A 57,671-nucleotide genomic window follows, 5' to 3' on the forward strand; every position below is an offset into this window, starting at 1 on the left:
ACCCGCGTTATATTGAAACCGCGCGTATTGCAGATATTCACTTACCACTGAAAAACGGTTCGAATATCGCATTATTGAATGCGTTAGCCTACGTTATCATCGAGGAAAATCTGTATGACCATGCCTTTATCGAGGCACATACCGATAAATTCGACGAATATCGTGCATTAGTCGCGCCATACACACCTGAATCAGTTGAAGAGATCACCGGCATCAAAGCCGAGGATATCCGCAGAACTGCACGGATGTACGCTAAAGCTGAAAATGCCACCATTTTATGGGGCATGGGTGTGACTCAGTTCTATCAAGGGGTAGAGACAGTTCAGTCTCTGACCAGCTTGGCATTACTGACAGGCAACCTTGGCAAGCCGCATGTGGGTGTGGGTCCTGTACGTGGTCAAAATAACGTACAAGGTGCCTGCGATATGGGCGCATTACCAAATACGCTGCCGGGCTACCAGTATGTTTCAGATAAAGCGGCACTCGAGAAATTCGCCAAATTCTGGGGCATTGACGCAATGCCGGATGAAAATGGTATTCCACTGAGTGAAGTCCCTCACTTTATCGATGAAGGCGTGCTGAAAGCACACTATGTGATGGGTGAAGATCCACTGCAAACAGAGCCGGATTTAGCAACGATCCGCCGCACGTTCGACAAACTTGAGCTGTTAATCGTGCAAGATATCTTTATGACTAAAACCGCGTCAATTGCAGACGTGATTTTCCCAGCCACTTCTTGGGGGGAACATGAAGGTGTTTATACGGCGGCTGACCGTGGTTTCCAACGCTTCTATAAAGCGGTAGAGCCTGTGGGTGATGTGAAAACTGACTGGGAAATCATCAGTTTAATGTCAACCGCAATGGGCTACCCAATGCACTACAACAACACCAAAGAAATTTGGGATGAGCTGCGTGAGCTTTGCCCGATTTATTTTGGTGCGACTTACGAGAAAATGGCGGGCTTGGCATACATTCAATGGCCATGTCGTACATTAGAAAGTGAAGGCACTGAGTACCTGTATGAAGGTGGTAATTTCGATACACCAAATGGTCGCGGTCAATTCTTCACTTGCGAATGGCGTCCACCAATCGACCAAGTCAGTGCTGAGTACCCAATGGTTCTTGCCACCGTGCGTGAAGTGGGTCACTACTCTTGCCGCTCTATGACCGGTAACTGTAAAGCCCTTGCATCTCTTGCTGACGAACCGGGTTTTGTTCAGATCAATACGGCCGATGCGAAAGCGTTAGGCATTAAGGATCAGGAACTGGTTTGGGTCTGTTCACGACAAGGTAAAGTCATCACTCGCGCCAATATCAGCGACCGCCCAAATAAAGGCGCCGTATATATGACGTATCAGTGGTGGATTGGTGCTTGTAATGAGCTGGTCGCCGAAAACTTAAGCCCGATAACCAAAACACCAGAATACAAATATTGTGCGGTGCGTGTTGAGCCAATCGCGGATCAACATCAAGCCGAGCATTATGTGGTTCAGGAGTATACGGGTATCAAGCGTCGCTTACGTGAGGCGGCCGAAGGTTTATAGTTTGTTTTAACGCTTTGCACTGTAGGAATGCGAATATAAAGCAAACCTACAGTGCAAATTATATTAAAAGCTACCGATATTAAAAATCACCTAACGATAATAAACATCGCCATTCAACAAGCGACTAAAATAAAATATTAATCGCCATTAAAAACTATTTAATAAAAAAATAACCTTCCAACAAAATAATCAACATCCTTTATTTTCACTGATTATTTTCCCTTTCCTTTTTATCTTTTCCCTTTCTCTTTCCCTTTTCCTTTTTCTTTGCCAGCTTCTACCAATCTCTAAATAATTCGCGTTGTGGCTAGGCGGCAGACGCAGCTAATCCCTAGGAGCATACATAAGTATGTGACTAGGGTTAGTAAGGATAGCCAACAACGCCACAGCGTGAAGTATGACGAGATTAAGAGATTACTGGAATAAATCCTGAACACTAACCCCCAATCTCTGCATCCTTGAAAGCAACGTCGTACGCTTCAACCCTAAGCGGGCTGCCGCCCCTCTCGCCCCTGCAACCACCCCATTGGTAGCTTTCAGCGCTTCAATAATGCGGCTTCGCTCTTCATCATCGCTTTCTGGCGCATCCGTCTGCATTTTTCGCTCTAATGAACTGGGCTTATTCAGGGCTTCTTTAATACGAGATGGTTTTGGGATATTTAGCTCATGCAATTGAATATTCAACGTATTTCCACGGGTTAAAATGACCGCACGTTCAATCACATTTTCCAGTTCTCGCACATTGCCCGGCCATGGATACAAGGATAGCTGCGCGAGAGCATCGCGAGGAATACACTCAATTTTACGGTTCATACGCTGCGCCATTTTCTTGGTGAAATAGGTCGCAAGTAGCGGAATATCTTCTGGTCGGTCACGCAATGGCGGGATCACAATCGGGAATACATTCAAACGATAATAGAGATCTTCACGGAACTCTCGGTCTTCCGTCATCGCTTTCAAGTTGCGATTGGTCGCCGCCACAAGGCGCACATCCACAGGGATAACTTTATTGCCACCAATGCGCTCAATTTCACGCTCTTGCAAAACACGCAATAATTTTGGTTGTAAATCCAATGGCATATCACCAATTTCATCTAAAAACAGCGTGCTTTTATCCGCCATTTCAAAGCGACCAATATGGGTGCTCGTCGCGCCGGTAAATGCGCCTTTATCATGCCCAAACAGGTCACTTTCCAGTAAACCCGTTGGAATTGCCGCACAGTTCATTTTAATCAGCGAGCGTTGGTGACGATGGCTAAGTTGATGAACGGCTCTGGCAATTAACTCTTTACCGGTGCCCGTTTCACCCAAGATGAGCACGGTGCTATCACTGCGAGCGACTAAATCCACTTGCTCCAATACTTCACGCATCGCCTGACTTTGGAAGACTATTTCGCTGAAACTATTGGTGTTTTGGATCTGTTCATTGAGCCATAAATTTTCATTTTTCAGGCTATCTTTGAGGCGAGTGATCTCGCCATACGCCGCGGCATTATCCACAGCAATCGCAAAACGCGCCGCGACTTGTTTCAATAAATTGCAGTTATCTTCAGTGAAAATACGGTCATCTTCATGGGATAACACCAAAACACCCAATGGCTTATGATTGAATGCCAACGGCAATAATAAGGTTTCCGTCATCCCTTCCGCGCACAGGTTTTGATACAGAGGGTCTTGAGTTTGACTATCGAGCGTTAAGCGCAGCGGTTTGTTGCTCTCTAAGACTTGAGCAAGATCCGCATGCAGTTCATTAAGATGATACTGGCTTTTTTTAACCGGTTTTGAGCGTTGATAATGGCTTGAATAACAAAGATAAACCGCTGAACTGACATTATCACAATGTAGTGGTCAACTAAAATTGGCCACGGTTTTAGAGTTTTTCCGGTATTGGTTTTCTGATTCGTTTGGTGGTAATCCACCGTTATATTCATGCGGCCTGACTTCGCTGTAATACCCGACGATATAATCCGTTATTGCATGGGCTGCTTCACTGAAGCTGATGTAGCCGGTCACCGGCACCCACTCATTTTTCAGACTTCTGAAGAAGCGCTCCATCGGGCTGTTATCCCAGCAGTTACCACGCCTACTCATACTTTGTTTTATCCGGTATCGCCACAGTAACTGTCGGAACTGCCTGCTTGTATAGTGGCTACCCTGATCACTGTGGAACATGAGCCCGGATGGCTTATTTCGTATTTCCCATGCCATTTTCAGCGCTTTGGTTGTCAGTTTGCTGTCCGGAGAAAATGACATTGCCCAGCCCACGGGTTTCCTTGCGAACAGGTCGAGTACAACGGCCAGGTATGCCCAGCGTTTACCGGTCCAGATATACGTTACGTCGCCGCACCATACCTGATTGGGCTCTGTCACTGCGAACTGTCGCTCAAGGTGGTTCGGGATAGCAATGTGTTCATGACCGCCACGTTTATACCGGTGAACAGGCTGCTGACAGCTCACCAGCCCCATCTCCTTCATTAGCCGTCCGGCAAGCCATCGTCCCATCCGGAAGCCCCTGTGTGTTGCCATTACAGCGATACTTCTTGCACCTGCTGAGCCATGACTGAGGCCGTGCAGCTCCTGAACCTGACTACGTAATACGGCTCTCCTGCCGTCCGGATTGTCAGGCCGGTTTTCCCGGTATCTATAGCTGCTGCGGTGAACTCCGAACACGCAGCAAAGAGTGGCCACAGGATAATGCGCTCTGAGTTTCCCGATCACCGAGACCTGTTCAGGGAGTCTGACATCAAGAGCGCGGTAGCCTTTTTTAATATTTCGTTTTCCATTTCAATACGTTGAATTTTTTTCTTCAGCTCACGTATCTCAATTTGTTCCGGCGTGATAGGGGATGCTTTCGGTGTTTTGCCTGCCCGTTCGTCCCGTAATTGCTTTACCCACCGCGTCAAGGTGGAAAGCCCGACATTCATGGCTTTCGCGGCATCTGCAACTGTATAGTTCTGATCCACAACCAGCTGGGCTGATTCACGTCTGAATTCTGCACTGAAATTTCGTTTTTTCATTAAGGCACCTGTGTTGTTCTGAGGTGAGCATATCACCTCTGTTCAGGTGGCCAAATTTATTAAACCACTACAAACTGATTGCGCTTCGTCCTGAGTGGGATGCAGTGAAGGTCTGTGAGGATGGTGCGACTTTATCGGAAAGTGATAAGAAAAAAGTTAAGCCGATGGAACGAGTCAAGATGATTATGACTCGTGACAAAGATGATGATAAAGCTTTGTGGAATAAGCTCGGTAGTAAAGAGTATCGTAAAGAGCTGGATCGTCAGTTCAAAAATGACAAATCGAACTTCAAAATCGCGATTGTCGTGGATATGTGGCTGACGGGCTTTGATGTACCGTTCCTCGATACCATCTACATTGATAAGCCATTGCAAAAACACAATCTGATCCAAACCATTTCGAGAGTAAACCGTAAATTCGAAGGTAAAGAAAATGGTCTGGTAGTTGATTACATCGGCATTAAAAAACAGATGAACCTTGCTCTTTCCCAATACACAGCAGGGCAAGATCAGAGCTTAGAAGATATCAAACAGTCGGTCATTATTGTTAAGGATCACCTGAGCCTGTTAGATGGATTATTCCATAAATTCGACTCTAAACCGTACTTCAATGGCACATCTCTAAAACAGTTACATTGTTTAAATGCCTCTGCTGACTTTGCACTAAGAACCAAGAAGTTTGAAAAGACGTTTATGGATCTGACTAAGCGCCTCAAATCTGCTTATGACATTTGTGTGGGAAGCAGTGAGCTGACCAAAGCCCATAAAGATAAGATTCATTATTATCTCGCCGTTCGAACCATAGTATTTAAAATCACCACTGGCGGTGCGCCAGATGTAGAGCAAATGAACCGCAGAGTAAGGGATTTGGTTAAAGATGCTCTTATCAGTGATGGAGTCGAAGAGATCTTTAGGCTGGGTGAGAAAGACGGTGGCGAGATTGATATATTCGATGATGATTATCTTGCCAAGCTGGAGATGGTGAAGCAGCCCAATACGAAACTTCAACTGCTTAAGCAAATGCTTGCTAAGGCGATTGGCGAGTTTAAAAAGACCAACAAAGTGAAAGGTATCGACTTCACTAAGAAAATGAATATGTTAGTTGAAAAGTACAATGAGCGTGACGAAAAGGATGTCCTTCGCTCGGAAGTAATCAATGATTTTTCTGATGAAATTATCAACCTTTACAATGAACTACGTGCTGAAATGGCCTCCTTTGGTGAAATGGGGATAAATTTTGAAGAAAAAGCGTTTTACGACATACTCATTTCACTAGCTCATAAGTACGACTTTACCTACCCAGAAGAGAAGCTGCTTGGCCTGTCCAAAGAAGTGAAGAAAGTCATTGATGATAAAGCCAAGTACACCGATTGGAACAAACGAGACGACATCAAAGCTGAACTGCATTTCGACTTGATTATCTTGCTTGATGAATGGGGATACCCACCAATCGACCGTGATGAAGTGTATAAAGAGATTTTCGAGCAGGCAGAAAATTTCAAACGTAACCGAGCATAAGAGATTGTCAATAATTATGACTTAAAATTATATGCAAGCGTAGGATGTATAATGAATATTCTATTTCGGCTTTTGCTAACATTTAATGCGACATCACTCTTAGTGATAATTTTTATTGTACAAAAAGGATACACATTATCGTATTTTTTTGACGTGACAATTAGTCAGTTAAGCTGGATTACTGTGATACCAAATATGGCGTCATATTTTCTTTATGTTCTTATCCCAATATTTTTTACTGGTATCAGTCTATTACTAAGCAAAAGACTTGGAAAAGATGAGTTCAAAAAAGGTAATATAATAAGTATTGAGTATGCTAATAATAGTTTTTTACCCAGCTATCTAGGTTATTTTTTTGTTGCACTCAGCGTTGGAAGTTGGGAATCTTTGTGGTTTGTATACGGCATTTTATTTATTTTTACTTTTTTGTCTCAGGCCCTCTATTTTAACCCTCTATTCCTGGTATTTGGTTATACGTTTTACAATGTAACAACTATAAACGGAACAGTAATATTTTTAATTAGTCGCCAAAAATATAAAACACCTTGTGATATCGAAATATCAACTGCCTTTAGGATTAATAACTATACATTTATTGAACGGAGCTAGTAATGGATCACGTATTAATTAAGGTAAAAGGGCTTCGTAAGAAGCCATATCGTAAGTTAATTTCAGATTATAAGCTTTTTGAAACCGTTGATATCAATGTTAATTATTGCGTTACATATAGCCCTGATCATAATTTAGATGAGGATACATGGTTTAAAGTTGAACAATTCAGTCAGCAGCCGTATAACCTTGGCATATTTAATCAACCATTTGATTCTAAAGACCATGATGACGCAACTAAAGAGCAATTTTCAAAAATATCATATCTAGTTTCAGTTCAAGATCAGGGGTTTTATTTTCAAAAAATCACACCAGCACTTTTCATTCGGAAAAAAATAATCGCATTTGGTGAGTCCGCTAAAATTGAAAAAAGTGAAAACCGATTAGTAATTAATACAATTCCTGATGCAGTTTATATAAAAGCATCTGACACTTTAGCTTTCCGTAATTTAGCTACTATCTCTAGTATTTTTTCTGGAATTGACATGCTTTATAAAGAAGCAACGAATGAAGAAGTTGAGGATTTTTTATCTGAGCCTTTTATTGAACTCAGTAATGAATACGAAGCAGAAAAAGTATCAAAGCCTAACCGAAAACGAGTAGCACTAGCAATGGCTACACTTGCCACCATGTCTTCTGAAGACAAAGTCAATATGTTGACTTATATTGATGGATACTGTGACCAGCGATTAAATTTCGATCAGGAAAATAATAAATTCCTAATTTCAACAGACGACGAGTTGAAGCATCTTCTTTACGGTATTGAACAACGCTTTTATACAACTCCCTTTGGGCATGAAAAAAGGTTAGCTAACTCTGTACAGGCTTTATAATAGCCAACTCTGATTAATTACTATTTTCAAGCTTTCTGGAAAGAAATTTAGTCATGATTTCTTGAAGTAATAGCTTACAATCTATTATAGCCATCTTTAAATCTAGACGTAAAGATGGCTGTAGTTATCACTTAAAATTTACACTAACCACATTATCCAAGCTCCCCTCCCGCTCATCCATGTAATCCAAATACCATTGCATCATTTCTCTGCATCCATACATATACTGAGCATGATTATACGTGCCACGGATCGCATTCTTATCGATATGAGCAAGCTGAGTTTCAATCTATGTAGAGTTATATCCTTTCTCATGCAAAATTGTGCTCATCCTGTGGCGGAAGCCATGCACTGTTAGCCTTCCTTTATACCCCAGTAACTCAATAACCCCATTTAAATTGCCTTTATTGAATTACTTGATTTTGCAAAACTAAAAGGTGAAATCTCCTTCTCCCTATTCGCATCCAGATAATCTGCCCACCATTGCACCATCAATCGTCTTTCCTCAATATGCTCTGCCTTATGGATATAAGCCGCACGCACTGAGTTACGTTCTTGGTGGCTCATTTGCCTTTCTACTGCATCCTTCGACCACAGCCCTGACTCAATCAACGAGCTACATGCCATTGTTCTAAAACCATGACCACACACTTCCGTCTTAGTGTCATAACCCATCACACGTAATGCGTTGTTTACCGTATTTTCGCTCATCGGTTTTCTAGGATTATGATCACCAATAAAGATCAGTTCGTGATTCCCACTGAATTGATATATCTGTTTTAAGATCTCAATGGCTTGTCGGCTTAAAGGAACTAAATGAGGGGTACGCATTTTTGATCCACGATGAGAGTGCTTAACCCCTTCTATCGCTTCACGTTCTGCGGGGATTGTCCACATCGCATTATCAAAATCGATTTCATCCCAACGAGCAAAACGCAGTTCACTGGAACGAATGAAGACTAACAAGGTGAGTTTGACGGCTAAAGTTGTTAATGGTCTGCCAGTATAGCTATCGATACGTTGTAAGAACTCTGGTAGGCGTTTCAGTTCTAAAGCAGCTCTATGGACTCGTTTGCCTGTAGCAACTGCTCCAGCCATATCTTGTGCAGGGTTATAGTCGATTAAACCGCTTTGTACTGCATAACGCATAATACCTGTCACACGCTGTTGTAAACGTGCAGCCACCTCAAGACGTCCAGACATCTCCACGGCTTTAATCGGTTCGAGTAGATCGCGAGTTTTTAGTTCGGCAATATTACGTTTGCCAATAGCAGCAAAGATATTGTCCTCAAGGCTTTTGAGGACTCGATGGCTATGGCCTTCTGACCACTTCTTATTCGTTGCATGCCAATCACGCGCAACTTTCTCAAAGGTATTAAATTCCTTTTGCTGCTCTTCCTTTAATTCTTTCTTGTGTTCACGAGGGTCGATACCTAAAGCAACTTGCTTTCTGGCAGCATCTCTTCTTTCTCTTGCATCCGCTAAGGAGATTTCTGGATATACACCAAAAGCCATCAAATGTTGTTTGCCGCCAAAGCGAAAACGGAAACGCCAATATTTAGAGCCATTGGGGTGAACATACAGAAACAAGCCATCACTATCTGTCAGTGTATAAGCTTTCTCGTCAGGTTTAGCTGCACGAACTTTCGTATCGGTTAATGCCATATTCTTTGTCCTCTTCACCCCAGAGTGAGTATATAAACGAGATATCTCAGATTACTGTTGATGATTTCGAGTTACATAGCCAACTATGTGCCTACGCCACAGGCTGCGCCTGCTTTGCTCTAGCATCGGTAATTCGAGATATAATGAGTATACAAACATTATCGAAGCGATGTATATACTCAGATGTATACTCACTCGGAGGTTGATGTGGGTTGAGTTAGATTGACATGCATTGACTGAAAACGCAGGGAAAGCCTTGCAAACACTGGATTTTAGATACAAAAAAAGACGTCCGTTGACGTCTCTTGATGTTCTTATGGTGCCGAAGGCCGGACTCGAACCGGCACACCCGAAGGCGGTTGATTTTGAATCAACTGCGTCTACCAATTCCGCCACTCCGGCACGAAGTGATGTGTTTCTTGGAAAACGGTGCCATTATACTTGCCTGATGCCTACTGGCAACATTTATCTTGAACAATCAGATTGTTCGATTAAAAAAAAAGCACCTGAAAAAATCTTTCCACAAAAAGCCCAATATCCCCTGTTATGTTCAACAACATTTGAATATCTATGCTAATTTTCCTAAGAGTATTTTCATTGTCTTAACCCTTGGGTGGCTGGCGACAAAGCATAATTTTTGTTAGTTTATCCGCACTCTTATGTAAAATTATAAAGGCATATTTTATGGGCTTTGTTGGATGGATAGCCACTGGTCTGGTTATTGGCATCTTAATTGGTGTCGTCATGAAAATTTTCTCAAAGAAAAAATAAATATTGGCTGAAAAGCCTTTTATAAACAATCATATCGGCTGGCTTCAAACATGAAGAAAACATTTCTTAAAATTTTGTCGGTATCCGCACTCTCTGCGGCATTGATGGCCTGTTCCTCAACGACAGAAAAAACCTCGCAAAGCTCACCAAGTGGCATGCTTGCAGGTAATTCAGAGTGGCAAATATTCGAAGGCGATAGAAGAACTTACGAGCGTGTCACCAAAATCGTCGATATGTATGCGAATCGAATTTATAACGAAAGCGATGCTCGAGGCATGGCCATTATCGTCATTGATAACAACCAAACCCTCGCTCGCTATTATGGTGAAACCGCGCCGGGCAATGGACAAAAACCAGGTCCTAACTCCCTGATCCGCATAGCTTCTGTTAGCAAATTAATGACCAGCGAAATTTTAATTAAGCTGGAGCAAGATAAAAAATTAGCGATCACCGATCCGCTACAGCAATACAGCTACAACGGCGTTACCGTGCCTGATAACAACAGCGGGCAACCTATCCGACTGTATCATTTAGCGAGCCATACCAGTGGCTTACCTCGCGAACAACCAGGTGGAAAATGGGGTCGTCCTGTCTTTATCTGGCCAACCCAAGAGAACCGTTGGACATGGCTGAAAACCGGTAAACTCGACTTTACACCGGGCACTGAAGCGGCTTATTCCAACCTCGCCTATGATTTACTCGCCGATGCGATGGTGAAAGCGACGGGGCAGTCATACCCGCAATTGTTCAGCAAATACGTGACATCTCCGGCGAAAATGACGGATACCACCTATACCCCAAGCAAAGGTCAATGCGCCCGATTAATGGAAGGCACCAAGCCAAGCCCTTGCCATAACACCCTTGCGGCAGCAGGAAGCGGCGGTGTGTATTCCACACCGGCAGATATGCAAAAGTGGATGCAGCAATTTTTATCCACGGATAATAACCTACGTAAAGCGACCGCAGCTCGTGAGCAAGGTATTTTCTTCCCACGAGAAAAGCTGTTAGATGCCAAAGGGATGGACGTGGCAGGTTATGCTGATGGTCTAGGTCTTGGCTGGGTGTATATGAAGCCTAAAAACGGCATTCCGGGGATCTACCAGAAAACCGGCGGCGGCGGCGGATTTAATACCTATATGGCGATGATCCCACAGCAAAATATTGCGGTATTCGTGGTGATGACCCGTAAAGATGGTAGTAAGTTCAGTAAGTTAACCGCCGGTGTGAATGATATGGTTGCTTCGTTATCGTCTAACCATGCGTATGGGAAAAATTGAAAGGGTACCGCCGACGCGATTAATGCACTGGCGAGTTATACCCCTACCCTAAAACGCGGATTTGTGCGCCTACTGACATTTATCGTGACAACTGCCTGAGCCCTTCAGGCAGTTTTTTATTCGCCGCTCTTTCTGATAGACGGCTGCTTTTTATGCAATATTTTAGTGTGACCTTTCGCTACTCTTAGGCCTTCTTACTCATAATTAGCGAGGGAACTAAGATGAAAATTATCCCATTTTCCATCCACAACATATTACGCCCCAGCTCCGTAAAATCAGGAACGGCCACAGCTTCTGAATTAGTAAAGCAACTCAGAAATGTATTTAATCATCAAGCTGCCTTTCCACAACCTAAAAAACCAGACTATGTCGAAATCGATCTTTCAAGGCTGGTTAATGAGAAAGCGGATGATCCGAACATTGAAGCAACCGCTGAGTATAAAAAACTATTCGCAGATACCATGAACGAAGCAAAGCAATCATTCATTCAAGCGACCTGGAAAAATGCTTATAGGATTGAAAAATCATACAGTGCAAATGGCGGTTCGTTCTCTTATGCACAACAGATTGCCAACAAAAGTGGAAAAAACGTGATTGGCATTATCGGTGAATATACCTCTCAGACGGAACAAAAAAGTATCCAGCATGTATTATTTAAGCCACAAGGAAAAATTCAATCGATGCTGAGTAATTTCGGTAATTTTATCCTCAGCATAAAGTGAGTATGGTCTTGGTATGGAGACTTGCCGTCGACAATAAAAAAGGCTGTAAAATCATTCGATTCTACAGCCTTTTTCCAATTTAAAGGGAATGGACTATTTTCGTTTAACTAACAAGAAGATACTCACGCCCAAGAACAGTATACTCGGCAACGCTGCCGCCAGCACTGGCGGAATGGAATAGACCAAACTCCAGTTACCAAAACCTTGGTTTAAGATGTAGAACAAGAAGCCGCCCACAATCCCTGAAATCACACGCACGCCCATCGGCACCGTACGCAGAGGACCGAAGATAAAGGAAACCGCCATCAACATCATGACTGCCGCAGAAAGTGGCGCTAGGATTTTTTGCCACATACTCAGCTGATAAACCGAAGCAACTTGCCCGCTCTCTTTCAAATAGGTGATGTACTGATACAGGCCACGAATTGAAAGTGAATCCGCATTCAGGGAAACGATACCTAATTTCTCTGGGGTTAAATTGGTTTTCCAATCATAGGTTAAACGCTGTGAGCCCGTGATTTTTTGCTGGCTACCCAAGATAGATTCTTGAACTTGAGATAACACCCACAGTTTTTTATCTGCATCATAAGTTCCGCGAGCGGCAAACATTACAGACTGTAATTTGCGATGGTCATCGAAGCGATAAATAGAAACATCTTGGATGGTGCTCGCATCTTTAATGCGCTGGATATAGATAAAATCATGGGCATCTTTTGCCCACATACCTGAATCCGTAACCACCAAAGAACTACCAACAATTTTCTCTGCACGGTAGTTACGCGCCCACTGCTCGCCCGCAGGTGCAATCCACTCCCCCATGATCATCGTAACGATAACCAATGGAATCGCTGTTTTCATCACCGACATCGCAATTTGCAAACGGGTAAAACCCGACGCTTGCATCACCACCAGTTCACTACGGGAAGCTAACGCGCCTAATCCCAACAATGCACCCAATAATGCCGCCATTGGGAAGAAAATATCGATATCTTTGGGAACGGTTAATAAGGTGAAAACCCCTGCGCTCATCGCCGTGTAATCACCGTCACCCACTTTGCGAAGCTGCTCGACAAATTTGATGATCCCTGAAAGGGAAACCAACAAAAACAACGTCATCAAAATCGAATTGAGGATGGTTCGACCGATATACCTATCTAAAACACCAAACATCAGGCAACCCCTCTGGTCAACTTAGCACGCATTTTGCGCATTGGTACGGTATCCCATAAATTCAGTATCACTGCTAACAGCAAGTAACCGAAGTTAACCGCCCACATCGCATATTTAGGGTCGACATCCCCTTTGTCTGCGCTATTACGTAACGTACTTTGTAATAAGAAGAAAATCAGGTACAGCAACATGGCAGGGATCATACTGAGTACGCGCCCTTGACGTGGGTTCACTTCACTCAGCGGCACGACCATCAACGCCATCACGACCACAGAGAACACAATGGTTAGACGCCAGTGAAATTCAGCATTGACCTCAGGATTACTTTCATTCCACAGCTGCATCATGGTTTTCTGTTCCACTTTATCCGTACTGACATCCGTGGCTTTATGGTCAACAACGGCTTGGTAATTCACGAAATCGGTGATGCGGAAATCTCTCAGCATTGCCGTGCCTTCGTAGCGAGTACCTTGGTCTAGCACCACCATCTGGCGGCCATATTCGTCTTCTTTCATATAACCGCTATCCGCAACCACAACGGAAGGACGTTGTTCGTTGGCAGTACGCAACTGAGCTAAGAAAACATTTTTAAAATCATTGCCTTTAACTTCACCGATATACAACACAAAGTTGCCATCTTTGGTGGTTTTAAACTGCCCTTCCACCATCGCCGCTAAACCGGGGTTGGCTTTTGCATCCGCCAATACTTGCTCTTGATACTGAGATGACCAAGGCAACATCCAAGTAATATTGGCAACGGCGACTAAGGCGGTTAATGCGGCAAGTACCAGCGCCGCTTTCACAAGCACACTTTTACCCAGACCGCAGGCATGCATCACAGTAATTTCGCTTTCTGTGTACAATTTGCTGTAAGTCATCAATAGCCCAAGAAATAGGCTTAAAGGTAAGATAAGTTGCGCCATCTCCGGCACACCTAATCCTAATAATGGAAGAACTAAATTCGAAGGAATATTCCCCTGAACCGCGGCACCTAAGATGTCGATGGACTTTTGACTAAAAAAGATAAGCAGCAGGACAAAAAGTATCGCCAGCTGGCTTTTCAGGGTTTCCCGAACCAAATATCGAATAATGATCACGCTTATTACGCCTGTGAAAACTTGTCTTTTGGGATGAAAATGGCTAAGTTCGTTCTATGACAGCCATTTACTAAAATATACTCTGGTTTATTGTTTGGCTAGAATGATATAAAAGCATTATCTATACTAAGTGCTATATCGGAATATGCTTAATATAAGCGAAACTAGGTATTTGCTCAATTTAACACAAAGAGTTCATTCTCTATAAGCCAGATCATGCGAAAGGCTAATTTTAACTGGAGCATCGACCTTTGTCTTTAAGATTCAGGAGAACGCATGGAGTTTAGTGTAAAAAGTGGTAGCCCGGAAAAACAACGTAGTGCTTGTATCGTTGTCGGAGTCTTTGAACCACGCCGTCTGTCCCCTATCGCTGAACAGCTGGACAAAATTAGTGACGGATATATCAGCGCCCTGCTGCGCCGCGGTGAGCTTGAAGGTAAAGTAGGTCAATCCTTGCTGCTGCATCATGTGCCTAACGTTCTATCTGAGCGTATTTTACTGATCGGTTGCGGTAAAGAACGTGAACTCGATGAGCGTCAATTTAAACAAATCATTCAGAAAACGATCAGCACTCTGAATGAAACTGGCTCAATGGAAGCCGTTTGTTTCTTGACTGAGTTACATGTGAAAGGTCGCAATAACTACTGGAAAGTTCGCCAAGCAGTTGAAACAGCGAAAGAGTCCCTGTATGTCTTCGATCAACTGAAAAGCAACAAAACCGAACACCGCCGTCCACTGCGTAAACTGGTCTTCAATGTACCAACACGCCGAGAACTGACTAGCGGTGAACGTGCTATCGCCCACGGTTTAGCTATCGCCTCTGGCGTTAAAGCCGCTAAAGACTTGGGTAACATGCCGCCAAATATCTGTAACGCTGGCTATTTAGCGTCACAAGCTCGTCAACTGGCAGACATTTCTGACAGCAAACTGACCACTCGTGTGATCGGCGAAGAGCAAATGAAAGAGCTGGGCATGAACGCGTACTTAGCAGTGGGTCAAGGTTCTCAGAACGAATCTCTGATGTCCATCATGGAGTACAAAGGCAACCCAGATCCAGAGTGCAAGCCAATTGTCCTCGTCGGTAAAGGTTTAACCTTCGACTCAGGCGGTATTTCTATCAAGCCAGCTGATGGCATGGATGAGATGAAATACGACATGTGCGGTGCAGCGACCGTTTACGGCGTCATGCGCTTTATCACTGATCTGCAACTGCCAATTAACGTCGTCGGTGTACTGGCTGGCTGTGAAAACATGCCGGGTGGACACGCATATCGTCCGGGTGACGTCCTAACCACGATGTCTGGTCAAACTGTTGAAGTGTTAAACACGGATGCGGAAGGTCGTTTAGTCCTGTGTGATACCCTGACTTACGTTGAGCGTTTCGATCCAGAACTGGTTATCGATATCGCCACATTAACAGGCGCATGTGTGATTGCTTTAGGTAGCCACTACACTGGTTTAATGTCCAACCACAACCCACTAGCTCATGAGCTGTTAAATGCATCAGAGCAAGCTGGCGACCGTGCTTGGCGCTTACCATTAGCTGACGAATACTATGAGCAAATCAGCTCTAACTTTGCTGATTTAGCGAACACAGGTGGTCGTCCGGGTGGTGCAATTACCGCAGGCTGCTTCTTAGCACGCTTTACGGGTAAATATAACTGGGCTCACTTGGATATCGCTGGTACTGCATGGCGTTCAGGCAAAGCTAAAGGAGCAACCGGTCGTCCGGTTTCTATGTTAGCTCAGTTCTTACTGAACCGCGCTGGCTTAAATGGTGACGAGTAATTTCGATTACGATTAAAAATCGCCATTGATTAAGTTGTAATTATAATATCCCGATGAGCAGGTTCTGCGATTCGGGATATTGTTTTTTCAATAGGTATCAGCAAGTTATACGCCTCAGAACACACGTCCATTAAGCCATTTTGAGGCAGCTATAAAAAAGTATATAATTCAACACAGATTTAATCTTGCTGCGACCTTGGGAACATACATAAGCATGCGACCGACGCGAGAGTCCGTAGCCAACACCCCTACAAATTGAAGTATGACGGGTATATGAAAAAAGGTACATTCTACTTACTTGAGCAACCCTCCCCACAAGCGGAATACGAAGCCCACGAATGGCTCGCTTGTGAACTTGCTGCACAAGCGTGGCGCAACGGAAAACGCATTCTGATTGCCTGCGAGGATCAGCTGCAAGCGGAAAAAATGGATGAGGCGCTTTGGCAAAGGGATCCTCACCAGTTTGTACCCCACAATTTGGCGGGGGAAGGCCCTCGTTATGGTTCGCCGATCGAAATTTGCTGGCCAAATAAACGCGGCAATACACCTCGCGATATCCTGATTAATTTACAAAGCCAATTCGCAGATTTTGCAACGGCTTTCCATGAAGTGATAGACTTCGTGCCTATCGATGAAACTTTAAAACAGTTGGCGCGTGACCGGTATAAAACTTACCGGAGCGTCGGCTTCAATTTGACCATGGCGACGCCGCCAACTTACTGAACACAAAGATAAAAATGGAAAAGAAACCAGACAACGCAATGATCGAGCCATCCCTCGACAAAACTTATAACCCAGCGGAAATCGAACAGTCCCTGTATACCCACTGGGAAAAAAGCGGTTACTTCCGTCCGAACGGTGATACCTCAAAAGACAGTTTCTGCGTCGTGATCCCACCGCCGAACGTCACAGGTAGCCTGCACATGGGTCACGCCTTCCAACAAACCATTATGGATACCATGATCCGTTACCAGCGTATGCAAGGGAAAAACACCCTATGGCAGACGGGTACTGACCACGCGGGTATCGCAACTCAAATGGTGGTTGAGCGTAAAATTGCGGCTGAAGAAGGTAAAAACCGCCATGACTACGGTCGTGATGCGTTCATCGACAAAATCTGGGAATGGAAAGCGGAATCTGGCGGCACTATCTCTCAACAAATGCGCCGTTTAGGTGACTCTGTTGACTGGGATCGCGAACGCTTCACCATGGACGAAGGCTTATCTAAAGCCGTTAAAGAAGCTTTCGTTCGTATGTACAAAGAAAACTTAATCTATCGCGGCAAGCGTCTGGTTAACTGGGATCCGAAACTGCACACCGCAATTTCTGATCTGGAAGTTGAAAACCGCGAAGTTAAAGGTTCTATGTGGCACCTGCGTTATCCGCTGGCTGACGGCGCGAAAACCGCTGAAGGGAAAGACTATTTAGTGGTTGCGACCACGCGTCCAGAAACCATGCTGGGTGATACCGGTGTGGCAGTTAACCCTGAAGATCCACGCTATAAAGATTTAATTGGCAAAGAAATTATCCTGCCAATCGTCAATCGCCGCATTCCAATCGTAGGTGATGAACACGCCGATATGGAAAAAGGCACCGGCTGCGTGAAAATCACCCCAGCCCATGACTTCAACGACTACGAAGTCGGTAAACGTCACCAACTGACCATGATCAACATGATGGACTTAGATGGTAACGTTCGTAACGAAGCGGAAGTGTTCGACACCAACGGCAACCCGAGCACCGATTACAGCAGCGAAATTCCAGCAGCCTACCGTGGCATGGAGCGTTTCGCAGCACGTAAAGCTATCGTCGCTGAATTTGAACAATTAGGTTTACTGGTCGAAGTCAAACCTCACGATTTAACCGTACCTTACGGTGACCGTGGTGGCGTGGTTATCGAGCCAATGCTGACTGACCAATGGTACGTGCGCACCGCGCCTTTAGCAAAAGACGCTATCAAAGCCGTTGAAGATGGTCGCATTCAATTCGTTCCGCGCCAATACGAAAACATGTATTTCTCTTGGATGCGTGATATCCAAGACTGGTGTATTTCTCGTCAATTATGGTGGGGTCACCGTATTCCTGCTTGGTATGACGACAAAGGCAATGTTTACGTGGGTCGTGATGAAGACGAAGTTCGCCGCGAAAATAACTTAGGTGCCGATGTAGCACTGCGCCAAGATGACGACGTATTAGATACATGGTTCTCTTCCGGTCTGTGGACATTCTCAACCTTAGGCTGGCCAGAAAATACCGATGCGCTGAAAACTTTCCATCCAACGGATGTATTAGTCAGTGGCTTCGATATTATTTTCTTCTGGATTGCCCGTATGATCATGATGACCATGCATTTCATTAAAGATGAAAATGGCGAACCTCAAGTTCCGTTTAAAACCGTGTATATGACTGGACTTATCCGCGATGAAGAAGGTCAGAAAATGTCTAAATCCAAAGGGAACGTTATCGACCCACTGGATATGATCGACGGTATTTCATTGGAAGCCTTACTGGAAAAACGTACTGGCAACATGATGCAGCCACAACTGGCTGAGAAAATTGCTAAGCGTACTCGTAAAGAGTATCCAGACGGCATTGAAGCACACGGTACTGATGCCCTGCGCTTTACCTTAGCGGCGCTGGCATCAACGGGTCGCGATATCAACTGGGATATGAAACGTCTGTCCGGTTACCGTAACTTCTGTAATAAATTATGGAATGCGAGCCGCTTCGTTCTGATGAACACCGAAGGCCAAGATTGCGGTCAAAACGGTGGCGAAATGAGCTTCTCATTGGCTGATCGCTGGATCATGGCGCAGTTCAACCAAACCGTGAAAGCGTACCGTGAAGCGTTAGATACTCACCGTTACGATATCGCAGCAGGTATTCTGTATGATTTCACCTGGAATGAATTCTGTGACTGGTACTTAGAGCTGTCTAAACCTGCGGTTCATAAAGGTAATGAAGCCCAAGTTCGTGCGGCGCGTTTCACCCTGATTGAAGTACTGGAAGGCTTACTGCGTCTGGCTCACCCAATCATTCCATTTATCACCGAAACCATCTGGCAGCGCGTGAAAGTGGTGAAAGGGATTGAAGCTGACACCATCATGCTGCAAGCATTCCCAGAGTTCGATGCCGCGAAAGTGGATGAGCTGGCACTGAGCGATTTAGAGTGGATTAAAGAAACCATCGTTGCTGTACGTAATATTCGTGCAGAAATGAACATCGCTCCGGGTAAACCACTGGAAGTTATGCTGCGTAGCACCTCTGCGGATGTGGCTCGCCGTGTCACTGAGAACGAAAACTTCCTTCGTTCAATGGCGCGTTTAGCAAGCATTCGCGTGCTGGCTGAAGGCGAAGAAGCCCCAGTTTCTGTGACTAAATTAGTTGCAGGTGCTGAAGTGCTGATCCCAATGGCAGGACTGGTCGATAAAGACGCTGAGCTGGCTCGTTTAGATAAAGAGCTGGAAAAAGTGGTAAAAGAAATTGATACCATCGAAAGCAAGCTGGCAAACGAAGGCTTTGTAAGCCGTGCCCCTGCTGCCGTGGTTGAGAAAGAGCGTGCACGTTTAGCGGAAAATATCGAAGCGAAAGCGAAGATTGAAGCGCAAAAAGTGACTATCGCCTCTTTATAATCATTAAGCTTTAAATCTCTAGCCCTGACTCGTCGCCGATGAGTTAGGGCTTTTTTGTATTCTGAGTATTGAAAAGCCTAGGAAGATACTCAATATCATAATTATTGCACAAGTAAATAGTGCAATTAAAAAATATAAATAATACAAATAGAAAGAGATATTCTTATGACAACAAGCACAACCTCAACCGTTCAAGTTCGTTTAATTCAACCTCAAGATAACCCAGGGATCGCCGCTGTTATTCGTGAAGTTTCCGCTGAACATGGGCTAACAGCAGATAAAGGCTTCGCAGTTGCGGATCCTATTTTAGACACGCTGTATGAAGTGTATAGCAAGCCACGCAGCGCATATTGGGTGGTGGAAATGGACGGTAAAGTGGTTGGCGGTGGCGGCATTTCACAAGTCGCCGGTGGAGATGAACACACCGCTGAATTACAAAAAATGTATCTCTCTTCTGTACTGCGCGGAAAAGGTTTAGCCAAGCAAATCGTCTTAATGTCTTTGGAATTTGCTAAGCAGCAAGGCTATACCCGCTGTTACTTGGAAACCACCAAAGAGTTACAAGCTGCCATCAAATTGTATGAAAAACTGGGCTTCGATTTTATCGACGAACCATTAGGCAATACGGGCCATAGTGACTGCGAAATTCGTATGCTAAAAGCGCTGTAATGTTCATTGAATATGTGATGAAAAAGCTAGAAGACTGATATATAAAAAAGCACTGACGATATTCTCATTCAGTGCTTTTTTTTATTTTTCAATTCAGCTAACCAGCCATTAAACTAAATGAAAAATCTGAGGATAAAATCATTTTTATCAATAATGAAGATTGCCTTAGTGAAAAACTCGCTTTCATCATCCTCGATGAATAATTGCATTATTTAATGCATTAATAACATCATCGATGTATTTTCGATCCTTACTTGATAATGCTTGAGATTCACCTGATGCGCTGTTTAAAAAAACAATATATTCTGGCTTAATCGCTCTAAACCACAATACACCTAAAATAATTAAAATAGCACCAACCAAGAAACTAGTTGCAGTTCCATTTATTAGAGCAATTGCACCAATAATGCACATAATGATAGGTGCTACTTTAGAAGGGTTCGTTTCTCCACGTTTAACCGAAGTCACTCCATTCATGGCATATGTTGTTGATCCCACAATAAACCTTGAATTAGTAATGCTAACATTACCATTACTATAAAAATCTTTTTCTTCCATTTCATCCATCCATATAAAAATTAATAATCATTTTTTTGCATTCGGATTATATTCGATAACACATGAAAACATAAGCGATATTAATATTTAAATTTAATCTGCTTGTTAATACAGGCTAAAATCACCCTCATGCATTGAAAACAAACTGAATGCAACCATAAAAACAATAAATATAATTTATTATTTCTATTCGCAATCAAAAATATAAAATTTTTATTCTATATATGATGAAGACAAGATTAATAACCTTCTCATTTTTAAAATACGAATAAGCTTTTCGTCAAATAGCCCTAAAAATGAGATTAAAACTGACAAGCATGCAATAAGACTTCCCACTCAACAAAGTCAATTTGCTATACAATGATAATGAATTGTTTTTTAAAATTATTTTTGACAACCAATACAATAATCGACGTTATATATTCTGAATGCCAACATCAACAATATGGCTGACATAAAAACAAAAAGCACTGACGATATTCTCAATCAGTGCTTTCTTATCTTTCAATTCAGCGGTATTACCGCTTATTGAAATTTGAAGGATCAATTAGTGAACGCGATTTTCGGACTCATCGTCCCCTTCGTCGTCACCGTCTTCATCATCGTATTCTGCGTCTGGATCTTCAAAATAGGTGCCCCAACCATCGTAGTTCACACCGATTTTTTCTGCTAATTTCATTAACTGCTCAACTTGCGCGTCGATCAGTTCTGCATTTAACGCACTTTCGCTGATCACATCGCAACACATCAGGGTTTCACCGGTTTCAATTTCCAGTTCTTCCGCATCAGTCACTTCATAACCCAGTTTGAATGCTTCAACAGCCGCTTTTTCTAACAATTCAAAATTGTCCGCAGAGAAGTGATGCTCAATCGCGTACAGCGCATCAGGATCACTTCCATCTTCCAGTAACTCTTCAATGATCAGGCGAGTTTCTTCGTACTGCGCATCAAATTCAGCTTTATCTACCATCTCCACACCCCTTGTTCCGTGGTATTAGTCTCCGGCTCATTCTCCCATAGGGTCGAGGGTGAAACCATACCTAATGAAATAATTTCTTTTGCTTGAGGGGTTGATTTTGAATTTTTATGAATATAAATTGAATATTAATTCAATTATAAAAGGCTGTAATTTATGAACCCCCTACATGGAAAGCATTTTTTAAGATTATTGGATTTTACCTCTAACGATATTCATGCATTATTAAAACTCTCCACTTGGTTAAAATCAGCCAAAAAATCTGGCACTGAGCCACCTTTATTAGCTGGTAAGAATTTTGCGCTGATCTTCGAGAAAGATTCCACACGGACGCGCTGTGCATTTGAAGTCGGCGCTTTCGATCAAGGGGCGAGAGTCACCTATCTTGGCCCATCAGGCAGCCAAATTGGGCACAAAGAAACCATGAAAGATACCGCCAGAGTGCTGGGTAGAATGTACGATGGAGTGCAATATCGGGGTTACGCACAAAGCACCGTCGAAACATTAGCACAGCATGCGGGAGTGCCTGTCTGGAATGGATTAACTAACGAATTCCATCCCACACAGTTATTAGCCGATTTGCTTACCATTCAAGAACATAAGCTCGACACGCCACTTTCTCAAATTAAGTTCGCTTATTTAGGGGATGCGCGCAATAACATGGGAAACTCCATGTTAGAAGCCGCTGCATTAACGGGCATGGAGCTGCGTTTAGTGGCACCGAAAAGCTGCTGGCCAGAGGCTGAATTAGTTGAAGAGTGCCAGAAAATCGCTAAAACTACTGGCGGAAAAATCATTCTGACGGAAAACGTGGCTGAAGGCGTTAAAGACGCCGATTTTCTGTATACCGATGTGTGGGTTTCGATGGGGGAACCTAAAGAAGTGTGGGCACAGCGCATTGCTTTAATGAAGCCGTACCAAGTGAATATGGACGTGGTCAAACTAACTGGCAACCCAGAGGTGAAATTCTTGCACTGCCTACCTGCATTTCATAATGAAGACACCACATTAGGCGCTCAGCTCGCCAAAGAGTTTAATCTTTATGGTGGGCTGGAAGTGACGGAAGAGGTATTTGAATCCCCTTACAGCATCGTATTTGATCAAGCGGAAAACCGTCTGCATACTATTAAAGCGGTGATGGTAGCGACAATTGCGCCTGAATTACCGATAAATATATTCTAAATCTACCGACCAAGTAGGCAGGCGCCCCTACTTGGTCAGTTTGAATGGACACTTAAGTCTAGCTACGGTCTTTCACCTTTTGCCAATCTCACGTTGATTTCATCAATCACACGAGGAAGATCCGACAAGGTATCAATCACATAATGGGCGCCTGCCGCATACAGTTTGTCCGCTGCCTGCTGGCGTAATGGGGAAATATCCCCTTGGCTCATGCTTTGATATTCATCCCATGTTTTACCGAACTCATTACCCGAAATAGCTAACCCAATGCTCCACATTCCCGCATTGCGCCCCTCTTCAATTCCCGGCACCGCATCATCCACCTTCACACAATGGGAGACGGAATTGACCGCCAATTCAATCACATTTTGCAGCGCCATCCACGGCCCTGGACGTCCGCCAGCTGCTAAATCATCACTGGCAATCCAGTAATCAGGCTGATACCCCAATTTCGCGGCTGCTGGAACCAACTTTTCCATTACCGCCCTTGGGTAACCTGAACAAGAACCTATTTTGATCCCCTGCTCACGCAGCGTGGCAATTGCGCTGACAACTCCGTCGATTGGCGCAGCAAAATCGACAACTTTGGCAATCTGTAACGGCATAAACGTTTGGTAGATAGCATCAATATCTTCGCTAGTCATTGAGCGCCCAAACTTTGCCTGCCACATGGCATCAATCTCTGGTAATTTTCCTAACGCTTCAATATGTTGCCATTTTCCTAACCCCATCGGGATACGGGCTTGCGCCAGTGTAATATCCATATCAAACGCGACTTTAAACGCCTCGATAAAAATCTGAGTCGGTGCAAACGAGCCAAAATCCACCGTCGTTCCTGCCCAATCCAAAATAACAGCTTCAATACGGTTCATGATTAATCCTTATTTTCCAATACGTTATTTTGCTAATACCTTGCTTTTCCAATACATGGCATTCTTAATTGCCACCAACAGCGCATCAATATTGTGTGGATACACTTCCCCAATATTGCCAATGCGGAAACAGTCACTCTTTGAAACCTTACCCGGATAGATCACAAACCCTTGAGCCTTGAGCTGCTGATAAAATTGGTTGAACTGATAATCGTCGGCATCTGGCGAGTAAAATGCCGTGATAATCGGCGATTGTTGGCTATCGTCTAATAATGTGCTAAACCCTAACTGACGCATGCCATCCACCAGCTTGCGTTGATTTTGCTGATAACGCTGGAAACGGGCGTTCACACCACCTTCTTGAGCTAGCTCTTTCAAGGCTTGAGCGAAAGCCAGCACCGTGTGTGTTGGGGAGGTAAAGCGCCATTTTCCATGAAATTGTTCCATGCAGCGCCATTGTGCATACAGATCAAGGGATAAGGAACGCGAGCGTCCCGCACATTTTTCCAGTTCACTGGTACGAGCTATCACAAACCCAAACCCCGGAACCCCTTGGATACATTTGTTGGCCGAGCTGATCAGAAAATCAATATTCAGCGCTCCCACATCCAGAGGGATCCCCCCAAAACTGCTCATGGCATCCACGATATAGCGTTTTTGATAGCGTTTAGCTAATACCGCAACGTCCTCGATGGGGTTCAAAATGCCGGTGGTGGTTTCACAGTGCACCATCGCAATATGGCTGATTTGACTATCTTGCTGTAGAAGCTGCTCAATCACCGCCACATCGGGCTTAGCCACTTCACCGCAATCATAAACATGGTGTGAAATGCCCATTAACTGCGTCATTTCTGCCATTCGGGCACCATAAGCGCCATTGCTGACAATCAGGATTTTATCTTGCGGTGCGAGTACCGAGCCCAGCACCGCTTCTACGGCGTAGCTCCCACTCCCTTGGAGTAATACACTGGTATACCCCGCTTGGGTTGTCGCTAATTCCACTAACTGCTGACGAATACGCTGCACCACACCTAAGTTGTAATCATCATCCCATGTACAGCTATCAAACAGCATGGCCTCTTTCACGGTTTGTGACGTGGTCAAAGGCCCCGGCGTTAACAGCAGATATTGATTCATTGTCATTTAAATTCACCATTGGTCTATACCAGATTGATATTATAATGACGGCAGATGAACAAGAAGGTCAAAGGAAAAGACGCCCTGCAACAAAAAATTCATATTGGCGTGTATAATGGATAAAAAATTTTGCGACGAAAAACGGATACATTATCGATGGATGAACAGCCACAGTACCTTCTTATCAAAGCGCAATTACAAGCAAGAATTCAGAGCGGTGCGCTAAAAAGTGGTGATAAACTGCCCTCTGAGCGTGAACTGTGTGCCATCTTCAATACCACTCGCGTCACTATTCGAGAAAGCTTGGCACAGCTAGAATCTAGCGGTGCAATTTACCGTTCTGAGCGCCGAGGCTGGTTTGTGACGCCCGAGCGTTTATGGCTCGATCCAACGCAAAATACCAACTTCCATAAACTGTGTTTAGAACAAGGTCGTCAGCCCAAAACCAAGCTGTTAGAGGGGAAAGTTGTCACCGTGCCTGTCGAAGCCATGACGCCACTGCAATTGCAGCCTTTCGAACAAATCTACCTACTCACTCGCCTGCGTTATGCAGACGATCGCCCCGTCTGCTACAGCGAAAATCACTGTCTTCCCGCTCGTGTACCGGAGCTATTAAGCCATGACCTGAATGGCAGCCTCACCGAAGTGTATGAGCAGCAATATGATTTGATTTACACCAGCATGCACTTATCGTTTTATCCCACTGCCATGCCACCGCAGGCGGCCAGCGCATTAGGGGTTGCAGTCGGTCGCCCAGCCCTGTTATTGCAACGTTTGAACTACGATCAGCACGGGCGAATTTTGGACTATGATGTGGAATATTGGCGTCATGACAGCCTGCGCATTGAGGTCGATACCCTCTAACTTTCACTTCAAAAATAAATTTTTGCTTTCTCGGTAGATTTCATTTTTCTGTCATATAAACCCGTTAGCGTAAAAACACTGGTATATACCAGATAACTTTAACGACTAACTGGAGATCTGGAGATGAAACGTAAAATGAAACCTACCCCTCTTGCCGTATTGCTCCTTGCCGCCCTAGGTTCGACCTCGGTTTTTGCCGCCCCTGTCGTCACGGTTTACTCCGCAGATGGTCTTCATGATGGCAATAACAGCTGGTATCAGGCTCAATTTGATTCCTTTACTCAGCAAACAGGGATTAAAGTGCAGTACGTCGAAGGCGGCTCCGGTGCCATCGTTGAGCGTTTAGCCAAAGAGCGTACTAACCCACAAGCGGATGTGCTCGTCACCGTTCCCCCGTTTATCCAACGTGCCGCTAAAACCGAATTGCTGGCAAAATTCACGCCGGATGCCGCAGTAAGTATTCCTAACTCAACGGAGTACTACACCCCCATCGTCAATAACTACCTGACCTTTATCTATAACGACAAACTGCTAAAAGCCCCTCCAGCAACGTGGAATGAACTCCTCGACGCCCGTTTTAAGAATAAACTGCAATACTCCACACCAGGGCAAGCAGGAGATGGCACTGCCGTCATGCTTCAAGTGTTCCATAGCTTTGGTGGCAAAGAGGCCGGTTTTGATTACCTCGGAAAATTACAAGCCAACAACGTCGGTCCATCCGCCTCAACAGGGAAATTAACTGCGTTAGTGAACAAAGGTGAACTGTACGTCGCAAACGGCGATTTGCAGATGAACCTTTCCCAAATGGAGCGCAATCCGAACGTGAAAATCTTTTGGCCAGCCGATGAAAAAGGCGAACGCAGCGCACTGGTTCTGCCTTATGTGGTTGGTTTAGTCAATAACGGCCCTGAAACTGAAAATGGCAAAAAGCTGATTAACTTCCTGTTAGACAAACAAGCCCAAAGCCACGTTAGCGAACTGTCATGGGGAATGCCGGTACGCTCAGATTTGACGCCAAACGATCCGCAATTCCACAAAGCCACTGAAACCCTCAAAGGTGTCAAAACATGGCAACCGAATTGGGACGAAGTTGCAGTGTCTCTTTCGAACGATATTACCCGTTGGCACAAAGTGACTGAAAGCGAGTAAGTGAGTTATGTTGATGAAAAGAAAGACAGAAATACCAAGCCAGCGCACTGATCATTCAGGCATTGTGCTGGAATCTTTGCGGGTTTCTTACCATAACAATGTGGTACTCAAGCCGTTATCTCTGACCATCAAACCCGGCGAAATACTGGTGTTGATTGGCCCTTCAGGCTCCGGTAAAACCACCGTATTACGGTCAATTGCGGGCTTTGCACAACCGGATAGTGGACGCATTTTAATGGGTGATACGGATATCACCCACCTCCCCCCGTATCAGCGGGGGCTGGGCATGGTCGTACAGAACTACGCCCTCTTCCCCCATATGAAAGTGGAAGATAATGTCGCCTTTGGCTTACGCGCCCAAAAACAGCCTAAAGCGCTGATCAAAGAGCGCGTGGCAGAGGCATTAAACATCGTCGGAATGAGCGACTATGCCGCCCGTTACCCGCATCAATTATCCGGCGGTCAACAGCAGCGCGTCGCTATCGCCCGCGCCATAGCTGTTCGCCCACGAGTTCTATTGCTCGATGAGCCGTTATCTGCCCTCGATGCGCAAATTCGCCATAATATGGTGGAAGAGATTGCAAGGCTGCACCGCGAATTACCTGAGCTAACCATTTTGTACGTTACCCATGACCAAACTGAAGCCCTCGCTCTGGGGGATAAAATTGGCATCATGAAAGATGGCTATTTGGTGGCTCACGGGGAGAAAAATGCCCTATACCATCGCCCGCCTAACCGCTTTGCGGCCGAGTTTTTAGGGCGCGCCAATATTCTGTCGGCGACCGCTTTGGGCTTTTCTTCCGTGCCAGCCCAAGTCAGTGTGAGCTGTGGCGGTACGCTTATTGAAGCACAAACCCAAGGAATGCAGCACAATAGCCACAAATTAATCTGTATTCGCCCGCAGCATATTAGCCTCACCCCACGTGCAGATACCTCAAACCAGTTACACGCCACCTTACAGTCCATCCGCTGGCAGGGGGATATTACCCACTTACTGTGTGATGTTGCTGGGGAAAAGGTGACGGTCGCTGTTACCCATTTATCCCCGTTACCGCAAGCTGGCGATAAACTCACGCTGTGGTTCTCTCCCTCTGATACTGTGTTGATTGAGGAATAATATGTCGGCTATCAATCTGTCTAAGCCATCATCCATAAACCTAAAACCGTTTTATTGGATAACGCCACCGCTGCTTGTTTTAGCGACGCTATTTTTTTACCCGCTGATGCTGATTGGCGAGCAAGCTATTCAAAGCCCCACAGGCGGCGTAAGCTTAGATACATTCTGGCAAGTAGTTGAGTCAAAAAGGTTTATTAGTGGTTTATTCAATACACTACAAATCGCCTTTTTTGCCACTCTCGGTTGCTTGGTGCTTGGCTCGGTTCTATCCCTGATTTTGGTATTTATTCCTTTTCCTGGAAGCCGTTTTATTACTCAAGTCATTGATACCTTTATCGCACTGCCGACTTTTCTGATCACTCTCGCGTTTACCTTTATTTATGGTTCGGCAGGATTACTTAATGGCACATTAATGGCGCTGTTTGATTTTGAGCTGCCCCCCGTAGACTTTTTGTACTCGATTAATGGCGTGATTTTGGCGGAGATCACCGTCTTTACTCCGCTGGTGATGCGCCCTCTTATGGCGGCACTGCGCCAAATCGATAAAAGCCAGTTAGAAGCCGCCAGTATTTTAGGTGCGCACCCTGCCCGCGTGATCAGCCAAGTGATTTTCCCGGCGGCGCTTCCTGCATTACTCGCAGGTGGCAGCTTGTGTTTGCTGTTGACCACCAACGAATTTGGCATCGTGCTGTTTATCGGAGCAAAAGGGGTCAATACCTTGCCGATGATGGTCTACAGCAAAGCCATTTTAGAATCTGATTACAGCGTCGCGTGCATGATAGCGCTGATTAATATTCTGCTGTCTGTGGGGCTATTTAGCCTATATCGCATGACAACAACCCGTTTCGGAGTGAAAAAATAACCATGTTAATTTGGTCTAAAACTGGGCGAGCCATTTCAACCGCTATCGCCATCACGCTATTTTCTTGCTTGTTTTTGCTGCCATTAGTGATGATTTTAATGTCCAGCTTTAGCCGACAATGGAACGGTATTTTGCCCTCTGGCTTTACCTTCGAACATTTTGTGAATGCGTTTCAAGGGCCTGCATGGGAAGCAATTCTATCCAGCCTGATTATCGGCTTTTGCGCCAGTCTGTTCGCACTGTTTTGCGGTCTGTGGGCAGCCCTTGCTTTACGTCGCCATAGTGCCAAAGTACAAAAATATCTGGGTATCGCGTTCTATTTACCGAGTGCCATTCCATCGGTGTCAATTGGATTGGGGATCTTAGTGGCATTTAGCCAAGGCTATTTGCAGATGAACGGCACTTTCTGGATTGTGTTTTCCGCTCATTTTGTTCTGATTTCCGCATTCACCTTTAGCAATGTCTCCACTGGGTTAACTCGAATTTCCGCGGACATTGAGAATGTGGCATTCAGTTTAGGCGCTTCCCCATGGTATCGCCTGTGCCATGTCACCCTACCGCTGTTGATGCCGTGGATGATCTCCGCTGTGGCCTTGAGCCTGTCTTTGTCCCTCGGCGAGTTGGGTGCCACGATGATGCTGTATCCCCCAGGCTGGGCGACGTTGCCAGTGTCAATTTTCAGCCTTACCGACCGCGGAAATATCGCCAACGGCTCCGCACTGACCATCGTCCTAGTCGCGATCACACTGTTGTTGATGATGAAGTTAGAGAAAGTAGCAAAGAGATTGGGGCAGAGGTAAGGTAAGAAGTAAAAAATTTCATTTTTCTGTTAGCAAACGCTTGCGTCATTGCGCCACACGCGTATAATGCGCCACAATTTGCCGGGAGAAACCATGAACGCTGCTGCTCTATTTTTGAAAGAGAACACCGACACCGCACTGCCATCACGCGGTCAGGACAGCCTGTTTTTCCCCGCCGTATTGATAAAAAAGCCCCTCATTGAGGGGCTTTTTTTTGGCCTACTAGATAGCAAGTCTTGCTGATACAGGAGAATCACGATGCCGAATCCGTTATATCACCGCGACATAATCTCAATTAACGATTTAGATAAAACCGACCTTGAATTAGTTCTTAAAGTGGCCGCTTCATTAAAGCAGCAACCTCAACCAGAGTTTCTGAAGCATAAAGTTATCGCCAGCTGTTTCTTTGAAGCATCGACGCGTACCCGCCTGTCATTCGAAACCGCCATTCATCGTTTAGGGGCATCTGTCGTCGGCTTCTCCGATAGCGCCAATACCTCATTAGGCAAGAAAGGCGAGACGCTTGCAGACACCATTTCCGTTATCAGCCAGTATGTTGATGCGATTGTGATGCGCCACCCACAAGAAGGTGCCGCGCGTTTAGCCAGCCAGTTCTCCGGTTCTGTCCCTATTATCAACGCAGGCGATGGCTCTAACCAGCACCCAACCCAAACCCTGTTAGACCTGTTTACTATCCAAGAAACTCAAGGTCGCTTAGATAACCTGAAAATCGCTATGGTCGGTGACCTGAAATATGGCAGAACGGTGCATTCACTGACTCAAGCGCTCTCGAAGTTTGAAGGTAATCACTTCTACTTTATATCCCCTGAAGTGTTGTCGATGCCGGCTCATATCCTGAATATTCTGGATGAAAAAGGCGCGACTTACAGCCTGCATAACAATGTCGATGAAGTGATCCCTGAAGTGGATATTCTGTATATGACTCGCGTTCAAAAAGAGCGTTTAGACCCATCAGAATATGCCAACGTTAAAGCGCAATTTATTCTGCGCGCTCAAGACCTGCACAGCGCCAAAGACAATTTAAAAGTGCTGCACCCGCTTCCGCGTATCGATGAAATTACCGTGGACGTCGATAGCACCCCTTACGCTTACTACTTCCAGCAAGCAGGGAATGGGATCTACGCGCGCCAAGCGCTGCTGTCTCTGGTATTAAATAAAGAACTGGCAATCTGAGGAGAAGACCATGACACACGACCATAAATTACAAGTTGAAGCCATCCGTTGCGGCACTGTCATCGACCATATTCCTGCTCAAATTGGGTTCAAATTACTGAAGCTGTTTAAGCTCACCAAAACCGATGAGCGCATCACTATCGGGCTGAATTTACCCTCCAGCAATATGGGTAAAAAAGACATTATCAAAATCGAAAATACCTTTTTAACCCCGGAACAAGCTAACCAGTTAGCGATGTATGCACCGGAAGCGACCGTTAATCGTATTGAAGATTATCAAGTAGTCGAGAAATTAGACCTGAAATTACCGGAACAAATCGACAGTGTGCTGGTGTGCCCAAACAGTAACTGTATTAGCCATAATGAGCCCGTTTCCAGCAGTTTCCGCATTAAAAAACGCGCGAAACATGTGGCATTAACCTGCAAATTCTGTGAAAAAGAGTTCGATAGAGACGCCGTGATCAATAATCAGTAAGGTATTTAGGCGTAGACTGCGTCTTTGTGTGGATGCCGTTCCATGTCTATAATAGCGTCCAAGCCCTTTTTTACGTGATAAACGGAGAAATTATGTCATACGAAATCAGCACCGAAAATGCACCAGCCGCTATTGGTCCTTACGTTCAAGGCGTCGATTTAGGCAGTATGGTTATGACTTCAGGTCAAATTCCTGTTGATCCAAAAACCGGTAATGTCCCTGAAGATATCGCAGCACAAACTCGTCAATCACTGGCGAACGTAAAAGCGATTTTAGAAAAAGCAGGTTTGGGCGTTGCCAATATCGTAAAAACTACCGTTTTTGTGAAAGATCTAAATGATTTCGGTACCGTTAACGCCACTTACGAAGAGTTTTTCAAACAACACAATGCGCCATTCCCTGCGCGTTCTTGTGTTGAAGTTGCACGTCTGCCAAAAGATGTGAAAATCGAAATCGAAGCTATCGCAGTACGTAAATAGTTTTCGTCCTTTTATCGTTTCTTAAAAAACTCCCCTCTGATACCTATCAGGCCAAAGGGGAGTTTTTTTATTTTCTCTCATGTTCTCTGCCTATTTTTTCTTTCTTCTCTGCCCTTTTGATATTCATATAAATTATTTTTTTCTTTGTTTTAAATCAAATTACCGTCAGCTAAAAAAAGGCAATATCCTACATATTGTGCTTTAATTAATTCACTAGACACTATATATAGTAAAAATTCACATTTCTTTCACAGGGATGCCCCATACTGATAAAGGATCATGGACGCTATCGCCAGTCCTGTGAGGGATTAAATAAGGAGTATGACAGTGAAAACGGTGGTTATAAAACGAGATGGTTGTCAGGTCAATTTTGATCTCCCACGCATTCAAGAAGCGGTGCGACGTGCAGCCGCTGCGGTGGACGTCAAAGATGATGATTATTGTCTGCAAGTTGCCACGGTTGTCTCTGAGCAGTTGTGCAATCGCGAAAAAGTAGATATCGCTGAGATCCAAGATGCTGTCGAAGACCAGCTCATGTCGGGGCCTTACAAGGATCTGGCTCGAGCCTATATTGAATACCGCCATGACAGAGACAGCGAACGCGAAAAACGCAGCCAACTTACTCACGAGATCCGCGGCCTAATTGAGCAAAGCAACTTATCCTTACTCAATGAAAATGCGAACAAAGACAGTAAGGTGATCCCAACCCAGCGTGATTTACTCGCAGGGATCGTTGCTAAGCATTATGCAAAACAGCATATTTTGCCGCGCGATGTTGTACTTGCTCATGAAAAGGGTGAAATTCACTATCATGACCTCGATTATGCCCCTTTCTTCCCGATGTTTAACTGTATGCTTATCGACCTTGATGGTATGTTAACCAACGGTTTTAAGATGGGAAATGCGGAAATCGAGCCACCAAAATCCATTTCGACTGCCACTGCCGTTACTGCACAAATTATTGCCCAAGTGGCTAGCCATATTTATGGCGGCACCACCATTAACCGCATTGATGAAATTTTGGCGCCTTACGTCGCTATTAGCCATGAAAAGCACTTAAAAGTGGCCAAAGAATGGGGAATTGCTGATGCCGAAGCTTACGCCCAAAGTCGCACTGAAAAAGAGTGTTACGATGCGTTCCAATCCTTAGAGTATGAAGTGAATACACTGCATACCGCGAACGGGCAAACCCCCTTCGTTACCTTTGGCTTTGGATTAGGCACCTCCCAAGAAGCGCGACTGATCCAGCAATCGATTCTCAAAAACCGCATCGCGGGACTGGGCAAAAACCGCAAAACAGCCGTTTTCCCAAAACTCGTGTTTGCCATAAAAGATGGGCTGAACCATAAATATGGCGATCCTAACTACGATATCAAACAGTTAGCCTTAGAATGCGCCAGCAAACGTATGTATCCAGACATCCTCAATTACGATCGCGTGGTTGATGTCACTGGCTCCTTTAAAACACCGATGGGCTGCCGCAGTTTCTTGGGTGTCTATGAAGAAGATGGCAAACAAATTCACGATGGACGTAATAACCTCGGCGTGATCAGCCTGAATTTACCGCGCATCGCGCTGGAAGCTCAAGGTAGCGAAGAGGCATTTTGGGCGCTGCTCGATGAGCGTTTAGCCATCGCCAAAAAAGCTTTAATGACCCGCATTGCGCGCTTAGAAAATGTCAAAGCCCGCGTAGCCCCTATCTTATATATGGAAGGTGCCTGCGGCGTTCGCTTAAAAGCCAATGACAGCGTAGCGGAAATTTTCAAACATGGACGCGCTTCCATTTCATTGGGTTATATTGGATTACACGAAACTATCAATGCCCTATTTGGCACGCAAACTCATGTGTATGACAGCGAGCAATTGCGCGAAAAAGCTGTCGCTATCGTCAATCGTCTACGCCAAGCCACCGACGAATGGAAAGCCCAAACCGGCTACGGTTTCAGCTTATACAGCACGCCGAGCGAAAATCTGTGCGACCGTTTCTGTCGCTTAGATACCGCTGAATTTGGCGTTATTGATGGTGTAACCGACAAAGGCTACTACACCAATAGTTTCCACTTAGATGTGGAAAAACAGGTTAATCCTTACGATAAAATCGATTTTGAACAGCCTTATCCGGCGCTCGCCAATGGCGGTTTTATCTGTTACGGCGAATACCCGAATTTACAGCACAACCTCAAAGCCCTCGAAGATGTCTGGGATTACAGCTATCAGCATGTTCCTTACTATGGCACCAACACGCCAATCGACGAATGCTATGATTGCGGTTTTTCCGGTGAATTTTCCTGTACTAGCAAAGGCTTTACCTGCCCAGCTTGCGGCAACCACGATACTAACCGTGTTTCCGTGATCCGCCGTGTCTGTGGCTACTTAGGCAGCCCAGATGCACGACCGTTTAATGCGGGTAAGCAAGAGGAAGTGAAGCGCCGTATCAAGCACTTGGGTAATGGACAGCTCGGTTAACAGCGGATAAATGCCATGAATTATCACCAATATTATCCTGTGGATGTGGTTAATGGACCCGGTACCCGCTGCACATTATTTGTCTCGGGCTGCGTTCATCAGTGCCGAGGCTGCTATAACCAAAGCACATGGCGAGTGGATTCCGGTATCCCTTTTACTCAAGAGATGGAAGACCAAATTATCCAAGATTTGCAGGATACGCGTATTCGCCGCCAAGGGCTCTCCCTCTCTGGGGGGGATCCTTTGCATCCTGCCAACTTGCCTGCCATTCTAGCGTTAGTGAAGCGAGTGAAAGCCGTCTGTCCAGATAAGGATATCTGGATGTGGACAGGCTATAAATTGGATGAGTTGACACTAGAACAGCAAAAAGTGGTGAGTTTGATCAATACATTGATTGATGGAAAGTTTGAACAAGAACGGTATGACCCCGCGCTGCTATGGCGCGGTAGCAGTAACCAAGTTATTCATCGACTGCGTTAAGCTTTACGAGACCTAAGCTTCATGTAACCAATGTAATTTGGTACCAAACCCCAGCGTATTATCCACCATTTTCACCGTCTGTAATTGGAGCTGCCAAATCGGCAACTTCGCCTCTAAGGCGACAGGAAATCGCTGGCAATAAAATGCTTTCTGTACATCCGCTTCTTCACCAGCAAATTGGCGAATTTCTCCCACAAATTGAATACCTTGAATTTTGCCCACTTGCTTAGTTTGTGCGGAGATAGTCCCTGCCACACGAGGATTTTCCTGCATTAATTGACCGTGCTGCGAATCGGGGGATGTCATAAAAACCAAACGCATATTTTGGCGGTCAAAGGCGTAGTAGCAACTGGCAGCCCAAATATCATCTTGGTGAGAGGTAAACAGAGAAAAAACGTGTTGGCGAGCAATATAGCGCTGGATGTGTTGTAAGGTGTTTTCGGGTGTCATTGCGAATGTCCATGTTAGACCGTTCAGAACACGCCCATAAAAATGGCTGGGCGTGCTTAAGCTGTTCTGAACGTTATCTGTACTTAGTTCGCACTACTATAACTTACTCATTCGAATTGCACCTAACATAAGGTTCTATATCAACAATGCTAACATTCGAAGTTACTACTCTAAATCTTTCTACTTATAGATAGCTGCAGTACCATTCATCTCATTCTCACCGCTTGCAGAAATCACACGGAAAGATTTTGCGCCAGCTTCATCAGCTTTTTTGGCTAATTGTGCAGTCAGGTCATTTACACTTGCAGCACCACTTACAGACACATAACCAACTGCTGGCTCACTAGCTTGTCTAACTTCTTCAGCCGCCATTGAACCAAATGATACAGCACCTAAAGCTAAAGCAGCAGCAAATAATGTTGATTTTTTCATGGTAAACTTCCTCATTGTATGTTTGATATTTACAGGGGTTTTTTCGTGTTCCCCTGTGATATGGATCATACTATGCCCTTTATTTTGAGATGAAAATTAGCTAATTTTGCTATAGTTATTCAAAATAATTGAACAACAACCTATGTTGAGGTTACAAATTTGTGACAGGTTTATATCATTTTTTATTTATAATTTAGTATGTTATAAACTTTATGATCCGCGAGAAAATTCGCTGGAAGCCAACTAAATTCTCCTTATAAATCAGCACAGAATGCTAAATTCAGTGACAAGAAAAACAAAATGACACAGCAAAATTGGTCGCTTTACTTAATTCGGCAGAAAAATAACGCGTTATATTGTGGGATCACCACCGATGTTCAGCGGCGTTTTCAACAGCATGAAGCGGGAACTGGTGCCAAGGCACTAAAAGGTAAAGCGCCTTTGACCCTCGTTTTTCATTGTACTGCGGGGGATCGTTCTGAAGCATCTCAATTAGAATATCGAGTTAAGCAATTGAGTAAGCAGGCAAAAGAAAGGCTGGTCACTGACCAGCCTGATGATTTACAGCATTATTTAGCGGCTTACACATTGTCAAAATGCGATGAGTAAGTGACTTCACCTTTATGCTGGTCAATGGCGCCATTTTCGAGTCCGTAGACAAGAAAATGTTTCTGTAGACTTGGCCATTGGCAACGTAATTCATGGTTGGAAGCGGGTTCGAAACCAAAACGCCCGTAGTAACCCTCATCACCGAGAACGACGACAGCCCCATAACCAAATTCATTTAGGCTATCTAACCCTTCATAAACCAATTTTTCCGCGATACCTTGGCCTTGATAGGCTTTTTTAACGGCTAATGGGGCGAGTCCTACCCATTGAACATCTTCACCATTCACATCAACCGGGGTAAACCCGACATAGCCAATAACTTCGCCATCATCGTTGGTTGCCACCACACCGAGGGTCAATAACCCATCTTCACGCAGGTGCTGAACAAGATCTGCCTCCCCTTCAGTTGGGAAGGTTTCACGTAATAGCGTGTCGATACCCATGGCATCAACCGGGATTTCTACACGTATCAGCATGAGGTTAACACAGGCGTTTTATGCTCTGCGTCCTCACTGTCTTGTACTGATTTAATCACATCAGCGAGCTGTAATAGACCAAAACGCAGCGGCGCAGGCATATTTTCAATTTCGAAGGCATCCATCAGGTTTTTAACATACAAACCTAATTCAGTATCCCCTTCAATCACCAAACGGCGTTGGAAAAAGAGCGTATCGGGATCTTCTTTGCGGGCTGCGATCAATACCAGATCATTGGCATTGCCGCTGACACTGACATCCGGTTCAGCCTGCTTTTGTACCACCAGCTGACCGTCTTGTAAGCTGATAAACCAAACAAGCTCTAAATCTCGGATCTCAACTTTCAGCCATTTCCCTTCCAGAAAATCGAGTTCGCCTTCTTTAACAGATTCACGAAACTGCCAACTTAATAGTTGTTCGAGTATTTGACGCTGTACGACAAATGGGGTCACTTTCAATGGAAACTTCAAAAATGAAGGGCCTTGAGTGATCAGTTGAGAACGAATTTTACCAAACACAGTACTAACTCCCGTATCAATTATCTGTCCACTATGCATAACTACTGGTTAAAGCAGCCGCTTGGACAATTTTAATACCTATAATGACTAAGATTATAGATAACATTGATGTGTAGATGTAAAGATAGTCAGAGATATACCGTTATTTATCCGATATAAGGACATATTTTGCCAAAAAATAACGTGATGATACCGATCCTATATCAATCTTTATCCATCTCGCCAATATTTATTTCCAATAATCTCTACACTTTTATAATAGTCACGAAATAACTATCTCGCCTACAACATTCCAAGCTTCTCTGCGCTAAATCAAAACCTCTACCAGACCCCTTGTCTAGAATGACCAATTGCTAAATTTTTATACAGAGAAAAAGCTAATGGAATTACTCTGCCCTGCGGGGAATTTACCTGCCTTAAAAGCTGCTGTTGATAATGGTGCCGATGCGGTGTACATCGGACTCAAAAATGATACTAACGCGCGCCATTTTGCAGGTTTGAATTTTACGGAAAAAAATCTGCATGAAGCAGAGCGTTATATCCACCAGCGTAAGCGTAAATTGCATATTGCGATAAACACCTTCGCTCACCCTGATGGTTATCAACGCTGGCAGAACTCTGTTGATTTAGCGGCAGATCTAGGAGCCGATGCCCTGATCCTCGCCGATATAGCGATGTTAGAGTACGCGGCCAATAAATACCCGCATATTGAGCGCCATGTTTCTGTGCAAGCTTCTGCAACTAACACGGAAGCCATTCGTTTCTATCAGCGTAACTTTCAGGTACATCGTGTGGTGCTCCCTCGCGTGTTATCCATTCATCAAGTTAAACAACTCGCCAAAACCAGTCCTGTACCGCTGGAAGTGTTTGCTTTTGGTAGCTTGTGCATTATGGCTGAAGGCCGCTGCTATCTTTCTTCCTACTTAACGGGAGAATCACCGAATACCGTCGGCGCTTGTTCTCCTGCACGTTTTGTTCGCTGGCAACAGACTGAAAATGGCATGGAATCCCGCCTCAATGATGTGCTGATCGACAGCTACCAAAAAAATGAAAATGCCGGTTATCCAACCCTGTGTAAAGGGCGCTATGTGGTGGATGAGCAGAAATACCATGTTCTTGAAGAGCCTACCAGTCTCAATACCATTGAGCTGCTACCTGAGCTGATGAGTGCCAATATCGCTTCGGTAAAAATTGAAGGTCGTCAACGCAGCCCTGCCTATGTCACCCAAGTGACCAAGATTTGGCGTCAGGCCATCAATCGCTATAAATCCAACCCAGACGGTTTTGTGACAGATCCTAGGTGGCTCAAAGCCCTTGGTGACCTTTCTGAAGGTAGCCAAACCACCCTTGGAGCGTATCACCGTAAATGGCAATAACTGGCGCACATCATTCATCAGCATGGATTAATGGGTAACATAATGAAATATGCATTAGGCTCAGTACTGTATTACTGGCCAACATCAACTTTACAGGATTTTTATCAGCAGGCAGCAGACAGCGACGCGGACATTATTTATCTCGGGGAAACGGTATGTAGCAAGCGCCGTGATATGAAACCCAATGACTGGATTGAGCTTGCTAAGCAGCTAGCGGGAAGCGGTAAACAGATTATTCTCAGCACTCTAGCACTACTACAAGCCCCCTCTGAGCTGAAAGAAATCAGTAAATTAGTCGATAATGGCGAGTTTTTGATTGAAGCGCACGATTTTGGTGTCGTCAACATGCTGGCAGAGCGCAAATTGCCTTTTGTAGCAGGTCATGGGCTTAACTGTTATAACGCCCCCTCACTGAATATTTTGCTACGCCAAGGCATGATGCGCTGGTGTATGCCCGTTGAGCTTTCCCGTGACTGGCTGGTGAATTTGCTCAACCAATGTGAAGAGTTAGGTATTCGCGATAAGTTTGAAGTAGAGGTTTTCAGCTACGGTCACCTACCACTGGCTTATTCTGCCCGCTGTTTTACCGCTCGTTCGGAAAACCGCCAAAAAGATGAGTGCGAAACCTGCTGCATTAATTACCCGCAAGGGCGCAAAGTGATGTCACAGGAACAACAGCAAGTGTTCACGCTTAATGGCATCCAAACCCTGAGCGGCTACTGCTATAACTTAGGCAACGATATTTCGTCCATGCAGGATTTGGTGGATATTGTGCGGGTTTCCCCTGAAAGCCTTGAGTCCCTCGATGTGATTAGGCAATTTAAAGCCAACCAATACGGGCAGTCCCCACTGAGCATTCCCGACCAAAGCTGTAATGGCTATTGGCGTAATATTGCCGGATTAACCCTAGAGGCGTGATGGGCTTTTGTCTATTTTGACTCGATGATCTGTGATTAGTCTTATTCTTTAAGTTAAATTTAAGTTCACCATTGAAAATTTAACTTAAGTATAAAATAATCAGTCCTCCATTATGGATGAGGACTGATTATGGCAATAGGATATTTTTTGCGGGTAGGTGATAAAACAACCTGCGGAGGACAAATATTAACGGGAGACAATACCATGCAATGGTATGGTGTTGCCGGTGCTCGTGAAGGCGATATGGTCAGTTGCGGCAAGCATTCTGGACGATTTTATATTATTGGCGGCTGCCAAAGTGTTTGGGATGAAGGGCGCAAAGTCGCGGGAACACTTGAAAGCATCAGTTCATGCCCCTGTCGGGCTCGTTTTATTCATTCAATTCAAGACTGTTATAGTGATGAATATAGCGATAAAAGCAGCGCTATCCCCCCGGTATCACCATCAATTCCCCCTTCCATTGTTACCAAAAAAATCTGTATTAGTTGCTTAATGAAAGCGGCTGAGTCTGGGCAAATGTTAGTAGTGAGAGAAGGATAATGATCAATGAATAATCAGCATCCTATTTTTAACTATTTTGAGCGTTACCCTGATGCCAAACATTATTGTCTGATTTGCGGACTACAGTATGAACGCTACTTTGATGAAGCGCTTCAAAATAATTATGGAACAGCAAGCCCACTGTTTAAGCAACCTTCAGATACAGAAATCGCGTGGGCTGGCCCGTGGTTGATTGATGTGACTCATCGGCATGACTTGCTGGCTGATTTAATGCAATTAGAGTCTAAATCTCCTGCATTATCTTGGCTAGTCAGTGATTTATCGTTGGATAAGTTAACGTCTCACTTCTCTGACCTTCTTAATGTGAGTTTACCTGATAACAAAACGGCATTATTCCGGTTTTATGATCCCCGCGTAACGCACAATATGCCCCAAGTTCTCACCCTTGAACAATTTAATGAGATAACGATGCCTCTCATTGCATGGTATTACCGCTTTGAAGGGCAATTTTATGCATTACAAGGAGGGCGATTAAATGCAGTTTAGCGAAGAACAATTAACCAAAATTCAAAACATCGAGCAAAGTGATTATGTCGCCCAAGTTATTGCTGACTTTTATCGACATCACCCTGATAAATTACAAGTAATTGAAACATTAAATAGTCGTCTGCAATCTGCTTTTCGGTATTTGCTATCCCTAAGGTTTACCAAAGAGCCTTTAATTCGTTCTTTTTTGTTCTATGAAGCGTGCTCCCCTTACTTTTATTTGAAGCCTGAAATTAGAGATATGCTTGAGGAAAACGGTCGAAATCCAGAGCAGCAATACCAAGATTTTTTACGGATAGCCATGAAATTGATTGAATGGAGAACTTAATATGCCAGTTCCTTTAATTATTGCAGCTGCAGGAACGGTCACATTAGGTGGATTAGTGCTAGTCACCCATGAAGCCTCAAAAATCGGCTTCCCCTCTTCGTCAGGTAGTGGAGATGATGAGTGGGGAAATACTAGTTATGAAGATAAAATTCGGGAATATGAAAGTATTGCGATCGGTGGCGAGTTTGATGATGAAGAAAAGAAACGAGGTAATAATCAAGGTGCTGCTGTAGGTGCTACAGCCGGGGCATCTGTTGGTGTTGCTGCCATTGAAGCCAGTAAAGGCTGTCAGGACTGCCCTGCGATCCCTTATATTGTTCCTCATCAAAATGATATTACCAATACACGCACGCCCAATGCTTATGCGTATCAAGCAAGAATTTGTAATACACAAATCAGAACTGTCGATACCCCCGCAGGGCAAATGAGATACATTGATGAATGGAAGTGCACAATTCCCGTGCCAACCAGAACCCTAAACCCGTTAGTGGAATTTGATGGCTGGAAGCCTGATGAATGTAACTTTATTGAAACGAAAGATAACTTCGATTTTGCATTTGATAAAGATGGTAATGTGAAGTCTTTTTTTAGTAAGGGCGGGAAACCACTTAAGCAAGCTTCAGAACAAAACTGGTTATGTGAATTTCCATTGAAAAAAAAGTCATATTCTGATTGGCATTTCTCTCAGAAAAACATGTATCTATTCTGTACTAGAATATTTCAATCATTACCACAAATTAGAACGCATCACACAACTTAATATAGGTAAAATAATGAATTTAAATATTGAATTGGATATTTCATTAAATGATAAAATGGTGAAAAGTACTGTTATTGACATATTTCAGTTTATGATTGAATTTTCAAAGAAAATGGCATCTGCTGAACCTGATATTTGGTATTTTTGTGGGGATTCACAAGAGGAAGCGTTAGAATATAAAGCATTTGAAAATGGCAAACCAACAAGTTTTTTTACAGATGAATATGAGATTAGCAATATAGAGGGTATTTGGGCTGGAGATGATAATGCACTAGTTATGGTTAGTAATGGAAGTGGTTCAGTCTATAGACTCAATTTTGATTTAAGAAGGGTTGTTAGTTTTAGCTTTGATATGTTGCTTGACCTTATCTCTGAAAGTGCAATTAAATTCAATTTAATCGATATTAGAGTTAATACAAATGGCTATAGCTACCATCAAAGAAATGTTTTCCCTGATAAACTTCCCGTTGGCTGGATGCTTTATTTAAATAAAAAAATAACGCAACAACAGGTTCCCATGGCAGCCCAGCTTATCCATATCGATAATGACAAAAATCACGGAACATTAATTATCAGTACTGACCATGTTTTTGATGGTGAAAATAAAGAGGATATTAAAAAAGCCAATGAAATCGAAATCCAGCTTGCTGGGCTGGGATTATTGCCGTTAATTCGGGAAATATATAGTTAGGTTGTTACGAGGTATCTAGGGTACGATAACGTAGCAATCAACTCAATTATCGTACTCTAGACGCTAAACTCTATTTCTACATCTATTTATTAAAATCATGGTTAAAATTACTTACACTAGGATAACTTATGGATTTATCAATTAAAGTAGATATCGAATTACGTGAAGAAATATCAATCCCTTTGTTGATTAATATTTTTGAAAAAATGATATTAACATGTGAGAGTATTACTAATGAAAAGGAAAGCTCATGGTACTTAACTGCTGACACTCTTGAAGAAGCATTACAAAAGAAAGCATTTAACCTATACACGCCGACTGATTTATTAAAAAACATGCCTTATTTTGATTGGATGGAATCAATATGGGCTAATGAAAACAAGGCATTAGATATAAAATATACAAGTTCAGGATTAATATATAATCTGGAATTTAAACTACGTGATATCAACCCGCCTAGTCAACCTAAACTAATTGAATCACTAAAAAAATATTTTTTAACCTATAAAATAGTCTGTATAAGAATTGATACTAATAAATATAGATATAATAAAAGAAATGTTTTTCCAGACAGACTTCCCGTTGGCTGGATGCTTTATTTAAATAAAAAAATAACGCAACAACAGGTTCCCATGGCAGCTCAGCTTATCCATATTGATAATGAAAAAAATCACGGAACATTAATTATCAGTACCGACCATGTTTTTGATGGTGAAAATAAAGAGGATATTAAAAAAGCCAATGAAATCGAAATTCAGCTCGCTGGGTTGGGGTTACTGCCATTAATACGAGAGATATATAGTTAATTTTTTAAGCGGTATTGACCCTAGAGGCGTAATGAATTTTCTATTTATGATAGGCTCTCTAGCGAACCTCCTCATTCCATGGCCAATCACCAACAAAAACCTGCGCAATTTTTCATCAATAACCGGCCTATACCCAGAATATCCCCCAAACAGATACGGAGTTATCTCCTTTGAATTCAGTTGACGTACGGTAGATTAGATAAGCAATCAAACTCACAAACTAATAAGGAAATACCCGTGATAAAACGTACCCTGCTCGTCATGACACTTTTTTTAGCGGGATGCTCAACATCCCTTGAGTACACCAAAGCGGATCTCGAACAAAACCAAGAGGTGAGTTACTCCGATTCTGGGTACTATCGCGTGGTCTTTAAAGGGAAAAAAGTTCTTTCAGTACCTGAAAATGCCCATATTGTGGCAGGCACCGAAGATAATGTGGTTGGAAAATTGAACCAAGATGGCAAAACGGGTGAGTTTGTGATTGCAGGGCTTGCCGCCAAAAGCAATGGCAACATTAGTTCCCAAGTGGGTGGCCACGATTATAATTTGAGTTTCCTATTAACCGATGGAAATGATTTACCACTTTCATCAGTCAATTACATCATTATCAATGACTGTAATGGGGAAGCCTATTCGGGCAAAACCAATGCTAACGGACGCACATTTTCGGTTTCAACTGCTGAAGAGTGTAATTTAAGCCTTAGCGTTGTAGAGTGATTCTCAAAAAGTAAGCGGTCTAAAATCAACCGCTTACTTTTTATTTATGCAGATGTTTACGCCACCGATGAATGACATGACTAAGGTGGCGCAGTTCGCCATCTCGTAACATGCCAATAAACACACCGATAAACGAGTAAATCACCCCAAGCACCAGCATCATCACAATATCCATCAAGATATCTCTAAATGGCAGCCCCATTTGGTTGATCCCCGCCATCGCGTTAGTCGCCCATGTGGATGGCAACGCAGAGGCTATCATCCGTACCCAGTCCGGCATGGCCTGCAGTGGCCAAATCGTACCGGACATATAGAACACCGGCGTGGTGATAAACGCCAATGTCAGGTAGATCATTTCCACACTACGCAAACATTCCGTGACCAGCTTCCCTAACCCAATAACGGCGAGTAAGAATGGGAAGGTCAGCATCCAAATCTGGTACAACGGCGCTTCTTGCCGATAACCCAAAATCCATGGCCATAAGGCAAAAAACACGGTCGAAAGAAATAACCAGATAGGCACCAGCGCCGACAACGCCCCCAGATAAACCGCTAATGGGGGTTTACCTTTTGGTGTAGAGCGAATAGCAATACTGACCCGCACACACGCAATTAATAAGGAGTGCTGCAATAACATCACCAGCAAGCCAGGGAAGATAATCGCCGCAAAGCTAATACCGGGGTTATACAGCGGCTCAGTCTCACTGCGAACAGGGGCAATAATCACTTTTGCTTGTTCAGGACTGAAACCCGCTTTTTCCAGTAACTGGGTGTTATAGGCGCTCAATAGCGTTTGATACGCTTTCGATAACTCTTGCTGGATTTGCCCACTTGCTAAACGGTTTGTGGCATCCCCATAAACGGGTACCGTGATATTTTTGCCACTAAGCAAATGTTTTTCAAAATCAGTTGGGATGATCACGATGGCAAACAGCTGCCTCGCGATCATATCCTGCCGTGCTTGAGCTAAATTATCGTAACTGTGTAGCTGGACTTTGGGTGTGGCGTCTAAATCGCGGATCAGCTCACGACTTGCGCCTGAGTGATCCATATCGATAACCGCCACAGGCAGATCCCACAATACCGGACGCGCATAGACCAAACTCATAATACAGAGAGAAACGAGCAGCAGCAGCCACATCGGTTTCTCCAGCATGCCCAGCAGTACCTTTTTAAACGTCGCAAAATAGACCGTCATCATACGATACTTCCTTGGGTTTCTAGCCGTTTCACTAAGCGCTTACGGATCAAAAATGCCGTCAGTAACGGATAAATCAGCAAGAATAGGCACACTTGCACAATACGCTCAAACGAGATTTCCCGTAAGAAAATATCAAACATGGCGTTTAAAGTGTGAGTGAGTGGCTCCGCATTCGAAATAATCCGTGCGGGCAAAATCATCGAGAGTTCCGGCACTGCCATGCCAGAAAACGCCAAGGCAATACTCACCAGCATCCCGATTAAGCTGTAAGCCATTATCGCGCTGGACGTGAAGCTAAAGAGTAGTAACCCGATACTCTGCGCCGCTATCACATAGAAGAAGCCCACCAGCATCATATACAGCGGGTTCCCCACCACTTTTGCATCGAAGATAGTGACCAGCGCCGCCAGTTCCACAATCAGTAACGTCGTGAAAAATAACGTATATGGCGCCATTTTGCCTAACAGTGCCATTGAAAATGGCTTCACGCTTTGAAGAATGGTGCCGCGAGACATGGTGTAAATAGTGGCAGTGACCACAAACAGTTGCAGCATATGGATGGTCGCCGCAAATTGTTGGTAATAAATATAGCTGCCACTTGGGTTAAAGAGGCTATCGTAAGAGAGCGTGACTTGCGCCAATGCCGGTAGCGATTGCCCCATCGATCTTGCCATTTCTTGACGGTATTTGGCGTTAAGTTCCGCAACCAAGCCGCTAAAATCTTGAATAGCATAACTGCCAGATGCGTAAAATAGCGCATTGTAGTACATGCGCAATTCAGGCTGGCGTCCTCGCAATATATCCTCCTCAAAATTTTTGGGGATATAGAGCAAGGCATAATCTTTGGCGCTACCCAGCTGTTTGATGGATGTCACTAAGTTGCCATCAATCGCTTTCACTTCCGCATGAGGACCCGCATCAAGATCGCGGATAATTTGCCTTGAAATTGGGCTGTTGTTGTTATCTACCACCGAAACTGGCACATCCATCAGCGTTCCCTCTGAGAAGTTAGCGCTAATTAACGTAAACAGCATCAAAGGGAATAGCCAACTCAGCCAGTGAAAGACTGGGCTGCGGATCGCCATTTGGGTTTCGCGGCTAAAAGCATGTTCAAAACCATGCCAAGCGAATTTGAGTTTCATGGCGTCACCTGTTATTTATCCCAGTGCCACAAGACGCTCATCCCCGGTCGTAATCCTTCAATCGGTTGTTGTGGATACAAGCGAACTTCAAAGGTTTTCAGGTCGAAATCCCCTGTCGCACGGGTGGCTCGTTTAGTCGCGTAATCCCCTTTCGGTGCAATATAGCGAACTTCGGCTTCCACGGTTTTATCCCCTAAGGCTGGAACCGTCAGCTCAATTTTGTCCCCTTTTTTCACACCCACTAAAATGTCTTCACGTAGGTTATAAACAAAATAGGCTTGAGGGAGGCTGATCAATGAGATTAAAGGGCTACCTGCATTGAATAATTCACCAATTTCTGCAGGGATTGGACCGACTTCACCATCCACAGGGGCTTTCACTTGCAAGTCATCCAGTTGAACTTGGAGTTCAGCAAGTTTTTGCTCTGCTTGCTTCACTGCGGCTTCATATTGTTGACGCTGCTCGATACGATCGCCGTTTTTCCCTTCTTCCAAACGTGCCTTAGCACTTTGGACTTGTTGGAATGCAACATCTTTTGCTTTACGGGCGGTATCTAACTCATTCGCGGAGACATACCCTTTGCCTGAAAGATTATTTAAACGGGTAAATTCACGAGAAGCATTTTGGTATTGAGAATTTGCTTGAGCTACCGCAGCTTGCAGGTCACGCAGCGTCTCTTCACGAGTCCCGTTTAAGGATTGGTCGAGTTGGGCTTGAGCTTGATCCTTAGCCGCTTTTAATGCCGCATATTGGGCTTGTAACTCTGGGCTTTCTAAGGTGATCAGTAACTGCCCTTTTTTCACATCATCCCCGCGTTCTACATGGCGTTCAATGACTCTGCCTTTGGCTTTTGAAGTCACGATGACTTCCGGTGCGTCCACTTCCCCTTGCAATAATAAAAATTGATTATGGGAATGAAAAAGCGCCGCAGCAGCAATTAAGATCAGCATAAGCAAGATCAGTATGATGGTTCTTTTTTTCATTATGTATGTGGGCCTTGAATAATAACGGAGGAAACTACTTTTTCATTATGACAATAAATTAACACTAACGTTAAGAAATTTGTGCGCAAAATCACGCTTTAGCGGTCTTTTTTAGTCTGAGGGGCTTTGGCGCTTATGTCAAATAATGATGTTTTGCTAATTATTAAATGACGATTACTTAACCAGCCCAATAAGATACAATATCTCCCAAAAGTATATGGCTAAACCCACTGAGCGCAGCTAACACCCTCATAATGTAAAATATAGAATGTGAAATATAATGGGCCATACTCTAACATGCTCTAAATAGTTCGCATTATGGGTAGACGGCAAGAGAAGATATCTCTAGGAGCATACAAAAGTATGTGACTAGAGGAGCTGAACGTAGCCAACACCCCCATAATGTGAAATATGACGAGCATACAAAAGTATGTGACTAGAGCAGCTGAGCGCAGCCAACACCCCCATAATGTGAAATATGACGAGCATGTACGAATTCGACTTGATTTTATTACTACTACAACAAATGTGCGTCTACCTTGTTATCGCTTGGGCACTCAGCCGCACTCCATTGGTCACCCCACTTCTTAAGGTTACTATCCGCCTACCTCATAAAGTGATGTGCTACCTGATTTTCTCAGTATTTTGCATCATCGGTACTTATTTTGGTTTACATATCAATGATTCCATAGCTAACACTCGTGCTATTGGCGCCGTACTTGGCGGATTATTAGGCGGCCCTGCAGTGGGTTTTGCTGTTGGGTTTACTGGTGGGATCCACCGATACTCTTTGGGTGGAATGAGCGCTTTCGCTTGTATGATCTCGACCATTGTCGAAGGCTTAATTGGTGGACTAGTCCATCGCTACTATATGAAGCGCGGGGAAATTAATAAAATTTTTAACCCTGTTACCGCCAGCTGCGTTACCTTTTTCGCTGAAATCATCCAGATGCTGATTATTTTACTCATCGCTCGCCCATTCGATGAAGCCTATGAATTAGTGAAAAATATTGCCGCACCGATGATCATTGCCAATACCATCGGGGCAGCCATGTTTATCCGTATATTGCTGGATAGACGCGCCATCGTCGAGAAATACACCACAGCATTTTCCGCTCAAGCCTTGAAAATAGCCTTATGTACTGAAGGTATTTTGCGTAAAGGCTTCAATGCGGATAACAGCATGAAAGTGGCGAAAATTATTTATCAAGAGTTAGATATTGGTGCGGTGGCCATTACGGATCGAGAAAAAATTCTCGCCTTTATCGGACTAGGCTCCGATCACCACATTCCGGGGACACCTATCTCATCCATTCAATCTAGGCAGGCCATTGATAATAATGAAGTGGTCTATGCCGATGGTAACGAAACTCCCTATAAATGCTCATTAAGCTCTTCATGCAAACTGGGCTCGACCCTCGTGATCCCACTGAGAGGTGAAAACCAGCGAGTCATTGGAACCATCAAATTATACCAAGCCAAAAATAGCCTCTTTAGCTCCATCAACCGTACGCTAGGGGAAGGAATTGCCAGCCTATTTTCTGCCCAAATTTTGGCGGGACAATATGAGCGTAATAAACAATCCTTACTGCAATCGGAAGTCAAACTGCTTCACGCACAAGTGAACCCGCATTTTCTCTTTAATGTGCTCAACACATTACAGGCTGTGATCCGCAAAGATAGCCAGCAAGCAGGACAGCTTGTGCAATATATCTCCACCTTCTTTCGTAATAACTTAAAACGTCCAGAGCAGAATGCGACACTAGGGGAAGAAATTGAGCACATCAATTCATACCTACAAATTGAAAAGGCGCGATTCCAAGAGAGTTTACAGATCCATTTAGATATCCCCGATAAGGTTAAACAGGTGGAATTACCCGCGTTCACACTGCAACCGATTGTCGAAAACGCAATAAAACATGGCACTTCACAGTTATTAAATACCGGATACATTACAATACGTAGCTATATTCGCTGTGAACATGTCTATATTGAAATTGAAGATAATGCCGGTTTATACCAGCCAAGTGGACAATCTGACGGCTTAGGGATGGGCTTAGTCGATAAACGCTTGCGCCTGAAATACGGTGAAAAATATGGAATAGGCGTGGAGTATGAACCTGAAAAATTCACCCGCGTAAAAATTCGCTTGCCCTACATGTCCACTTAATCACATTGCACATAATAAATGATAATAACGCTATGAATGTATTGATCGTTGATGACGAACCCCTAGCACGTGAAAACGTGCGCTGCTTACTCGAGGAGCATGACGATATCGAAATTATTGGCGAGTGCGCCAATGCCATTGAAGCCATCGGTTTGATCCACAAAAAAAAGCCTGATGTGGTGTTTTTAGATATTCAAATGCCCCGAGTTACGGGATTAGAAATGGTGCGTATGCTCGATCCTGAAGAGCGCCCACATATTGTTTTTCTGACGGCATTTAATGAGTTTGCTATCCAAGCTTTCGAAGAGCATGCTTTCGACTATCTACTTAAACCCCTTGAACCAGAAAGATTGGCAAAGACTTTAGCTCGTTTACGCCAAAATAAACTGAAACAGAATCTCGAGCTTCTCGATAACAACGAACCGCTCAAATTTATTCCTTGTACCGGACACAGCCGCATTTATTTGATGAAATTAGATGATGTCCAATATGTCACTTCACGTATGAGCGGCGTGTATGTGATGAGTACCCAAGGACAAGAAGGCTTTACCGAATTAACCTTGCGCACATTAGAAATGCGTACGCCGTTAGTGCGTTGCCATCGTCAATATTTAGTGAATATGGCCCAGCTCAGAGAGATTTTATTTGGGGATAATGGACAAGCCGAATTGGTGCTATGCTCAGGTGGGCATATTCCCGTTAGCCGCCGCTATTTAAAACCGTTGAAAGAGGCGTTAGGGTTAATTTAACGAGTGACTCAGGAGAAAAGGTTATGGCTGATTTTTACCTGCAAATTCGAACCAATTCGATGACATTGAAAAATCTCGACACCCATGAAGAACGCAGTGCAACGGGTGAGTTTTCAGTCCAAAGGATGGTTATCGGAGATTTTTTTAAAGCCGAATTTGTGCTGTATCAGTTGGTCTGCAATATGGGTCTAAAAGTCCGTCGCCCTTTTGCGTCGAAACATCGTGTTTTGGTTCAAGCCCTCGAAATTATTGAAGGTGGCGTGAATATGGTGGAAGAGCGCCTATTTAGCGAAATTGTTTACGGGGCATTTAATCAGCGAGTGAAAAAAGTGGTGGTGAGCCGATCACCACTGCCTATGCCTCAGCGAGAAGCGAAAGCCTTATTAACTGCATAAAAAAAACCGCATTTAAAAAATGCGGTTTTTTTGTATTTATCTCAGCCACATTAACGTGGCTGGATAGCGCTACTATGCGTTGTGGCTGCTGCTACGACGACGTGGTGCTGCATTGGTGCCATCTTGGCGCGGTGCAGAGTTACCACGGTCACGGTTGCCGCCATCACGGTTTCCACCACGACGGTTGCCGCTGAAGCCTTCGCGATCACCACCGCTACGACGACCATCACGATCGCCACCACGGTCATTACGACGACCTGCACCGAAACCACCTTCGCTGCCGCCTTCACGACGTGGGCCACCACGACGTTCGCCACCGCCACGACGCTCAAATGGTTGAGCATCACCGATCAGTTGCATTTGCATTGGTTTGTTCAGTACACGCGCACGGCTTAAGTGAGTTAACACTTCGCTTGGCATACCTTTTGGTAACTCGATAGTTGAGTGAGTACCAAACAGTTTGATATTACCAATGTAGCGGCTGCTGATGTCTGCTTCGTTCGCAATCGCACCAACGATATGACGAACTTCAACACCGTCATCACGACCCACTTCGATACGGTACATTTCCATATCGCCAACATCACGACGCTCACGACGAGCACCACGGTCGCCGCGCTCTGCACGGTCAAAACCGTTGCCGTTGCTGTTGCGGTCACGACGGTCGCCACGACGATCATCACGGTCGTTGAATTCACGACGCGGACGACGCGGTGCATCTGGTGGCAGGATCAGAGCGCGTTCGCCTTGAGCCATTTTCAGTAATGCCGCTGCTAAAGTTTCCATATCTACATCTTCAGATGGAGACATTTTCGCTAACAGTGAACGGTACTGATCTAAGTCGCTACTTTCTAATTGCTGTTGAATTTGTTCAGCAAATTTCGCCTGACGACGTTGGCTTAATACGTCAGCATCTGGCAATTCCACTTCAGGAATAGTCAGTTTCATTGTACGTTCAACGTTGCGCAGTAAACGACGCTCACGGTTCTCAACGAACAGTAATGCACGACCCGCACGACCCGCACGACCGGTACGACCGATACGGTGAACGTAAGATTCCGCATCCATTGGGATGTCGTAGTTAACAACTAAGCTGATACGCTCAACATCCAGACCACGTGCTGCAACGTCAGTTGCGATCAGGATATCTAAACGACCATCTTTTAAGCGCTCTAATGTTTGTTCACGCAGTGCTTGGTTCATGTCACCATTCAGTGCCGCACTGTTGTAGCCATTACGCTCAAGCGCTTCTGCAACTTCTAAGGTTGCGTTTTTGGTACGAACGAAAATAATCGCCGCATCGAAATCTTCAGCTTCTAAGAAACGTACCAGCGCTTCATTTTTACGCATGCCGTAAACAGTCCAGTAGCTTTGAGCGATATCTGGACGTGTAGTAATGCTCGACTGAATGCGGATCTCTTTAGGATCTTTCATAAAGCGACGAGTAATACGACGGATTGGTTCTGGCATTGTTGCCGAGAACAGCGCAGTTTGGTGTTCTGCCGGAATCTGGCTCATGATGTTTTCAACATCATCGATGAAGCCCATACGCAGCATTTCATCAGCTTCGTCTAATACTAAGCCTTTCAGTTTAGAAAGATCTAAAGTACCGCGCTTCAGGTGGTCTAACAGACGACCTGGAGTACCAACAACCACTTGTGGTCCTTGGCGTAATGCACGAAGTTGAACGTCATAACGTTGACCGCCATATAAGGCAACCACGTTGACACGGTTCATGTGTTTAGAGAAATCGCTCAGTGCTTCAGCAACTTGCACCGCTAACTCACGTGTCGGTGCCAGTACTAAAATTTGTGGCGCTTTTAAATCAGGGTCGATGTTATGCAGTAATGGCAAACCAAATGCAGCGGTTTTACCACTACCTGTTTGTGCCATACCTAATACATCATTACCATCCAATAACAATGGAATACATTGTTGCTGGATTGGAGATGGTTTTTCGTATCCCAGGTCGCTTAGTGCGTTCAAAATAGATGCTGATAAACCTAGATCAGCAAAAGACATATCGGTCTCAGTCGTCATGTAAAGGTGCCTCATACTTAGTGGCGGCCAGTTTACATAACGGAGCGAAAATCATTTCGGTCATTATCATTTAAAATGTGAACTGGCTCAAATTGTGTTATTAAACGAACAAATAAACCCTCACCCGGGTGGATGATGGCTTAAAAATGAATAGAGAAATGTTCGTCAGCTATTGCTGGCCCGATTCTAATAGGTCGTCTTGTTCTTGGCCTAACAGCGCCAATTCCAACAATGCGTAGCGGTGCTCAACAAAGCTGTGTGCGTTGTTAGCTACCGTCAGTTTGAATAACGCAGTTGCGCTATCCTTATCCCCCAGACTTAGGTAATGCTTACCTAAATAGAAGTTAGTTTCACTGAGATGCTCAGCGAGCGAAGTGTTATCCGTAGATGTCTCTTTCAAACGCTCCATCAATGTCGTTTCATTGATATTGCCAAGATAGAATTCTACGATATTCCAGCCCCATTGCCCTTTCTCCGCTTGATTGTAGCGGGCAGCAAGATTGTCTTGTGCCATACGCGGGTCTATGTCTTTCTCTACGAGATAAAGCCACAGAGTACGAAAAGGATCATTTGGATCTATCTGATAATACGCCAGCAGATCATCCTGCGCTAATTTGTATCGTCCACCGTAATATAATGCGATGCCACGATTCATTCGCGCGAAATTGTAAGTTGGATCAAGCTCTAAAACAGAATCAAACGCTTCATAGGCGGCATCATAGTTGCCAGCCTGCGTAAAATATATTCCTAAAAAGTTAAAGATTTCAGGAATATCCGGACGGATTGACAACGCAGTTGAAAAATCATTACGTGCCAGCGCCCTTAAACCGAGACTATCATACAGTACTCCGCGCTCATATAAAAGCTGCGCGTACTCATCATCGGTCAAAGATCGGCTCGCAAGGATTTGTTCCATACGAGCCAAAATCACTTCTTGTTGTAATGAAGGCTGCAATGGAACTGCAAAAACCTCGTTTTTACGCCAATCTTTATTACTACATCCAATAATAATAAAAAAGATGAACGCGGATAGCACACGAACTAAGGTGCGGCTATCGATAAAACGAAAGTTAATACAGTTCTGCATACTACGCCCTTACATTACCACTAGTCAGCAAATTTAGGCTGATAGCGCCCAAGTTTATCAGGCGCTACACTTTCGGTCAGCTTATTCTGCTGATTCCTGCTGTGCTGGAGCTTCTTCGCCAGCAACAGCTTCTTTCATGCTCAGGCGAATACGGCCTTGACGGTCGATTTCTAACACCTTAACAGGAACTTCTTGACCCATTTGCAGGTAGTCAGTCACTTTCTCTACACGCTTGTCAGCGATTTGAGAAATGTGAACCAGACCTTCTTTACCGCCACCGATAGCAACGAATGCACCGAAGTCAACAATACGAGTCACTTTACCTGGGTAGATACGACCCACTTCAACTTCTGCAGTGATGTCTTCGATGCGACGAATTGCTTCTTTCGCTTTCAGGCCATCAGTTGCTGCGATCTTCACAGTACCGTCATCTTCGATTTCGATAGTTGTGCCTGTTTCTTCCGTTAATGCGCGGATAACAGAACCACCTTTACCGATGACATCTTTGATCTTGTCTGGGTTGATACGGATGGTGTAAATGCGTGGAGCGAACTCAGAGATCTCTTCACGTGGACCATTGATAGCTTGTTCCATTGTGCCAAGGATATGCAGACGCGCACCTTTAGCTTGGTTCAGAGCCACTTGCATGATTTCGCGAGTGATACCTTCGATTTTGATATCCATTTGCAGTGCGCTGATACCGTCACGGCTACCCGCTACTTTAAAGTCCATATCACCTAAGTGGTCTTCGTCACCTAAGATGTCAGACAGGACAACGAAATCGTCGCCTTCTTTCACCAGACCCATCGCGATACCCGCAACAGCCGCTTTAATTGGTACACCAGCATCCATCAGAGCCAGAGACGCACCACATACAGATGCCATTGAAGAAGAACCGTTAGATTCCGTGATTTCAGAAACCACACGTACTGTGTACGGGAATTCTGCTTGTGAAGGCATAACTGCCAGCACACCACGTTTCGCTAAGCGACCGTGACCAATTTCACGACGTTTAGGTGAACCAACCATACCAGTCTCACCAACAGAGTATGGAGGGAAGTTGTAGTGGAATAAGAAGCGGTCAGTGTATTCGCCCATTAATTGGTCGATAACCTGTGCATCACGCTCAGTACCTAATGTTGCAGTAACCAGCGCCTGAGTTTCACCACGGGTGAACAGTGCAGAACCGTGAGTACGTGGCAGAACACCAGTACGAACGTCCAGCGCACGAACCATGTCTTTCTCACGACCATCGATACGTGGCTCACCACGGATAACGCGGCTACGAACAACTTGTTTTTCTAAGTGAGCAAGAATGTCTGACACTTCAGAAACATCGACGTTTTCATCTTCAGCAACCAGAGTTGCAATCACTTCGTCTTTGATCAAGTCAACTTGAGCATAACGCTCTTGTTTCTCAGTGATACGGTAAGCATCGCCCATACGGCTTTCAGCCAGTGCAGCAACGCGATCGTTCAGAGCTTGGTTAACTGGCTCTGGCTGCCAATCCCATTTCTCTTTGCCCGCTTCTTTGACTAATTCATTGATGTTCTGAATAACAACTTGTTGTTGATCGTGACCGAACACAACTGCACCCAGCATTTGCTCTTCGCTTAACAGTTCAGCTTCTGACTCAACCATTAATACTGCGCTGTCAGTACCTGCAACTACTAAATCCAGACGGCTTGATTTTAATTCATCAGCAGTTGGGTTCAGAACATATTGGTCATTGATAAAACCAACACGTGCAGCACCGATAGGACCATTGAATGGAACACCAGACAGTGCCAGTGCAGCAGATGCACCGATCATCGCAACGATATCTGGGTTAACTTGTGGGTTAACAGAAACAACGGTAGCGATGATTTGGATTTCGTTCAGGAAGCCTTCTGGGAACAGAGGACGTAATGGACGGTCAATCAGACGTGCAACTAAAGTTTCGCCTTCACCAGGACGGCCTTCACGACGGAAGAAGCTACCTGGGATACGACCTGCAGCGTAAGTACGCTCTTGGTAGTTAACCGTTAAAGGGAAGAAATCTTGCCCTTCTTTAACTTTTTTCTGTGCCACAGCAGTCACGAATACTGCGGTGTCATCCATGTTTACCATCACCGCCGCCGTTGCTTGGCGTGCGATCATTCCTGTTTCTAATGTTACGGTATGCTGGCCATACTGGAACTTACGAACAATAGGATTTAACAAAATATTACCCTTTTTGTAAGGCTACGAGAGATTCTCAAGTAGCATGGTTTATTTTCTGACTACAGCCTCGCGACTAATGAGAGGATTGATATTCCAATCATCAATTCTCTCATTAGTCGCGCGAATACGGATGTAGTTTTAAGTGGTTTTAATTAAAACAGTCAATTATCGATAATAGCTTAACATTTTAGTTAAGTATAATTCGAGTATTACTTCAACTTTCAACTAACTTTTAGAAGAAAAGGGGCCATTTGGCCCCTTTCCTCTGAAACTGACAAGATTAACGACGCAGACCCAGACGCTCGATCAGCGCTGTGTAACGTGCGATATCTTTACCTTTCAGGTAAGCTTGTAAACGACGACGCTGAGCAACCATACGCAGCAGACCACGACGGCTGTGGTGATCTTTTTTGTGCTCGGAGAAGTGACCTTGCAGATGGTTGATTTGTGCAGTTAACAGAGCGATTTGAACTTCGCTTGAACCCGTGTCGTTTTCACCGCGGCCGAATTCAGCAACGATTTTCGCTTTCGCTTCAGTACTTAGAGACATAATAAACTCCAAAATAATATAAATTTAAGTGATGAGAGCCAATCTCTAATTTAGCATCTCAAGATTTAGCGCCGTCATTCTACGCTGCTTAGGGCAGCAAAGCAATAAGCGCCATTATGCGGACGGTTCATTTTCAACGACCAAACGCTTCGGTGCAATACGTCCATCTTCACTAATCAAAGCAATACCGATAAACCGCTGCTCTGAACCACAAGTGACTCGGATCATGTCGCCTTCCACTAGGTCTTTTACATCACCACGAACAGGTTGACCCTGTTTAAAATACGCGGCTGTTTCCTCAGTAATATTCACTGCAGGAAAATGAACCACTGCGGTATCCATTGGCAATAATAGCGAATCGAGCAAGGATTCAAATGAGCCTTCTCCCGCATCCACTTTTGCCCGCAAAGCAGCTAATTGTTCCAACGTGACCATACGATCGTAAGGATAATTTGCCACTTGTACACGACGCAGATAAGTGACGTGCGCACCACATCCTAACATTTCACCTAAATCGTCAATAATAGTCCGAATATAGGTGCCTTTAGAACAGTGAATTTCCAGTTCTAATTCGTTGTTATCCCAACGAATAAACTGAAGTTCATACACTGTAATTGGGCGTGCTTCACGCTCTACCGTAATACCTTTACGTGCGTATTCATATAATGGGCGCCCTTGATGTTTCAGCGCTGAATACATGGAAGGCACTTGCAGGGTATCCCCTCGAAAATGTTCGAGGGCTTCCTCAAGTTGCTGTGCCGTAAAAGTGATATCGCGTTCGCTGATGATTTCACCATGGGAGTCGGAAGTATCCGTTCGTTGACCAAGGCGAGCAATCACGCGATAGCGCTTATCTGAATCGAGTAAAAACTGTGAAAATTTCGTCGCTTCGCCAAGGCAGACTGGCAACATACCGGTCGCTAATGGATCCAGTGCCCCAGTATGCCCAGCTTTATTCGCGTTGAAAAAGCGCCGCACTTTTTGCAGCGCATCGTTTGAGGAAATATCGGTGGGCTTATCTAACAGCACAACGCCGTCAATATTGCGCCCGCTACGACGACGCCCCATTATTTTTCCTCTTTACTATCTGTACCTGCACGAC

56 protein-coding genes, 1 tRNA gene and 2 pseudogenes (2 of these 59 only partly in view) are annotated in these 57,671 nt (G+C 44.4%); 35 read left to right on the forward strand and 24 right to left on the reverse strand.

Translation table 11 applies throughout. The features are described from left to right. A protein-coding gene (gene fdhF / locus QS795_RS15510; RefSeq protein ID WP_318626611.1) for a formate dehydrogenase subunit alpha crosses the window boundary here: on the forward strand, positions 1-1,544 show its 3' portion. The gene continues 604 nt to the left of window position 1, outside the view; 1,544 of the gene's 2,148 nt are visible here — the last part of the coding sequence; its start codon lies off the left edge, out of view; it ends in the stop codon at positions 1,542-1,544. 414 nt (positions 1,545-1,958) lie between these two features. Here fdhF and QS795_RS15515 read toward each other — a convergent pair. Together QS795_RS15515 and QS795_RS15520 are read right to left on the reverse strand one after the other, a co-directional pair. Then, positions 1,959-3,383 (reverse strand): annotated as a pseudogene (locus QS795_RS15515) (sigma 54-interacting transcriptional regulator); the annotation flags it as partial. Between the two features lie 9 nt (positions 3,384-3,392). Next, positions 3,393-4,561, reverse strand: a protein-coding gene (locus QS795_RS15520) for an IS3 family transposase (protein ID WP_166685554.1) whose coding sequence is annotated in 2 segments (ribosomal slippage) — positions 3,393-4,312 and positions 4,312-4,561 — 1,170 coding nt in all. Because the reading frame shifts where the segments join, the coding sequence is not laid out codon by codon here. Positions 4,562-4,584: 23 nt separating this feature from the next. On the opposite strand from QS795_RS15520, the gene QS795_RS15525 reads away from it, so the two are divergent. The 3 genes from QS795_RS15525 to QS795_RS15535 are packed head-to-tail and all read left to right on the forward strand — an operon-like array spanning position 4,585 to position 7,520. After that, positions 4,585-6,078, forward strand: a complete 1,494-nt coding sequence (locus QS795_RS15525; protein WP_318626612.1) for a DUF3387 domain-containing protein — start codon at positions 4,585-4,587, stop codon at positions 6,076-6,078. A gap of 51 nt (positions 6,079-6,129) precedes the next feature. Next, entirely contained in the window at positions 6,130-6,687 is a 558-nt protein-coding gene (locus QS795_RS15530) for a hypothetical protein (RefSeq protein ID WP_172767631.1), read from the forward strand. 2 nt (positions 6,688-6,689) lie between these two features. After that, positions 6,690-7,520: an ATP F0F1 synthase synthase gene (locus QS795_RS15535; RefSeq protein ID WP_172767630.1), complete on the forward strand. Its 831-nt coding sequence runs from the start codon at positions 6,690-6,692 to the stop codon at positions 7,518-7,520. Positions 7,521-7,647: 127 nt separating this feature from the next. Here QS795_RS15535 and QS795_RS15540 read toward each other — a convergent pair. The 3 genes and pseudogenes from QS795_RS15540 to QS795_RS15550 form a co-directional block, all read right to left on the reverse strand. After that, positions 7,648-7,917, reverse strand: a pseudogene (locus QS795_RS15540) (tyrosine-type recombinase/integrase); the annotation flags it as partial. Continuing rightward, on the reverse strand, positions 7,914-9,185 hold the full coding sequence (locus tag QS795_RS15545; RefSeq protein ID WP_172767629.1) for a tyrosine-type recombinase/integrase: 1,272 nt from the start codon (positions 9,183-9,185) through the stop codon (positions 7,914-7,916). The pseudogene QS795_RS15540 and the gene QS795_RS15545, both read right to left, overlap by 4 nt. Before the next feature lie 317 nt (positions 9,186-9,502). Further along, positions 9,503-9,587 (reverse strand) — tRNA-Leu (locus QS795_RS15550). Between the two features lie 419 nt (positions 9,588-10,006). On the opposite strand from QS795_RS15550, the gene ampH reads away from it, so the two are divergent. Together ampH and QS795_RS15560 are read left to right on the forward strand one after the other, a co-directional pair. Then, on the forward strand, positions 10,007-11,233 hold the full coding sequence (gene ampH / locus QS795_RS15555) for a D-alanyl-D-alanine-carboxypeptidase/endopeptidase AmpH (RefSeq protein ID WP_108478848.1): 1,227 nt from the start codon (positions 10,007-10,009) through the stop codon (positions 11,231-11,233). A gap of 221 nt (positions 11,234-11,454) precedes the next feature. Beyond that, a complete protein-coding gene (locus QS795_RS15560; protein WP_154602993.1) occupies positions 11,455-11,955 on the forward strand; it encodes a hypothetical protein in 501 nt (166 codons plus the stop codon). Between the two features lie 93 nt (positions 11,956-12,048). On the opposite strand, the gene lptG is transcribed toward QS795_RS15560, so the two are convergent. Beyond that, entirely contained in the window at positions 12,049-13,125 is a 1,077-nt protein-coding gene (gene lptG / locus QS795_RS15565) for an LPS export ABC transporter permease LptG (protein ID WP_286269896.1), read from the reverse strand. Then, the gene (lptF, locus tag QS795_RS15570; RefSeq protein ID WP_181477656.1) at positions 13,125-14,222 is read right to left on the reverse strand and encodes an LPS export ABC transporter permease LptF; all 1,098 of its coding nucleotides are present in this window, start codon (positions 14,220-14,222) and stop codon (positions 13,125-13,127) included. Before lptF ends, lptG begins: the two co-directional genes overlap by 1 nt. Before the next feature lie 276 nt (positions 14,223-14,498). On the opposite strand from lptF, the gene pepA reads away from it, so the two are divergent. From pepA to QS795_RS15590, 4 genes are all read left to right on the forward strand, one after another. Further along, the gene (gene pepA / locus QS795_RS15575) at positions 14,499-16,010 is read left to right on the forward strand and encodes a leucyl aminopeptidase (RefSeq protein WP_036949149.1); all 1,512 of its coding nucleotides are present in this window, start codon (positions 14,499-14,501) and stop codon (positions 16,008-16,010) included. A 273-nt stretch (positions 16,011-16,283) separates the two neighbouring features. Next, positions 16,284-16,733 carry a DNA polymerase III subunit chi gene (locus tag QS795_RS15580; protein WP_318626616.1) on the forward strand — a complete coding sequence of 150 codons (450 nt, stop codon included), beginning with the start codon at positions 16,284-16,286 and terminating at the stop codon, positions 16,731-16,733. Positions 16,734-16,771: 38 nt separating this feature from the next. Next, the gene (locus tag QS795_RS15585) at positions 16,772-19,642 is read left to right on the forward strand and encodes a valine--tRNA ligase (RefSeq protein ID WP_286270068.1); all 2,871 of its coding nucleotides are present in this window, start codon (positions 16,772-16,774) and stop codon (positions 19,640-19,642) included. A gap of 165 nt (positions 19,643-19,807) precedes the next feature. Then, a complete protein-coding gene (locus QS795_RS15590) occupies positions 19,808-20,311 on the forward strand; it encodes a GNAT family N-acetyltransferase (protein WP_132496388.1) in 504 nt (167 codons plus the stop codon). Between the two features lie 186 nt (positions 20,312-20,497). Here QS795_RS15590 and QS795_RS15595 read toward each other — a convergent pair whose 3' ends face one another. Both QS795_RS15595 and rraB read right to left on the reverse strand, forming a co-directional pair. After that, positions 20,498-20,869, reverse strand: a complete 372-nt coding sequence (locus tag QS795_RS15595) for a DUF6232 family protein (RefSeq protein ID WP_224059396.1) — start codon at positions 20,867-20,869, stop codon at positions 20,498-20,500. Positions 20,870-21,416: 547 nt separating this feature from the next. Continuing rightward, the gene (rraB, locus tag QS795_RS15600; protein ID WP_036949139.1) at positions 21,417-21,839 is read right to left on the reverse strand and encodes a ribonuclease E inhibitor RraB; all 423 of its coding nucleotides are present in this window, start codon (positions 21,837-21,839) and stop codon (positions 21,417-21,419) included. A 162-nt stretch (positions 21,840-22,001) separates the two neighbouring features. Between rraB and argF the strand changes: the two genes are divergently transcribed. Further along, positions 22,002-23,027: an ornithine carbamoyltransferase gene (gene argF, locus QS795_RS15605; protein ID WP_286269902.1), complete on the forward strand. Its 1,026-nt coding sequence runs from the start codon at positions 22,002-22,004 to the stop codon at positions 23,025-23,027. Positions 23,028-23,089: 62 nt separating this feature from the next. On the opposite strand, the gene phnX is transcribed toward argF, so the two are convergent. After that, positions 23,090-23,899, reverse strand: coding sequence for a phosphonoacetaldehyde hydrolase (phnX, locus tag QS795_RS15610; protein ID WP_286269904.1), 810 nt, complete (start codon positions 23,897-23,899; stop codon positions 23,090-23,092). A gap of 24 nt (positions 23,900-23,923) precedes the next feature. After that, complete coding sequence (gene phnW / locus QS795_RS15615; RefSeq protein ID WP_286269905.1) at positions 23,924-25,042, reverse strand: 2-aminoethylphosphonate--pyruvate transaminase; 1,119 nt, start codon at positions 25,040-25,042, stop codon at positions 23,924-23,926. Between the two features lie 150 nt (positions 25,043-25,192). On the opposite strand from phnW, the gene phnR reads away from it, so the two are divergent. From phnR to nrdG, 11 genes are all read left to right on the forward strand, one after another. Continuing rightward, positions 25,193-25,900, forward strand: coding sequence for a phosphonate utilization transcriptional regulator PhnR (gene phnR / locus QS795_RS15620; RefSeq protein ID WP_036949129.1), 708 nt, complete (start codon positions 25,193-25,195; stop codon positions 25,898-25,900). A 135-nt stretch (positions 25,901-26,035) separates the two neighbouring features. Beyond that, positions 26,036-27,049, forward strand: a complete 1,014-nt coding sequence (gene phnS / locus QS795_RS15625; RefSeq protein ID WP_286270069.1) for a 2-aminoethylphosphonate ABC transporter substrate-binding protein — start codon at positions 26,036-26,038, stop codon at positions 27,047-27,049. A gap of 7 nt (positions 27,050-27,056) precedes the next feature. Then, positions 27,057-28,166 (forward strand): 2-aminoethylphosphonate ABC transport system ATP-binding subunit PhnT, encoded by a 1,110-nt coding sequence (phnT, locus tag QS795_RS15630; protein WP_286269907.1) that lies wholly within the window; start codon positions 27,057-27,059, stop codon positions 28,164-28,166. A 1-nt stretch (position 28,167) separates the two neighbouring features. Continuing rightward, positions 28,168-29,028: a 2-aminoethylphosphonate ABC transporter permease subunit gene (gene phnU, locus QS795_RS15635; RefSeq protein WP_286269909.1), complete on the forward strand. Its 861-nt coding sequence runs from the start codon at positions 28,168-28,170 to the stop codon at positions 29,026-29,028. Positions 29,029-29,030: 2 nt separating this feature from the next. Further along, positions 29,031-29,828: a 2-aminoethylphosphonate ABC transport system, membrane component PhnV gene (gene phnV, locus QS795_RS15640; protein ID WP_286269911.1), complete on the forward strand. Its 798-nt coding sequence runs from the start codon at positions 29,031-29,033 to the stop codon at positions 29,826-29,828. A 93-nt stretch (positions 29,829-29,921) separates the two neighbouring features. Further along, entirely contained in the window at positions 29,922-30,071 is a 150-nt protein-coding gene (locus QS795_RS15645; protein WP_165906943.1) for a hypothetical protein, read from the forward strand. 15 nt (positions 30,072-30,086) lie between these two features. Then, positions 30,087-31,022 (forward strand): aspartate carbamoyltransferase, encoded by a 936-nt coding sequence (gene pyrB / locus QS795_RS15650; protein WP_154603006.1) that lies wholly within the window; start codon positions 30,087-30,089, stop codon positions 31,020-31,022. Positions 31,023-31,032: 10 nt separating this feature from the next. Further along, positions 31,033-31,497 (forward strand): aspartate carbamoyltransferase regulatory subunit, encoded by a 465-nt coding sequence (pyrI, locus tag QS795_RS15655; protein WP_036949112.1) that lies wholly within the window; start codon positions 31,033-31,035, stop codon positions 31,495-31,497. Positions 31,498-31,589: 92 nt separating this feature from the next. Beyond that, on the forward strand, positions 31,590-31,976 hold the full coding sequence (ridA, locus tag QS795_RS15660) for a 2-iminobutanoate/2-iminopropanoate deaminase (protein ID WP_036949109.1): 387 nt from the start codon (positions 31,590-31,592) through the stop codon (positions 31,974-31,976). 327 nt (positions 31,977-32,303) lie between these two features. Next, positions 32,304-34,442, forward strand: coding sequence for an anaerobic ribonucleoside-triphosphate reductase (gene nrdD / locus QS795_RS15665; RefSeq protein ID WP_108478832.1), 2,139 nt, complete (start codon positions 32,304-32,306; stop codon positions 34,440-34,442). 15 nt (positions 34,443-34,457) lie between these two features. Further along, the gene (gene nrdG, locus QS795_RS15670) at positions 34,458-34,922 is read left to right on the forward strand and encodes an anaerobic ribonucleoside-triphosphate reductase-activating protein (RefSeq protein WP_154603010.1); all 465 of its coding nucleotides are present in this window, start codon (positions 34,458-34,460) and stop codon (positions 34,920-34,922) included. A gap of 12 nt (positions 34,923-34,934) precedes the next feature. Here nrdG and QS795_RS15675 read toward each other — a convergent pair whose 3' ends face one another. Together QS795_RS15675 and bhsA are read right to left on the reverse strand one after the other, a co-directional pair. Beyond that, positions 34,935-35,372, reverse strand: a complete 438-nt coding sequence (locus QS795_RS15675) for a YhbP family protein (protein ID WP_154603011.1) — start codon at positions 35,370-35,372, stop codon at positions 34,935-34,937. A 180-nt stretch (positions 35,373-35,552) separates the two neighbouring features. After that, complete coding sequence (bhsA, locus tag QS795_RS15680) at positions 35,553-35,804, reverse strand: multiple stress resistance protein BhsA (RefSeq protein WP_154603012.1); 252 nt, start codon at positions 35,802-35,804, stop codon at positions 35,553-35,555. Between the two features lie 300 nt (positions 35,805-36,104). On the opposite strand from bhsA, the gene QS795_RS15685 reads away from it, so the two are divergent. Then, positions 36,105-36,413: a GIY-YIG nuclease family protein gene (locus QS795_RS15685; RefSeq protein ID WP_154628810.1), complete on the forward strand. Its 309-nt coding sequence runs from the start codon at positions 36,105-36,107 to the stop codon at positions 36,411-36,413. Here QS795_RS15685 and QS795_RS15690 read toward each other — a convergent pair. Continuing rightward, the gene (locus QS795_RS15690; RefSeq protein ID WP_036949091.1) at positions 36,386-36,889 is read right to left on the reverse strand and encodes a GNAT family N-acetyltransferase; all 504 of its coding nucleotides are present in this window, start codon (positions 36,887-36,889) and stop codon (positions 36,386-36,388) included. The genes QS795_RS15685 and QS795_RS15690 overlap by 28 nt on opposite strands. Then, positions 36,883-37,407, reverse strand: coding sequence for a ubiquinone anaerobic biosynthesis accessory factor UbiT (gene ubiT, locus QS795_RS15695; protein ID WP_181477668.1), 525 nt, complete (start codon positions 37,405-37,407; stop codon positions 36,883-36,885). The genes QS795_RS15690 and ubiT overlap by 7 nt, the downstream gene beginning before the upstream one ends. Before the next feature lie 380 nt (positions 37,408-37,787). Here ubiT and ubiU point away from each other — a divergent pair, with 380 nt between their 5' ends. From ubiU to QS795_RS15740, 9 genes are all read left to right on the forward strand, one after another. Then, positions 37,788-38,783: a ubiquinone anaerobic biosynthesis protein UbiU gene (gene ubiU / locus QS795_RS15700; RefSeq protein WP_154628813.1), complete on the forward strand. Its 996-nt coding sequence runs from the start codon at positions 37,788-37,790 to the stop codon at positions 38,781-38,783. Positions 38,784-38,825: 42 nt separating this feature from the next. After that, on the forward strand, positions 38,826-39,701 hold the full coding sequence (locus QS795_RS15705; RefSeq protein ID WP_154603016.1) for a U32 family peptidase: 876 nt from the start codon (positions 38,826-38,828) through the stop codon (positions 39,699-39,701). A 129-nt stretch (positions 39,702-39,830) separates the two neighbouring features. Then, complete coding sequence (locus tag QS795_RS15710) at positions 39,831-40,241, forward strand: PAAR domain-containing protein (protein WP_286269924.1); 411 nt, start codon at positions 39,831-39,833, stop codon at positions 40,239-40,241. Between the two features lie 6 nt (positions 40,242-40,247). Beyond that, positions 40,248-40,748 carry a DUF4123 domain-containing protein gene (locus QS795_RS15715; protein WP_286269925.1) on the forward strand — a complete coding sequence of 167 codons (501 nt, stop codon included), beginning with the start codon at positions 40,248-40,250 and terminating at the stop codon, positions 40,746-40,748. Beyond that, the gene (locus tag QS795_RS15720) at positions 40,738-41,076 is read left to right on the forward strand and encodes a hypothetical protein (protein ID WP_286269927.1); all 339 of its coding nucleotides are present in this window, start codon (positions 40,738-40,740) and stop codon (positions 41,074-41,076) included. The genes QS795_RS15715 and QS795_RS15720 overlap by 11 nt, the downstream gene beginning before the upstream one ends. A gap of 1 nt (position 41,077) precedes the next feature. Next, on the forward strand, positions 41,078-41,836 hold the full coding sequence (locus tag QS795_RS15725; protein ID WP_286269930.1) for a Tox-REase-5 domain-containing protein: 759 nt from the start codon (positions 41,078-41,080) through the stop codon (positions 41,834-41,836). A 13-nt stretch (positions 41,837-41,849) separates the two neighbouring features. Beyond that, positions 41,850-42,527 carry an Imm52 family immunity protein gene (locus QS795_RS15730; RefSeq protein ID WP_286269932.1) on the forward strand — a complete coding sequence of 226 codons (678 nt, stop codon included), beginning with the start codon at positions 41,850-41,852 and terminating at the stop codon, positions 42,525-42,527. Positions 42,528-42,655: 128 nt separating this feature from the next. Continuing rightward, the gene (locus QS795_RS15735; RefSeq protein WP_286269934.1) at positions 42,656-43,333 is read left to right on the forward strand and encodes an Imm52 family immunity protein; all 678 of its coding nucleotides are present in this window, start codon (positions 42,656-42,658) and stop codon (positions 43,331-43,333) included. A gap of 237 nt (positions 43,334-43,570) precedes the next feature. After that, positions 43,571-44,050: a hypothetical protein gene (locus tag QS795_RS15740; RefSeq protein ID WP_318626618.1), complete on the forward strand. Its 480-nt coding sequence runs from the start codon at positions 43,571-43,573 to the stop codon at positions 44,048-44,050. 40 nt (positions 44,051-44,090) lie between these two features. Here QS795_RS15740 and QS795_RS15745 read toward each other — a convergent pair whose 3' ends face one another. From QS795_RS15745 to QS795_RS15755, 3 genes are read right to left on the reverse strand one after another with little or no spacing between them, the layout of a single operon-like run. After that, on the reverse strand, positions 44,091-45,248 hold the full coding sequence (locus QS795_RS15745; protein WP_154603113.1) for an ABC transporter permease: 1,158 nt from the start codon (positions 45,246-45,248) through the stop codon (positions 44,091-44,093). Continuing rightward, positions 45,248-46,393, reverse strand: a complete 1,146-nt coding sequence (locus QS795_RS15750) for an ABC transporter permease (protein ID WP_318626619.1) — start codon at positions 46,391-46,393, stop codon at positions 45,248-45,250. The genes QS795_RS15745 and QS795_RS15750 overlap by 1 nt, the downstream gene beginning before the upstream one ends. 11 nt (positions 46,394-46,404) lie before the next feature. Continuing rightward, on the reverse strand, positions 46,405-47,376 hold the full coding sequence (locus QS795_RS15755; protein WP_154603019.1) for an HlyD family secretion protein: 972 nt from the start codon (positions 47,374-47,376) through the stop codon (positions 46,405-46,407). Between the two features lie 487 nt (positions 47,377-47,863). Between QS795_RS15755 and QS795_RS15760 the strand changes: the two genes are divergently transcribed. The 3 genes from QS795_RS15760 to QS795_RS15770 are packed head-to-tail and all read left to right on the forward strand — an operon-like array spanning position 47,864 to position 50,690. Beyond that, the gene (locus QS795_RS15760; RefSeq protein WP_286270073.1) at positions 47,864-49,546 is read left to right on the forward strand and encodes a LytS/YhcK type 5TM receptor domain-containing protein; all 1,683 of its coding nucleotides are present in this window, start codon (positions 47,864-47,866) and stop codon (positions 49,544-49,546) included. 32 nt (positions 49,547-49,578) lie between these two features. Then, positions 49,579-50,295, forward strand: coding sequence for a two-component system response regulator BtsR (btsR, locus tag QS795_RS15765; protein ID WP_286269939.1), 717 nt, complete (start codon positions 49,579-49,581; stop codon positions 50,293-50,295). Between the two features lie 23 nt (positions 50,296-50,318). Then, a complete protein-coding gene (locus tag QS795_RS15770) occupies positions 50,319-50,690 on the forward strand; it encodes a YjaA family stress response protein (RefSeq protein WP_286269941.1) in 372 nt (123 codons plus the stop codon). Between the two features lie 72 nt (positions 50,691-50,762). Here QS795_RS15770 and QS795_RS15775 read toward each other — a convergent pair whose 3' ends face one another. From QS795_RS15775 to rbfA, 6 genes are all read right to left on the reverse strand, one after another. Next, positions 50,763-52,730 (reverse strand): DEAD/DEAH family ATP-dependent RNA helicase, encoded by a 1,968-nt coding sequence (locus tag QS795_RS15775; RefSeq protein WP_286269943.1) that lies wholly within the window; start codon positions 52,728-52,730, stop codon positions 50,763-50,765. 169 nt (positions 52,731-52,899) lie between these two features. Continuing rightward, positions 52,900-53,817: a lipoprotein NlpI gene (gene nlpI / locus QS795_RS15780; RefSeq protein WP_154599704.1), complete on the reverse strand. Its 918-nt coding sequence runs from the start codon at positions 53,815-53,817 to the stop codon at positions 52,900-52,902. An 81-nt stretch (positions 53,818-53,898) separates the two neighbouring features. Then, a complete protein-coding gene (gene pnp / locus QS795_RS15785) occupies positions 53,899-56,019 on the reverse strand; it encodes a polyribonucleotide nucleotidyltransferase (protein ID WP_154637997.1) in 2,121 nt (706 codons plus the stop codon). Between the two features lie 280 nt (positions 56,020-56,299). Next, positions 56,300-56,569: a 30S ribosomal protein S15 gene (rpsO, locus tag QS795_RS15790; RefSeq protein WP_006814502.1), complete on the reverse strand. Its 270-nt coding sequence runs from the start codon at positions 56,567-56,569 to the stop codon at positions 56,300-56,302. Positions 56,570-56,683: 114 nt separating this feature from the next. Further along, the gene (gene truB / locus QS795_RS15795) at positions 56,684-57,637 is read right to left on the reverse strand and encodes a tRNA pseudouridine(55) synthase TruB (protein WP_132496364.1); all 954 of its coding nucleotides are present in this window, start codon (positions 57,635-57,637) and stop codon (positions 56,684-56,686) included. Continuing rightward, a protein-coding gene (gene rbfA, locus QS795_RS15800; protein ID WP_036949056.1) for a 30S ribosome-binding factor RbfA crosses the window boundary here: on the reverse strand, positions 57,637-57,671 show its 3' portion. The gene runs 376 nt beyond the window's last position; 35 of the gene's 411 nt are visible here — the last part of the coding sequence; its start codon lies off the right edge, out of view; its stop codon occupies positions 57,637-57,639. Before rbfA ends, truB begins: the two co-directional genes overlap by 1 nt.

The sequence above is a fragment of the Providencia zhijiangensis genome, assembly GCF_030315915.2.
Taxonomy (GTDB): Bacteria; Pseudomonadota; Gammaproteobacteria; order Enterobacterales; family Enterobacteriaceae; genus Providencia; species Providencia zhijiangensis.

Bases quoted from the DNA above. Each gene is read 5' to 3' on its own strand.
- QS795_RS15530 (WP_172767631.1), top strand. From the start codon at position 6,130: ATGAATATTCTATTTCGGCTTTTGCTAACATTTAATGCGACATCACTC.
- QS795_RS15535 (WP_172767630.1), top strand. From the start codon at position 6,690: ATGGATCACGTATTAATTAAGGTAAAAGGGCTTCGTAAGAAGCCATAT.
- QS795_RS15545 (WP_172767629.1), bottom strand. From the start codon at position 9,185: ATGGCATTAACCGATACGAAAGTTCGTGCAGCTAAACCTGACGAGAAA.
- ampH (WP_108478848.1), top strand. From the start codon at position 10,007: ATGAAGAAAACATTTCTTAAAATTTTGTCGGTATCCGCACTCTCTGCG.
- QS795_RS15560 (WP_154602993.1), top strand. From the start codon at position 11,455: ATGAAAATTATCCCATTTTCCATCCACAACATATTACGCCCCAGCTCC.
- lptG (WP_286269896.1), bottom strand. From the start codon at position 13,125: ATGTTTGGTGTTTTAGATAGGTATATCGGTCGAACCATCCTCAATTCG.
- pepA (WP_036949149.1), top strand. From the start codon at position 14,499: ATGGAGTTTAGTGTAAAAAGTGGTAGCCCGGAAAAACAACGTAGTGCT.
- QS795_RS15580 (WP_318626616.1), top strand. From the start codon at position 16,284: ATGAAAAAAGGTACATTCTACTTACTTGAGCAACCCTCCCCACAAGCG.
- QS795_RS15585 (WP_286270068.1), top strand. From the start codon at position 16,772: ATGATCGAGCCATCCCTCGACAAAACTTATAACCCAGCGGAAATCGAA.
- QS795_RS15590 (WP_132496388.1), top strand. From the start codon at position 19,808: ATGACAACAAGCACAACCTCAACCGTTCAAGTTCGTTTAATTCAACCT.
- QS795_RS15595 (WP_224059396.1), bottom strand. From the start codon at position 20,869: ATGGAAGAAAAAGATTTTTATAGTAATGGTAATGTTAGCATTACTAAT.
- rraB (WP_036949139.1), bottom strand. From the start codon at position 21,839: ATGGTAGATAAAGCTGAATTTGATGCGCAGTACGAAGAAACTCGCCTG.
- argF (WP_286269902.1), top strand. From the start codon at position 22,002: ATGAACCCCCTACATGGAAAGCATTTTTTAAGATTATTGGATTTTACC.
- phnX (WP_286269904.1), bottom strand. From the start codon at position 23,899: ATGAACCGTATTGAAGCTGTTATTTTGGATTGGGCAGGAACGACGGTG.
- phnW (WP_286269905.1), bottom strand. From the start codon at position 25,042: ATGACAATGAATCAATATCTGCTGTTAACGCCGGGGCCTTTGACCACG.
- phnR (WP_036949129.1), top strand. From the start codon at position 25,193: ATGGATGAACAGCCACAGTACCTTCTTATCAAAGCGCAATTACAAGCA.
- phnS (WP_286270069.1), top strand. From the start codon at position 26,036: ATGAAACCTACCCCTCTTGCCGTATTGCTCCTTGCCGCCCTAGGTTCG.
- phnT (WP_286269907.1), top strand. From the start codon at position 27,057: ATGTTGATGAAAAGAAAGACAGAAATACCAAGCCAGCGCACTGATCAT.
- phnU (WP_286269909.1), top strand. From the start codon at position 28,168: ATGTCGGCTATCAATCTGTCTAAGCCATCATCCATAAACCTAAAACCG.
- phnV (WP_286269911.1), top strand. From the start codon at position 29,031: ATGTTAATTTGGTCTAAAACTGGGCGAGCCATTTCAACCGCTATCGCC.
- QS795_RS15645 (WP_165906943.1), top strand. From the start codon at position 29,922: ATGAACGCTGCTGCTCTATTTTTGAAAGAGAACACCGACACCGCACTG.
- pyrB (WP_154603006.1), top strand. From the start codon at position 30,087: ATGCCGAATCCGTTATATCACCGCGACATAATCTCAATTAACGATTTA.
- pyrI (WP_036949112.1), top strand. From the start codon at position 31,033: ATGACACACGACCATAAATTACAAGTTGAAGCCATCCGTTGCGGCACT.
- ridA (WP_036949109.1), top strand. From the start codon at position 31,590: ATGTCATACGAAATCAGCACCGAAAATGCACCAGCCGCTATTGGTCCT.
- nrdG (WP_154603010.1), top strand. From the start codon at position 34,458: ATGAATTATCACCAATATTATCCTGTGGATGTGGTTAATGGACCCGGT.
- QS795_RS15675 (WP_154603011.1), bottom strand. From the start codon at position 35,372: ATGACACCCGAAAACACCTTACAACACATCCAGCGCTATATTGCTCGC.
- bhsA (WP_154603012.1), bottom strand. From the start codon at position 35,804: ATGAAAAAATCAACATTATTTGCTGCTGCTTTAGCTTTAGGTGCTGTA.
- QS795_RS15685 (WP_154628810.1), top strand. From the start codon at position 36,105: ATGACACAGCAAAATTGGTCGCTTTACTTAATTCGGCAGAAAAATAAC.
- QS795_RS15690 (WP_036949091.1), bottom strand. From the start codon at position 36,889: ATGCTGATACGTGTAGAAATCCCGGTTGATGCCATGGGTATCGACACG.
- ubiU (WP_154628813.1), top strand. From the start codon at position 37,788: ATGGAATTACTCTGCCCTGCGGGGAATTTACCTGCCTTAAAAGCTGCT.
- QS795_RS15705 (WP_154603016.1), top strand. From the start codon at position 38,826: ATGAAATATGCATTAGGCTCAGTACTGTATTACTGGCCAACATCAACT.
- QS795_RS15710 (WP_286269924.1), top strand. From the start codon at position 39,831: ATGGCAATAGGATATTTTTTGCGGGTAGGTGATAAAACAACCTGCGGA.
- QS795_RS15715 (WP_286269925.1), top strand. From the start codon at position 40,248: ATGAATAATCAGCATCCTATTTTTAACTATTTTGAGCGTTACCCTGAT.
- QS795_RS15720 (WP_286269927.1), top strand. From the start codon at position 40,738: ATGCAGTTTAGCGAAGAACAATTAACCAAAATTCAAAACATCGAGCAA.
- QS795_RS15725 (WP_286269930.1), top strand. From the start codon at position 41,078: ATGCCAGTTCCTTTAATTATTGCAGCTGCAGGAACGGTCACATTAGGT.
- QS795_RS15730 (WP_286269932.1), top strand. From the start codon at position 41,850: ATGAATTTAAATATTGAATTGGATATTTCATTAAATGATAAAATGGTG.
- QS795_RS15735 (WP_286269934.1), top strand. From the start codon at position 42,656: ATGGATTTATCAATTAAAGTAGATATCGAATTACGTGAAGAAATATCA.
- QS795_RS15745 (WP_154603113.1), bottom strand. From the start codon at position 45,248: ATGACGGTCTATTTTGCGACGTTTAAAAAGGTACTGCTGGGCATGCTG.
- QS795_RS15750 (WP_318626619.1), bottom strand. From the start codon at position 46,393: ATGAAACTCAAATTCGCTTGGCATGGTTTTGAACATGCTTTTAGCCGC.
- QS795_RS15755 (WP_154603019.1), bottom strand. From the start codon at position 47,376: ATGAAAAAAAGAACCATCATACTGATCTTGCTTATGCTGATCTTAATT.
- QS795_RS15760 (WP_286270073.1), top strand. From the start codon at position 47,864: ATGTACGAATTCGACTTGATTTTATTACTACTACAACAAATGTGCGTC.
- btsR (WP_286269939.1), top strand. From the start codon at position 49,579: ATGAATGTATTGATCGTTGATGACGAACCCCTAGCACGTGAAAACGTG.
- QS795_RS15770 (WP_286269941.1), top strand. From the start codon at position 50,319: ATGGCTGATTTTTACCTGCAAATTCGAACCAATTCGATGACATTGAAA.
- QS795_RS15775 (WP_286269943.1), bottom strand. From the start codon at position 52,730: ATGACGACTGAGACCGATATGTCTTTTGCTGATCTAGGTTTATCAGCA.
- nlpI (WP_154599704.1), bottom strand. From the start codon at position 53,817: ATGCAGAACTGTATTAACTTTCGTTTTATCGATAGCCGCACCTTAGTT.
- rpsO (WP_006814502.1), bottom strand. From the start codon at position 56,569: ATGTCTCTAAGTACTGAAGCGAAAGCGAAAATCGTTGCTGAATTCGGC.
- truB (WP_132496364.1), bottom strand. From the start codon at position 57,637: ATGGGGCGTCGTCGTAGCGGGCGCAATATTGACGGCGTTGTGCTGTTA.